General features: G+C 49.2%; 47 protein-coding genes and 5 pseudogenes (1 of these 52 only partly in view). 25 read left to right on the top strand and 27 right to left on the bottom strand.

Annotated features, from left to right (window positions below; all coding sequences use genetic code 11):
• The 4 genes from A3SI_RS00485 to A3SI_RS00475 form a co-directional block, all read right to left on the bottom strand.
• On the bottom strand, positions 1-541 hold the 5' portion of the coding sequence (locus A3SI_RS00485; RefSeq protein ID WP_009053126.1) for an aldo/keto reductase. Its footprint begins 419 nt before the window's first position; 541 of the gene's 960 nt are visible here — the first part of the coding sequence; its start codon is at positions 539-541; its stop codon lies off the left edge, out of view.
• 182 nt (positions 542-723) lie between these two features.
• The gene (locus A3SI_RS00480; RefSeq protein WP_009053125.1) at positions 724-2112 is read right to left on the bottom strand and encodes an NmrA family NAD(P)-binding protein; all 1389 of its coding nucleotides are present in this window, start codon (positions 2110-2112) and stop codon (positions 724-726) included.
• On the bottom strand, positions 2113-2364 hold the full coding sequence (locus A3SI_RS21910; RefSeq protein ID WP_316929020.1) for a hypothetical protein: 252 nt from the start codon (positions 2362-2364) through the stop codon (positions 2113-2115).
• Positions 2365-2380: 16 nt separating this feature from the next.
• The gene (locus A3SI_RS00475) at positions 2381-3361 is read right to left on the bottom strand and encodes an NAD(P)/FAD-dependent oxidoreductase (RefSeq protein ID WP_316929019.1); all 981 of its coding nucleotides are present in this window, start codon (positions 3359-3361) and stop codon (positions 2381-2383) included.
• 326 nt (positions 3362-3687) lie between these two features.
• Here A3SI_RS00475 and A3SI_RS00470 point away from each other — a divergent pair, with 326 nt between their 5' ends.
• Complete coding sequence (locus tag A3SI_RS00470; protein WP_009053124.1) at positions 3688-4878, top strand: serine hydrolase domain-containing protein; 1191 nt, start codon at positions 3688-3690, stop codon at positions 4876-4878.
• 82 nt (positions 4879-4960) lie between these two features.
• Here the strand turns inward: A3SI_RS00470 and A3SI_RS00465 are convergent, their stop codons facing one another.
• A complete protein-coding gene (locus tag A3SI_RS00465) occupies positions 4961-6289 on the bottom strand; it encodes a DEAD/DEAH box helicase (RefSeq protein ID WP_009053123.1) in 1329 nt (442 codons plus the stop codon).
• 210 nt (positions 6290-6499) lie between these two features.
• Between A3SI_RS00465 and A3SI_RS00460 the strand changes: the two genes are divergently transcribed.
• A complete protein-coding gene (locus A3SI_RS00460; protein WP_238531541.1) occupies positions 6500-8320 on the top strand; it encodes a gamma-glutamyltransferase family protein in 1821 nt (606 codons plus the stop codon).
• A 92-nt stretch (positions 8321-8412) separates the two neighbouring features.
• Positions 8413-8703 (top strand): hypothetical protein, encoded by a 291-nt coding sequence (locus A3SI_RS00455; RefSeq protein ID WP_009053121.1) that lies wholly within the window; start codon positions 8413-8415, stop codon positions 8701-8703.
• Positions 8704-8965: 262 nt separating this feature from the next.
• On the opposite strand, the gene A3SI_RS00450 is transcribed toward A3SI_RS00455, so the two are convergent.
• Positions 8966-9829 (bottom strand): hypothetical protein, encoded by an 864-nt coding sequence (locus A3SI_RS00450; RefSeq protein ID WP_156810094.1) that lies wholly within the window; start codon positions 9827-9829, stop codon positions 8966-8968.
• A gap of 2 nt (positions 9830-9831) precedes the next feature.
• Positions 9832-10113, bottom strand: a complete 282-nt coding sequence (locus tag A3SI_RS00445) for a hypothetical protein (RefSeq protein ID WP_156810093.1) — start codon at positions 10111-10113, stop codon at positions 9832-9834.
• A 105-nt stretch (positions 10114-10218) separates the two neighbouring features.
• Between A3SI_RS00445 and A3SI_RS00440 the strand changes: the two genes are divergently transcribed.
• The 5 genes and pseudogenes from A3SI_RS00440 (at position 10219) to A3SI_RS21890 (ending at position 15441) form a co-directional block, all read left to right on the top strand.
• Positions 10219-11856 (top strand): acetolactate synthase large subunit, encoded by a 1638-nt coding sequence (locus tag A3SI_RS00440; protein WP_009053120.1) that lies wholly within the window; start codon positions 10219-10221, stop codon positions 11854-11856.
• Positions 11853-13246: pseudogene (locus tag A3SI_RS23055) on the top strand (aldehyde dehydrogenase family protein). Before A3SI_RS00440 ends, A3SI_RS23055 begins: the two are co-directional and overlap by 4 nt.
• Positions 13247-13288: 42 nt before the next feature.
• Complete coding sequence (tyrS, locus tag A3SI_RS00430; protein ID WP_009053117.1) at positions 13289-14596, top strand: tyrosine--tRNA ligase; 1308 nt, start codon at positions 13289-13291, stop codon at positions 14594-14596.
• A gap of 150 nt (positions 14597-14746) precedes the next feature.
• Positions 14747-15061 (top strand): TetR family transcriptional regulator, encoded by a 315-nt coding sequence (locus tag A3SI_RS23460; RefSeq protein ID WP_009053116.1) that lies wholly within the window; start codon positions 14747-14749, stop codon positions 15059-15061.
• A complete protein-coding gene (locus tag A3SI_RS21890) occupies positions 15040-15441 on the top strand; it encodes a hypothetical protein (protein WP_009053115.1) in 402 nt (133 codons plus the stop codon). Before A3SI_RS23460 ends, A3SI_RS21890 begins: the two co-directional genes overlap by 22 nt.
• 12 nt (positions 15442-15453) lie before the next feature.
• Here the strand turns inward: A3SI_RS21890 and A3SI_RS00420 are convergent, their stop codons facing one another.
• Together A3SI_RS00420 and A3SI_RS00415 are read right to left on the bottom strand one after the other, a co-directional pair.
• Positions 15454-16644, bottom strand: coding sequence for a GAF domain-containing sensor histidine kinase (locus A3SI_RS00420; protein WP_009053114.1), 1191 nt, complete (start codon positions 16642-16644; stop codon positions 15454-15456).
• A gap of 167 nt (positions 16645-16811) precedes the next feature.
• The gene (locus tag A3SI_RS00415; RefSeq protein WP_009053113.1) at positions 16812-17771 is read right to left on the bottom strand and encodes a zinc-dependent alcohol dehydrogenase family protein; all 960 of its coding nucleotides are present in this window, start codon (positions 17769-17771) and stop codon (positions 16812-16814) included.
• A 185-nt stretch (positions 17772-17956) separates the two neighbouring features.
• On the opposite strand from A3SI_RS00415, the gene A3SI_RS00410 reads away from it, so the two are divergent.
• Genes A3SI_RS00410 through A3SI_RS00395 form a run of 4 tightly spaced genes read left to right on the top strand, consistent with a single transcriptional unit; the run spans position 17957 to position 21801 of the window.
• Complete coding sequence (locus tag A3SI_RS00410; RefSeq protein WP_009053112.1) at positions 17957-18724, top strand: glucose 1-dehydrogenase; 768 nt, start codon at positions 17957-17959, stop codon at positions 18722-18724.
• Between the two features lie 13 nt (positions 18725-18737).
• Positions 18738-19922 (top strand): acyl-CoA dehydrogenase family protein, encoded by a 1185-nt coding sequence (locus tag A3SI_RS00405; RefSeq protein WP_009053111.1) that lies wholly within the window; start codon positions 18738-18740, stop codon positions 19920-19922.
• Positions 19919-20953 (top strand): phosphotransferase family protein, encoded by a 1035-nt coding sequence (locus tag A3SI_RS00400; protein WP_009053110.1) that lies wholly within the window; start codon positions 19919-19921, stop codon positions 20951-20953. The genes A3SI_RS00405 and A3SI_RS00400 overlap by 4 nt, the downstream gene beginning before the upstream one ends.
• Positions 20950-21801: a 3-hydroxyacyl-CoA dehydrogenase gene (locus A3SI_RS00395; RefSeq protein WP_009053109.1), complete on the top strand. Its 852-nt coding sequence runs from the start codon at positions 20950-20952 to the stop codon at positions 21799-21801. The genes A3SI_RS00400 and A3SI_RS00395 overlap by 4 nt, the downstream gene beginning before the upstream one ends.
• A 121-nt stretch (positions 21802-21922) precedes the next feature.
• On the opposite strand, the gene A3SI_RS00390 is transcribed toward A3SI_RS00395, so the two are convergent.
• Positions 21923-23119: a hypothetical protein gene (locus A3SI_RS00390; protein ID WP_009053108.1), complete on the bottom strand. Its 1197-nt coding sequence runs from the start codon at positions 23117-23119 to the stop codon at positions 21923-21925.
• A gap of 176 nt (positions 23120-23295) precedes the next feature.
• Between A3SI_RS00390 and A3SI_RS21885 the strand changes: the two genes are divergently transcribed.
• Positions 23296-23976, top strand: a complete 681-nt coding sequence (locus tag A3SI_RS21885) for a VOC family protein (protein WP_009053107.1) — start codon at positions 23296-23298, stop codon at positions 23974-23976.
• Positions 23977-24082: 106 nt separating this feature from the next.
• On the opposite strand, the gene A3SI_RS00380 is transcribed toward A3SI_RS21885, so the two are convergent.
• The 3 genes and pseudogenes from A3SI_RS00380 to A3SI_RS00370 form a co-directional block, all read right to left on the bottom strand.
• Positions 24083-24349: a hypothetical protein gene (locus tag A3SI_RS00380; protein ID WP_009053106.1), complete on the bottom strand. Its 267-nt coding sequence runs from the start codon at positions 24347-24349 to the stop codon at positions 24083-24085.
• A gap of 210 nt (positions 24350-24559) precedes the next feature.
• Positions 24560-25645, bottom strand: coding sequence for a glycerate kinase (locus tag A3SI_RS00375; RefSeq protein ID WP_009053105.1), 1086 nt, complete (start codon positions 25643-25645; stop codon positions 24560-24562).
• Positions 25646-25676: 31 nt separating this feature from the next.
• Positions 25677-27045 (bottom strand): annotated as a pseudogene (locus A3SI_RS00370) (alanine/glycine:cation symporter family protein).
• A gap of 230 nt (positions 27046-27275) precedes the next feature.
• Here A3SI_RS00370 and A3SI_RS00365 point away from each other — a divergent pair.
• Positions 27276-28724 (top strand): Gfo/Idh/MocA family protein, encoded by a 1449-nt coding sequence (locus A3SI_RS00365; RefSeq protein WP_009053104.1) that lies wholly within the window; start codon positions 27276-27278, stop codon positions 28722-28724.
• A 121-nt stretch (positions 28725-28845) separates the two neighbouring features.
• Here A3SI_RS00365 and A3SI_RS00360 read toward each other — a convergent pair whose 3' ends face one another.
• From A3SI_RS00360 to A3SI_RS00345, 4 genes are read right to left on the bottom strand one after another with little or no spacing between them, the layout of a single operon-like run.
• Positions 28846-30282, bottom strand: a complete 1437-nt coding sequence (locus A3SI_RS00360) for a TolC family protein (RefSeq protein WP_009053103.1) — start codon at positions 30280-30282, stop codon at positions 28846-28848.
• A 6-nt stretch (positions 30283-30288) separates the two neighbouring features.
• The gene (locus A3SI_RS00355; RefSeq protein ID WP_040669685.1) at positions 30289-31641 is read right to left on the bottom strand and encodes an HlyD family secretion protein; all 1353 of its coding nucleotides are present in this window, start codon (positions 31639-31641) and stop codon (positions 30289-30291) included.
• 19 nt (positions 31642-31660) lie between these two features.
• A complete protein-coding gene (locus A3SI_RS00350) occupies positions 31661-33349 on the bottom strand; it encodes a peptidase domain-containing ABC transporter (RefSeq protein ID WP_009053101.1) in 1689 nt (562 codons plus the stop codon).
• On the bottom strand, positions 33339-34013 hold the full coding sequence (locus tag A3SI_RS00345) for a TetR/AcrR family transcriptional regulator (protein ID WP_009053100.1): 675 nt from the start codon (positions 34011-34013) through the stop codon (positions 33339-33341). The genes A3SI_RS00350 and A3SI_RS00345 overlap by 11 nt, the downstream gene beginning before the upstream one ends.
• Positions 34014-34479: 466 nt before the next feature.
• On the opposite strand from A3SI_RS00345, the gene A3SI_RS00340 reads away from it, so the two are divergent.
• The 5 genes from A3SI_RS00340 to A3SI_RS19900 all read left to right on the top strand — a co-directional run bounded on the left by A3SI_RS00340 (position 34480) and on the right by A3SI_RS19900 (position 39499).
• Positions 34480-34911 carry a carboxypeptidase-like regulatory domain-containing protein gene (locus A3SI_RS00340; protein ID WP_083836409.1) on the top strand — a complete coding sequence of 144 codons (432 nt, stop codon included), beginning with the start codon at positions 34480-34482 and terminating at the stop codon, positions 34909-34911.
• Between the two features lie 14 nt (positions 34912-34925).
• Positions 34926-37727 (top strand): TonB-dependent receptor, encoded by a 2802-nt coding sequence (locus tag A3SI_RS00335; RefSeq protein WP_040669683.1) that lies wholly within the window; start codon positions 34926-34928, stop codon positions 37725-37727.
• Positions 37728-37806: 79 nt separating this feature from the next.
• The gene (locus A3SI_RS00330; protein WP_009053099.1) at positions 37807-38445 is read left to right on the top strand and encodes a Crp/Fnr family transcriptional regulator; all 639 of its coding nucleotides are present in this window, start codon (positions 37807-37809) and stop codon (positions 38443-38445) included.
• Positions 38446-38447: 2 nt separating this feature from the next.
• The gene (locus A3SI_RS19905; protein WP_009053098.1) at positions 38448-38939 is read left to right on the top strand and encodes an alpha/beta hydrolase; all 492 of its coding nucleotides are present in this window, start codon (positions 38448-38450) and stop codon (positions 38937-38939) included.
• A gap of 62 nt (positions 38940-39001) precedes the next feature.
• Positions 39002-39499, top strand: a complete 498-nt coding sequence (locus tag A3SI_RS19900) for a hypothetical protein (RefSeq protein ID WP_009053097.1) — start codon at positions 39002-39004, stop codon at positions 39497-39499.
• A 24-nt stretch (positions 39500-39523) separates the two neighbouring features.
• On the opposite strand, the gene A3SI_RS00320 is transcribed toward A3SI_RS19900, so the two are convergent.
• Both A3SI_RS00320 and A3SI_RS00315 read right to left on the bottom strand, forming a co-directional pair.
• Complete coding sequence (locus A3SI_RS00320) at positions 39524-42658, bottom strand: AsmA-like C-terminal region-containing protein (RefSeq protein ID WP_009053096.1); 3135 nt, start codon at positions 42656-42658, stop codon at positions 39524-39526.
• A 19-nt stretch (positions 42659-42677) separates the two neighbouring features.
• Positions 42678-43667, bottom strand: a complete 990-nt coding sequence (locus tag A3SI_RS00315) for a 6-phosphofructokinase (RefSeq protein ID WP_238531536.1) — start codon at positions 43665-43667, stop codon at positions 42678-42680.
• 238 nt (positions 43668-43905) lie between these two features.
• Between A3SI_RS00315 and mnmA the strand changes: the two genes are divergently transcribed.
• The 5 genes from mnmA to A3SI_RS00295 all read left to right on the top strand — a co-directional run bounded on the left by mnmA (position 43906) and on the right by A3SI_RS00295 (position 48315).
• Positions 43906-45120, top strand: a complete 1215-nt coding sequence (gene mnmA, locus A3SI_RS00310; protein ID WP_040669681.1) for a tRNA 2-thiouridine(34) synthase MnmA — start codon at positions 43906-43908, stop codon at positions 45118-45120.
• A gap of 5 nt (positions 45121-45125) precedes the next feature.
• Complete coding sequence (locus A3SI_RS00305; protein WP_083836408.1) at positions 45126-45773, top strand: RluA family pseudouridine synthase; 648 nt, start codon at positions 45126-45128, stop codon at positions 45771-45773.
• Positions 45774-45908: 135 nt separating this feature from the next.
• A complete protein-coding gene (locus tag A3SI_RS23045) occupies positions 45909-46604 on the top strand; it encodes a PA domain-containing protein (protein ID WP_394330336.1) in 696 nt (231 codons plus the stop codon).
• A complete protein-coding gene (locus A3SI_RS23040) occupies positions 46553-47398 on the top strand; it encodes a M28 family peptidase (protein ID WP_394330335.1) in 846 nt (281 codons plus the stop codon). The genes A3SI_RS23045 and A3SI_RS23040 overlap by 52 nt, the downstream gene beginning before the upstream one ends.
• Positions 47399-47889: 491 nt before the next feature.
• Positions 47890-48315, top strand: a complete 426-nt coding sequence (locus tag A3SI_RS00295; RefSeq protein WP_009053092.1) for a hypothetical protein — start codon at positions 47890-47892, stop codon at positions 48313-48315.
• 24 nt (positions 48316-48339) lie between these two features.
• On the opposite strand, the gene A3SI_RS00290 is transcribed toward A3SI_RS00295, so the two are convergent.
• Positions 48340-50010 carry a histidine kinase N-terminal 7TM domain-containing protein gene (locus tag A3SI_RS00290; protein WP_009053091.1) on the bottom strand — a complete coding sequence of 557 codons (1671 nt, stop codon included), beginning with the start codon at positions 50008-50010 and terminating at the stop codon, positions 48340-48342.
• Positions 50011-50150: 140 nt separating this feature from the next.
• Positions 50151-52013: pseudogene (locus A3SI_RS00285) on the bottom strand (ATP-binding protein).
• A gap of 573 nt (positions 52014-52586) precedes the next feature.
• On the opposite strand from A3SI_RS00285, the gene A3SI_RS00280 reads away from it, so the two are divergent.
• The gene (locus A3SI_RS00280; protein WP_009053089.1) at positions 52587-53330 is read left to right on the top strand and encodes a LytR/AlgR family response regulator transcription factor; all 744 of its coding nucleotides are present in this window, start codon (positions 52587-52589) and stop codon (positions 53328-53330) included.
• Between the two features lie 50 nt (positions 53331-53380).
• Here A3SI_RS00280 and A3SI_RS00275 read toward each other — a convergent pair.
• The 6 genes and pseudogenes from A3SI_RS00275 to A3SI_RS00255 form a co-directional block, all read right to left on the bottom strand.
• Positions 53381-53937, bottom strand: a pseudogene (locus A3SI_RS00275) (1-acyl-sn-glycerol-3-phosphate acyltransferase).
• Positions 53938-53945: 8 nt separating this feature from the next.
• Entirely contained in the window at positions 53946-54197 is a 252-nt protein-coding gene (locus A3SI_RS21880) for a hypothetical protein (protein WP_316929018.1), read from the bottom strand.
• Positions 54198-54214: 17 nt separating this feature from the next.
• Positions 54215-54742, bottom strand: coding sequence for a patatin-like phospholipase family protein (locus A3SI_RS00270; RefSeq protein WP_316929017.1), 528 nt, complete (start codon positions 54740-54742; stop codon positions 54215-54217).
• Positions 54732-55571 (bottom strand): MBL fold metallo-hydrolase, encoded by an 840-nt coding sequence (locus A3SI_RS00265; protein WP_040669678.1) that lies wholly within the window; start codon positions 55569-55571, stop codon positions 54732-54734. Before A3SI_RS00265 ends, A3SI_RS00270 begins: the two co-directional genes overlap by 11 nt.
• 2 nt (positions 55572-55573) lie before the next feature.
• A pseudogene (locus A3SI_RS00260) lies at positions 55574-56522 on the bottom strand (acetyl-CoA carboxylase carboxyltransferase subunit alpha).
• Positions 56523-56725: 203 nt separating this feature from the next.
• Complete coding sequence (locus A3SI_RS00255) at positions 56726-57658, bottom strand: UDP-glucuronic acid decarboxylase family protein (RefSeq protein WP_009053086.1); 933 nt, start codon at positions 57656-57658, stop codon at positions 56726-56728.
• Between the last annotated feature and the right edge of the window lie 13 nt (positions 57659-57671).

The raw sequence follows: 57671 nt of genomic DNA, 5'->3' as shown, positions 1-57671 counted from the left end.
CCTGGTTCATTTCAGGATAAAGCGTGGCCTGGTCCATGATCTCCTTTAACTTCGCAGAATTAAAATTAGAGACCCCGATGTGGCGGGTAAGCCCCTCTTCTTGCACCCGCTCCATTCCCAACCAGGTCTGGCGTAGTGGAACGTCATGGTAGGTGTAAAACTCTTCGCGCGTTCGCGCAAAGGCTACTCCGGGTTTGTAACTAACCGGCCAGTGAATTAAGTATAAATCGACATAGTCCAGGCGTAGGTCCGACAGAGTTTTCTTAAGTGCCGGTGCCACATCTTCTAATCGGTGATTCGAGTTCCATAGCTTCGAGGTAATAAATAACTCCTCCCGCGTGACCGTACCTGCCTCCATAAGCTCCTGCAAGGCGCGGCCTACCTCATGCTCATTTTCATAGATGGCCGCGCAGTCGATATGCCGGTACCCTGCTTCTACTGCCCATTTTACCGCTTGATAGACCTCACCAGGCTTACTTTTCCAAGTTCCCAGCCCTAACATCGGCATTGTATCACCATTTTTAAATGAAAATGTTTTCATGATTCTTTCTATTTAGTACGCTTTTTTAATTAACGAAATATGGAGTCAACCGTTCTCAACATCCGCAGAAAAGATGCCAGCTATTCCGTAACTGGCTAATTTTAAATTTTTCTTCTATCCATCAACAGACAGCTGCCCCTTAGCGAAGTACATTATGCAGGAGCAAAAAACAAACGCTGGAATCAGTCGTGATATTTTTTCAGGTAACTACTAAAGCGACGCATTACCCATACATGCGCGATGGCCTGCGTATTGACATAGATGATCCATGGCAGTCGGGGCACAAATTCATGAATCGCCGTCATAATATGTTTACCGCCCAGCACTTCTCGGAACTCCAGCCAGCCATAATCGATACGCTTTACCAGCCATCCTCCTGTAATGTAAAACAACTGGCGCTTATGATCACTACGGTCGGGCACCAGGGACAGCTTCAGCATCGGCTTTTTAAAAAATAGCGGATAAAAAGCCACTTCCCCCTTTCCATTATCTGCGGCATTAATAAAGACGCTAAAGAAAGTCGGGAGCCATACCTTATAGCGATTCGCTACCCACTGAGCACTGCGGTGACGCGTATTGGGTAGGCGCTGAATGCTGCGGACTGTATTTTTAGGCTTAGCCTCTTTCTTAAAGGTAGGGCTACAGGGCACTTCTTTGGCGCGAGCCAAGGCATCCGAAACGCTTTCTTCATAACTGAGGTAATCGATTTCAGCGAGATCAAAGCGCAGCGCGGGGTCCACCGTAAGGGTATGGCGAAGGCTTTCCACCAGAGGGGAGACCAGCGAGCTCGGGCTATCGCTAAAAAAGCCCACCCAAAGCTTGGAGAAGCCAACAGAAAACACGGGCACAGAGAAGATATAACGCTTTTTGCCCATGGCCTTCGCCGCCAGCTCCATCATCTGCTTGTAACTCAAAACTTCTGGGGAGCCGATCTCAAACACGCGACCGTAAGCTTCCGGATTTCCAAGGCATACATCCATTATCTGCAAGGTATCCCGTAGTGAAATCGCTTGCGTCTCCGAGAGCGTCCATTTCGGACAAGCCATCACGGGCAACTTGCGCACTAACTTTTCGATCATTTGGAAGGAGGATCCGCCTGGGCCCACGATGATTCCCGCTCGAAGTGCAGTAAACGGAATTCCTTTAGCCGATAAGGTCTCCTCTACCTCTAGACGACTAGATAAGTGCTTACTCATCGGGTAATCCCCCGTTTCCTTCGGTAAAATGCCGCCTAGATAAAGGATATGCTGGATACCGACCTTTTGCGCTGCCCGCGCAAAATTATCTGCCAGCAATAAATCCGTGTCTTCGAAGCTGCCCTGATTGAGGCGTGTCGAAGGACTCATGGAATGGATCAAGTAGATGGCGTAATCCGCCCCCTGCAGCGCCATGGTCGTGGAAGTAATGGAGTAAAGTTCTACTTGCCGCCATTCGATGTCCGGATGCTGTTCCCCCACCACTTCTCTTCTGCTCAGCGCGATAATGCGGTATTTACCGGCGAAGGTGGCGATGAACCACTTGCCGATGTAGCCGTTAGCGCCTGCGATTACGATGGTGGGTTTTTTTTGCATTTAAAGGGGAGCTTGTAAACTGTAACGTAGCGCCTCCGAGGCCAGACGGCCCGAAGTCATGGCCGCATTTATGGAGGCATTTAACTGATGATCGCCTGCCAGAAAAACATGTTCATTTAGCTTAAACTGAGTAAAATTAACTGCATAGCGCATGTCTTCTACCTCAGGCAAGGCCTCTTGGATGTGATAACTCTTTAGAAACGTGAAGTGTTCAGCAGAGATGCCCGTTAGCGCTTCTAACTCTACCCGCACCTCCTGAATTACTTTTTCAGGGTCTGAGACTCGCCAACACTACAGAAACAGAAAGCAGCGCCTTGCCTGCAGGAGCATAGGCAGCACTTACATCTGTCATAAACACGATATTATTCGTCCAAAAGCGCTCATCTGGCACCAGCCCGATCATCGGAGCACCGATAAAAGACTTCGGAACGGTAAAATAACAGTTGAAAACACGACGATATGTATTAATTTGACCCCGCAGCTGCGGGATAACCACATCCGGCTTGCAGGCCACGAGAATCCGATCTGCCTCCAGCACACTGCCATCCTGTAGGTAAATGCGATTCATTTCGATTCGGTCCACAGGAGTCTGTAAGCGTAGGGTGGTTTGCTTGAGTTTAGCGGCCAGCTGCTCGGGGATGCGTTGCATCCCTTTGGCCGGAACGGCCGCATGTCCCTCTCCGAAAAGTTTGAATACGAATTTAAACATCCGCGAAGAGGTTCTCAAGTCGTTTTCCAAGAAGATTCCTTTAAAGAATGGCTTGAAAAACTGGGTGATCATTTTATCGGAGAAACCATAATTTCGTAAAAATTCGATCGTGGGCTGCTGTGGCTCTTCGAAAATGCTCTCCACGGATTTGCTTTTCAGCTCACGTGTGAGGTAAAAGAGGGAGAGCTTGTCCTTTAGTGTCCCGACCTGCGAAAAGGCCATGGTCACCAGTTTTAGTGGGTTCCGAATGGGGTCATGAATCGCGAAGGAATTTCCTGGCTTCACGATCAGTGCACCAGGCGAAAACATGCGTAACTCGAGTGCCGCATAATCTAAATAACGTTTGGCTTCGGGATAGGCCGTTAGGAGCACCTGAAAACCACGATCAAACAGGAATCCATCCTGCTTGTCCGTACGGATTCTTCCCCCCACCGCATCGGAGGCTTCTAAAAGGGTGGGGTTAAACCCGGCTTGCTCTAACTCATAGGCAGCCACTAAACCGGCGACACCGGCTCCGATAATAACGATATTCTGACTCATATAGGCGTAAAGGATGCGTTGAATGTTTTACTCACTCAGGATAGAATTGTTCAAAATTACATGATTCATCAAAAGGTTTCAGCCGATAGGGCATATATGTAGATGAATGCAGTTAATTTAGGGATGAAAACACTTTTTTCTGAAAGATCGAAAGGGGTAATTTACTAGTTGAAGTTTGGCCGTGCCCGGCCAAAGCCAATATCCTTAGGCGAAAATCACGCTTTTTGATGAATGGTTTGGTGTGGCGATGAAAATTCACCTTTTTACGAAATTAAATGTATAGACAGCTTATGACAGTACGTAATGGCACATGGTTCTTACTGAGCATGTTACTTCTTTGGCACAGCTCGGTGACGGCACAGCGCTACTTCCCTCCTGCTGGCCACTGGGAGAAAAAAAGTCCGGAGTCCCTTGGCGTAAATGCTACGAAGTTATCGGAGGCGGTGCGCTTCGCGCAAGAAAAGGAAAGCTCGGCGGACCGCAACTTAAAAATCGCACACTACGAAAGTGCTTTTGGGCGTGAGCCCTTCGGTTACCCTGTAGGGCCCATGAAAAATCGCGGAGAAGCTACCGGACTTGTGATCTATAAGGGGTATGTCGTGGCGGAATGGGGAGACCCACAGCGTGTAGACCTCACCTTCAGCGTGGCGAAGAGTATCTTGTCCACCACAGTGGGATTAGCCTTCGACCGGGGCTTGATCGCAGATATTCACCAGCCAGTGTACACGCAGATGGCGCCGATTATTCCTTATCAGCCCGAGCGGATGTCCATAAATAAGGCCGACCACTTGCTGGAAGAGGATGTTTTCGAGCTCTTTCCGGGGGATCATAACCGCAAAATCACCTGGGATCACCTGCTACGGCAAACGTCCGACTGGGAAGGCAGTCTTTGGGGCAAGCCTGACTGGGCAGATCGTCCGAGGGGGAATGCATCGACTTGGCGCTCGCGTGAGCGTTTTGAGCCGGGAACGCACTATACGTATAATGACACGCGGGTGAATGTGCTGGCGCTGGCCGCATTGAATATTTGGCGCAAGCCACTTCCGCAAGTCCTTCGCGAGGAGCTCATGGATCCTATCGGTGCCAGTCCGACGTGGCGCTGGACGGGTTATGAAAATTCTTTTGTGGTTTTGGATGGGCAGATCGTACAGTCCGTCAGTGGAGGCTCCCACTGGGGTGGAGGCCTTTTTATTAATGCCTATGATCAAGCCCGTTTTGGTTACCTGACGCTGGCGGAGGGCGAATGGCAGGGTCGGCAGGTGATTTCAAAGGAATGGTTGGCCATGGCCAAGACACCTACCCCCGTGCAGCCCAACTATGGTTTTATGAATTTTTTCTTGAATACGGATAAGAAAGAAATTCCTTCAGCGCCTGAGGAGGCATTTTTCCACTTGGGTGCGGGCGTAAATATTATTTATGTGGACCCCGTGCATGACCTGATGATCGTGAGCCGCTGGATCGATAATGCCGCTAAGGCGGAGCTAATCGCTAAGGTGCTGGAAAGCTTACCGAAGTAGTCGTAAACGAAGGAAAAGCCTGCTTGCAAGGGATATCTATCGCTTGCAGGCAGGCTTTTACATATTCCAGCATTAAGAAGTTTTAAGAGCCGCTGCTGTTAGGTTGCTCGTTTCGGGGAGTACTAGGCTTCTTAGCGCCGCTGCGCTTCTTTTTCCAGCTCCCTTTGCGTTTTGCATCCCCGCCTGAACCTGCTGCAGAAGCGCTTTGGCCTCCACCAGCAGGACGCTTGTGACGACCACCGCCGCCACTGCCGCCTTTTCCTTTTCTTCCGTAGCTAGGTCCCTCTTGCATGCCCTCCGGCAATGCAGGCTTTTCTACCTCCATTCCGATTAGATCCTCGATGGCGTTAAACTTGCGAATATCCTTTTCATTAATAAACGTAATCGCCTCCCCCTTCGAGTCAGCCCGGGCGGTACGGCCCACACGATGCACATAATCTTCCGGATCCCCTGGCACGTCGAAATTCACCACCAGTTCGATTCCCACCACATCGATACCACGTGAAATGATATCTGTACCGATCAGCACTTTCAGCTGTCGATTTTTAAAGCGGCTCATGATTTTTTCCCGCTCCATCTGATCGAGGTCCGAATGGAAGGCCTCCACCTCATGGGTTTTGCGCAGGCGCTGGTACAAGCTTTTCACCTTATCCTTCGTAGAAGCGAAAATAATAACTGCTTCGTAGGGCTTTTGCGCCAGCAAATGCACCAATAGGGCCTCCTTATCGGGATCATGCACCATGTACGCCTGCTGCGTCACCCCCTCCGCAGTTTTACCTACCGACAGGGTCACTTCCTTAAAGGGGTAGCTCAAAATCTTACGCGCAAACTGCCGAATTTTCGGTGGCATGGTAGCTGAAAAAAGGATGGTCTGCCGCTTGGTAGGCAGTGCCTTTACGATCCGAAAAAGATCATCCGAGAAGCCCATGTCCAGCATGCGATCTGCTTCATCTAAGATCAGATGCTTAAGGGAGCTTAAGTCTACTTTGCCTCCGGCCAAAAGGGCAATCAGACGCCCTGGGGTAGCCACGACGATGTCCGCCCCCTGTGTGAGTGCCCGCTTCTGCACCTCCCAGGTGGCTCCATCACCGCCGCCGTAGACGGGAATGGAACTCACTCCCGTGAAGTAGCCGAAGCCCTGAATCTGCTGCTCAATCTGTATGGCCAGCTCCCGAGTCGGGGCTAAAATTAGGGTATTAATGCCGCCGGTAGATTCCTCGGCGATACGATGCAAAATCGGAAGTACGAAGGCAGCCGTCTTCCCCGTGCCGGTCTGCGCACAAGCGATCAGATCATGTCCGGCGAGAATTTCGGGAATGGCTTGCTCCTGTACGGGTGTGGGGGTATCGAAACCCATCGCCTCCAAGCCTTCTTGTAACGATGCGGTAAAATTAAATGCGGAAAATCCCAAAATCTTGTTTGTTAAGTCATTAAATCGTCACTAAGATAGGAGGAATCCCGCTGAAAACAAAAACCAAACGGCGAAGACGATTTAGAAGTGCTTAAATGCGAGAAAATGGGCGAAAAATGCGGCTTTCAAGCAGAAAGTGAGCATATTTAAGGGCAAATCCTTTCCGAAGTAATCATGAAAAGCTACCTGTTCCCTCTACTCTGGATCGGGATGTTCCTTTCCCTACATCCTACCCAAGCTCAAACGCAAACCCAGAAGCCTCCTCTGCACGGCAAGGACTGGATGGCCATCACCGGCAAGCCCCTGGCAGCCACTGCTGGTGCCATGACCTTTCAGCGTGGAGGAAACGCCGTAGATGCTGCCTGTGCCATGCTCGGTGCGGTCTGCACCATGTGGGACATGCTGGGATGGGGAGGCGAGACCCAAGCGCTCATTTACCATCCCGGACTGAAAAAAGTGATCGCCATTAACGCCATGGGGGTCGCTCCTTCGGGTGCCACTGTGGATTTTTTCCAAGAAAAAGGCATGGCCTACCCCCCTGAATTTGGCCCCCTGGCCGCCACCACACCCGGAACTCCTGGAGGTCTGATCGTAATGCTGGCGGAATACGGCACGCTGAGCCTAGAGGAGGTGCTCGCCCCCGCGATGGACATGGCGAAGGGCTACCCCATCGAAGCGCACACGGCTAACATGATCGAGGGCAGAAAAGAGGAGCTGAAAAAATGGCCCTACAGCCGTGCCGTCATGCTGCCCCACCTCGGCGAAGAGCGGGAGGCCCCTTATCCGGGTGAGATTTTCGTGCAAGAGACCCTCTCGTCCACCCTCCAAAAGCTTGTGGATACCGAAAAAGAGGCATTGGCCGCCGGAAAATCGCGTAAAGAGGCCCTCTACGCTGCATTCGACCGCTTCTATAAGGGAGACATCGCCGAAGAAATCGTCCGCAGTGTACAGGAACAAGGTGGGCTCTTCCAGCTGGCCGATCTGGCGACCTACGAGGTGAAAATCGAGGAACCGCTCTCCGTAACTTATAAGGGCATCGAGGTCTATAAAATGCAGGAGTGGACGCAGGGCCCGGTCCTTCTGCAGGCGCTAAATCTGCTCGAGGAGCAGGATCTCCAAGGGATGGGCTATAACTCTGCGCGCTACCTGCACACCCTCTATCAGGCGATGAACATGGCCTTCGCAGACCGCGACTTTTATTATGGTGACCCTGCCTTCGAGCCGAAAAGCCCGATGAAGGGCCTCCTCAGTAAGGCCTACGCGCGGGAGCGAATGGCGAAAATTTCCCCAGTGAACGATCCCCATATCGGGCCTGGTGACCCCTACCCTTTTCAGGGCGAGCAGAACCCTTTTCTGGACCTCTTGAGCGCTCAGGAAGGGAGCGGCCGAGCCGCAAAGTCCCTCGCCGCGGATGAAGGCCTAAGCGAAAAGTATTTGGCCGATTTCCATGCCGGAACCACTACCATCCAAGCGGCCGATAAGGAGGGATGGGTGGTTTCCATTACCCCATCGGGCGGATGGGTGCCTGCCACCATCGCCGGAACTACAGGAATAGGACTGAGCCAGCGCATGCAAAGCTTCGTGCTGGACCGCACGTTGAACCCCTTTAACGTCCTCGAGCCGGGTAAGCGGCCGCGCGTGACGCTCACACCGAGTATGGCACTAAAGGACGGGGAACCCTTCCTTTCTTTTGCCGTACAGGGGGGCGATAGCCAAGACCAAAACTTACTGCAGTTTTTCCTCAACATGGTGGAGTTCGACATGACCGTCCAAGAAGCAGCCGAAGCGGCAAATATGAACAGCTACCAGATGCGCTCTTCTTTCGGAGCGCATGAGCGCAAGCCTGGACGTATGACGCTCCAGCAGGAAACGCCACCCTGGGTGCGGAAGGAACTGCAAGGGATGGGCTACCGACTGGATTTTGTCGAGCGCTCTTCCGGACCGATAAATGCCATCTGGTTTGATCGCAAACATGGCACCCTATGGGGTGGAAGCAGCCACCACGGTGAAGATTATGGGATCGCTTGGTGAGACTCGGGACGAAAAAAAGAAGCCTTATCCTTTGGACTTACGAGACGCATTTGTTAATTTAATGAACTTAAAAATGTTAATTATATAAACACATGCAGCCTCATCATTTAGTCGATTGGTTACAAGAGAAAGAAAAACGCATCGAGGAGAAGATCGATCAGCTAATAGAGCAAAATTTAAATCCTTTTCCTTTCGAGCGTATCAACAAAGGCAAACGTCTGCTACAGTTGATCCACGAATGCCGACAGTATATTCAGCAAGATGAGTTTATCCTGGCGGGAAAAGTTTTACATGCGCTGGAACTGGAAGGGCTAAAAGTGAACGTACCGGAAAGCCCGAAAAACGCTGGCTTCAACCCAAAGCAACCGAGGCCTATCCCCTAAGCGGAGCGCAGGTTTAGGTGCACGAGACAAGCAGTGCAAAGAAATTGGAGGTTTTTGCACTATTTAAATTTAATCTAAATAACTTGTAGATTTCCTTTTTTCCTCGTATGTTTACACTTGGATAAATTTAAGTAGGAAAAGCGGTGGCTCTGTGTGTTTCAGTAGTTTAGCACAGGGTTCGCCGCCTTTTTTAGCTCTCAAAACTACCCGAAATTTCCTTGTACTTTGGGCCGGCTAGGCCCTTCTCCTATGCCTGCACCTTTTATTTTCTCGAGTCAAGTTCTTTTAAAGGCGTCAACTTCATCTTATAAAACGTGAGGTATTCCTGTTCCTCCCCTACATAGTCATCATCACGCAGCCCATAAAATGGCTGGTCTAAGGCTTCGATAGATAAGATGTTTTTTACTTTGGCAGGTACCAGGATTTCATTTGACCAGCCGAGCTCTTCCCGGTACAGGCGCAGCAGGCGCTTTTCCATATCTGGAATCTTATACCAGTTTTCTTTTTTGTTAAGGCCAGCATTTAAGAAGTCATCCTTCTCGATTCCCTCCGAATAGTACACGATAGCTCCCTCCGCTACGGTGAAGAGGTTCAGCACCCGACCGCGGCTCATAAAGTTTCCGCTCACATAGCCGACGCGTGCCTTAGCGCCTGCGAACTGTACATATTTCGCGGGCTCGAAATCCAAGGTCTGCACATGAGCACCCTCCGCTCGAAGGTCGTAAACCCCGATAAGGGATTCCGTGTCCAGACTGAGGTACAGCTGATCCCCCGCTATGCCCATAACCACGCGGGGCGTTTCGTAATACAGCTCTCCCTGATGCTGGCTTTCTGGAAAAAGTCGAAGGTAGGGCCGCATCTGCTGCTTACCCAGATCATAGTATTCCAGCAGCTGATTGCTTTTCCAAAACTCCTCCAGATAAGGGTTTTGTCCCTCGCGGCCGGGATAAAACAGCAGCAGGTCCTCTTTATAGAAATCAAAGCTGCGCGTATGATAAGGCCCATCGCGCATTTGACTCGCAAACTCCATAGGCAGCTTCTCCTGTACTTCCAAGGCCGCATTCAAGATATACATATCACCGAGCAGACCATAGGCGAAAATTTGTCCAGACGGATGAAAACGCATACTCAGCACATAGCGCAGTGCACCTGGCCCTTCTTCGGGTAGCTTACTTGTTTAAGAATCTCCCCCGCTTCATTAAAAAGCACCATTTCATTAGCGCCCATATCGAAAAATGCTCCCTTTCCATTTTTGAAATCAAAGGTACGAGGATTACCAAGGTAAGCCACCTGTATCGAATCGAGGATTTCAAGCTGAAAGTGAAGTGCGGTCTCTTTTGTTTTTTCTTTGGTTTGGCAGGCGCCAAAAAGGAGCAAAGCCAATAAAAACGTGCATGTAAGGTGCTGCATAGGGGCTGAGTGTTCGGCTGGGCGAAACTATCGTCCCAACGTTTGAGTTCGAATTACGTATCTCTAAATATAAACAAAGTTTTTAAACTTAGACCCTACAACCACATGAAAGCATCGCATGCCTTTGTACAGGCACTCGAAAATGAAGGTGTCACCCATATTTTTGCCGTTCCCGGCGAAGAAAATTTGGATCTTCTGGACGCCATCCGCAGTTCTTCCATTACTTTAGTACTCACACGGCATGAACAGGGGGCCGGATTTATGGCGGCTACCTATGGTCGGCTGACCGGTAAAGCGGGAGTCTGTATGGCCACCTTAGGTCCAGGCGCTACCAACTTGGTCACGCCGATCGCTTATGCACAGCTGGGCGCTATGCCCATGTTCGTCATCACAGGCCAAAAGCCCATTAAAAAATCCAAGCAGGCACGCTTCCAGATCATCGATGTCGTGGACATGATGCGCCCGATCACGAAGTTTACGAAGCAAATCGTCAACAGTGCCACTATTCCTTCCCTGGTTCGGGAGTCTTTTCGTCTGGCAGAACAGGAAAAGCCTGGCGTGAGTCATCTGGAGTTTCCTGAGGACATCGCCCAAGAAACGACCGAGCCCACGCTTTACTATAAGGCACCCTATCATAAAACACAACCTGCGCCGGCGGCCATCGAACAGGCCATCGCCCTAATTGAGCAGGCCGAAAAGCCTGTTGTACTCATCGGGGCGGCAGCTAACCGGGCCTGCTCTCCTGAGGTGCTGCGCGAATTTATCGATGCTACGGATATCTACTTCTTTACCACGCAGATGGGCAAAGGGCTTATCGATGAGCGGCACCCCCGCTACTTGGGTACCGCTGCCCTTTCGGATCATGATTTCCTCCATCGTGCCCTTGAGAGCGCAGACCTCGTATTAAGTGTGGGCTATGATGTAGTGGAAAAACCACCCTTTTTCATGAAGCCAGGCGGAAAAAAGGTCATCCACATCAATTATGCCCCCTCGGAGGTGGACCAGGTGTACTTTCCGCAGCTGGATGTCATCGGAGCCATGGATGCCTCACTTCAGGCGATTGCCAAAGGCCTCACCCCGCCATCGTCTTGGGATTTCAGTGTTTTCGAGGAGGCAAAAAAGAAAATTCAAGGCCACCTGTCCAAGTATTTTCAAGATACGCGTTTCCCCATGCTCCCGCAGCGCTTGGTGCACCTTTTGCGCGAAGCGCTAGATGAAAAAGACATCATCACCCTGGATAATGGTGTGTACAAGCTTTGGTTCGCGCGGAACTACACCTGCTACGGTCCGAACACCCTGCTGCTGGATAATGCACTCGCCAGCATGGGAGCGGGCCTGCCTTCCGCCATGGCGGTGAACATGCTGCATCCCGACCGAAAGGTGATCAGTGTCTGCGGGGATGGCGGCTTTATGATGAATTCGCAGGAGCTAGAAACAGCCGTACGCTTGAAGTTAAATCTGACCGTCATCATTCTAAACGACAGCGCTTATGGCATGATCAAGTGGAAGCAGGAGGACATGGGTTTCCCACACTATGGCCTGGATTACCAAAACCCCGATTTCGTCCGCTATGCAGAAAGTTATGGCGCCCGAGGTTACCGGCCGGACTCTGATGAGCAGTTTCAGTCCATCCTATCCCACTGCCTTTCCACAGATGGGGTCCATGTTATCGACCTGCCCGTAGATTACAGCCTTAATCATCCGATTTTAAACCAACTTTTAAAAGAACAGACCCAATCATGAGCACACTCCATGTTTTTAACCCCTATACCCAAGAAAAAATCGACAGCATTCCCCTTCAGGGCCCCGAAGCCTTAGAAGAAATGCTACGCCGTGCTTACGCGCTGAGTTTGGATACTACTCAAGCTCTCCCTCCCCATGCACGCATTCGTCTGCTCGAAAAACTTGCCGCCGCTATGGAGGATCGCGTGGAGGAACTGACCCGCATCGCTGCAGAGGAAGGGGGTAAACCGTATACCGACTCCCGCGTGGAGGTTCTCCGTGCCATTAATGGCGTAAAAACGGCAGCCGCTGAAATCCATCAGCTAAAAGGCGAACAAGTCCCCATGGGCCTCACTGAAGCCTCAGCTGGGCGGATGGCCTTTACTTTTCGGGAGCCTATCGGGGTGGTGGCGGCCATCTCTGCATTTAATCACCCCTTAAATCTGATTGTACATCAGGCCGTAACGGCTTTTGCGGCGGGCTGCCCCGTCATCGTCAAGCCTGCGAATACCACACCGCGCTCCTGCATCACACTGGTGGGCATGATGCACGAGGTCGGCATCCCGAAGGACTGGGTGCAAGTACTTATCAGTGATAATGACACTGCAGAGCGATTAGCTACCGACCGCGCGTGAACTTTTTGACCTTTATCGGCAGTGCGAAGGTGGGCTGGTACTTGAAATCAAAAGTGGCTCCCGGCACACGTGTGGCCTTAGAACATGGAGGTGCTGCCCCCGTACTGGTGGAGGAAGATGCCGCTATCGAAAGCATCATAGGGCCGCTGGCCAAAGGGGGCTTTTATCATGCAGGGCAAGTTTGCGTCTCTGTGCAGCGCGTCTTTGTGCACGCGAGTCAGGCAGAGGCTTTTGCCGAGAAATTGGCCGCCGCAGGAGAAGCCCTTGTGGTGGGAGACCCCTTGGAAAAGGCCACCGAAGTAGGTCCGCTGATTCTGCCCGATGAAGTGGAGCGCGTAGCGCAATGGGTGGAGGAGGCCATCTCTGAAGGAGCCCGCTGCCTTTCGGGAGGTAAAAAAATTGGGAATACCTGCTATGCGCCTACTGTTCTCTACAACCCTTCACCAGAGAGCAAAGTAAGTACAGAGGAGATCTTCGGGCCTGTGATATGTGTCTATCCCTACACCGATCGCGCAGAAGCCATACGGCAAGCCAATGCCCTTCCGTATCATTTTCAGGCCTCCGTTTTTACGCAGCATGTGGACAAGGCATTTTCTGCCGTACGCCAGCTCAACGCGCTGGCTGTCATGGTAAATGACCATACGGCCTTTCGAGTGGACTGGATGCCTTTCGGCGGTCGTGATGCATCGGGAGAGGGAATCGGTGGCATCGCCTACAGCATGCACGAAATGACGCGCCCGAAATTAATGGTCATCAAAAGCCCTGCATTTGAATAATGTAGGCTAAAAACGTACCTTTGTGCGGAAATTTTCGATACCATGAGCAATTTTATTTCGGAACTGAGCTGGAGGGGCATGCTCCAAGATCAGACACCCGACCTCGATAAACATTTGGCCTCCGGCCTTCGCGCTGCTTACCTGGGCTTCGACCCGACGGCGGACTCGTTACACATCGGCCACCTAGTAGGCGTGATGACCCTGATGCACTTTCAGCGTGCTGGGCACAAGCCTTTCGCACTGGTGGGAGGCGCCACGGGCATGATCGGTGACCCGAGCTTCAAGTCCGACGAACGGAAGCTACTGGATGCCGAGACACTTGCACATAATGTAGCCTGCATTCAGGCACAGCTGGGCAAGTTCCTCGATTTTGACAGCGATGCTGCCAACAAGGCGGAGCTGGTGAACAATTACGACTGGATGGCGGATTTCTCCTTTTTGGAGTTCATTCGTGATGTGGGTAAGCACATTACCGTTAACTACATGATGGCCAAAGATTCCGTGAAGCGCCGATTAGAAGAAGGAAACGGTCTTTCCTTTACGGAATTTACCTATCAGCTAATTCAAGGCTACGACTTCCTTCACCTGTACCAGCAGCGTGAGGTAAGCATACAGCTGGGTGGCTCGGACCAGTGGGGAAATATCGTCACTGGGACAGAGTTGATACGCAGAAAAACAGGTGGCCATGCCTTTGCACTTACCGTGCCCCTGATCACGAAAGCAGATGGCAGTAAGTTTGGGAAAACGGAAAGTGGCTCTGTATGGCTGGATCCTGAAAAAACCAGCCCTTATGCTTTCTATCAGTTTTGGCTGAATGTTTCCGATGAAGACGCAGAAAAGTATGTGAAAATATTTACACTACTGGAGCGCGCAGTTATCGAAGCAGCCATCGCGCAGCACCGTGAAGCGCCACATTTGCGGCAGCTCCAGCGCCTACTAGCAGAGGAAATTACCCGTATGGTACATGGTCAGTCGGAGTTAGACATGGCGATCGCTGCCAGTGAAATCCTTTTTGGCAAAAGCTCCACCGAAGATCTGGCCCGACTCGATGAGCGCACCTTTTTACAGGTGTTCGAGGGTGTTCCACAGCTAAACGTACGACATGAAGATGTCAAAGCCTGTGCACATGCCGTAGATCTTTTAGGTGGTTTAGGCGAAGGCGTGATCGCCAAATCGAAAGGCGAGGCCCGTAAACTAATCCAAGGGGGCGGCATTAGCATCAACAAGCACAAAATCGTAGACCCCCAAGCTCCGCTGGACTGGTCAGAAACCTTACAGCTCCTTCAGAACAAGTATCTGCTGGTGCAAAAGGGCAAGAAGAACTACTTTATCTTCTGCATACAAGACTAAAATAGCCTTCCTAGGCGAGTACGAATCGCAAGACCGAGAGCTCTCGGTCTTGCTGTTTTTTGCACAAAAATAGGTCTGCACAAAATTTATTTTTGACCCTTGTTTAATTAAAAGGGTATTGCCTATCTTTAAGGAAATTTCCGAAGTGGCATGAAAAAACCAAGCAAAGAGAAACTCATTTTAGACGCAGCGCTAAAGCTATTCAACCAGAAAGGCTATGAAAAAAGCACCATGCCGATGTCGCTAAAGCCGCTGGTATCAGCAAGGGGCTCACCTATTTCTACTATAAAAATAAGGAAGACCTGTACATGGCCATCACCAAAAAAGCCTTTGAATGCTCTCGAGGCTGAATTCAAGGCCATCGATAAAATGACGGGAAAGAAAGGCTTGGAACTGATCACGGAACTCCTCAATCGTTACATCGATTTCGCAGAAAAAACCGCATGTTTTATGCGGCTATTTTGAATTTTATGGATTTAATGCGATTCTACCAGGATGAAGAGAAGCGTACCGAACACATCAACCCGCTAATTTTACAGAGTGAGCACTTTATCAAGCTGCTCAACTCCCACCATAACTGCGGGAAAATCGGAATCCGCTGGATTTCCTTAGGCATCAAAGACGGCAGTATCCGCCCCGAAGTGCAGCCGGATATTTCCTTCTACGTGATTTGGTCCATGCTTGTGGGCTTTGATAAGCTAACCGGCCCCGTAAGCTATGAGGGCAAAGGCATCAAATTACACATCGACAACTGGCGCCCTGGTTTCATTCGCTTGGTGCAGGATATGCTGAAGGGCACCTTACAGAGTCGTAAGGTGCAAGTGGTGCAGGGCACGCTCTTTTAGGGGAAGCGCACATTAACTGGCGGCGAACTGTGCCTTTAACTTTACAGCAAAGCGCAAGCCGCCTTCCGCCCTATTTTCTATGCTAACTTTCGCTCCAAGCTCCTCAAGCAGTTCATACGAAAGCTTCAGGCCAAGCCCAAAACTTCCCATGGAAATCCCCGCTTTGGACTGAATGGCAGCGATTTCCTCCTCTGAAAGACCAGGTCCTTCGTCTTTTACGGTAATTTGTACGCTTCCCTCTTGCTCATTTGGCTCCGCCAAAACATAAACAGCCTTCCCTTTCGGCGTGAATTTAATCGCATTCGAAATGATGTTTCCGATGATATGCAGCAACTTGGGTTTCGGATAGGCTAATAACAATTCCTTCTCGGGGAAAGTAATCGCTAGCTTGACCTCCCGTGCCTGTGCCTGCACTTGGTAAAGATCGCGTAAACTTTCTAAGACTGTACGCACAGAAGCTAGTGAGGGACGCTCGGTTAGGAGTAACTCTACTTCCTCCTGCTGCTCTTTTAAAAAATAATCTGCAAACTCAGAAAGTTTCTGCGCACTCGTCTGAATAGCACGCATCCCCTGCTGATAATCGCTGATCGGATACTCAGTATCTGTATCGGCATACATTTCAGCTAAGATGGAGAAAGAAGCTAAAGGAGCACGTACATCATGCATCAGTCGCGCTTGATTTTTCGCTAAACGCTGAAATTTCTCCTCCTTCGCCTTCAGGTTTTCTAAAAGCGCAAACTGATTACTAATGATCTTAGCAAAATTTTTTAATACCTGCTTTTGCTCATCCGTGAGATGGAGCCTGTTATCATGCATGACACAAAGTGCCCCTACATGCAAGCCATTTGAAGCTTTTATCGGCACCCCAAAATAGTACTCCAGGTGAGGGAATTCCTGCACATAGAATGCGTTTTTAAAGCGCTCATCATTACTCAGCGACACCACCTCGAAACTTTCATCCTCGAAAACAGTATATTGGCAAACGCTCTCCTCCTTGTCCATCTGAGAGACATCGATGCCATGCGCTGCCACCGTCCACTGGGTCGCAAAATCTAATATATTAATGAAGGAAATCTGTGCCTCGGTAACAAGACTACTCGTACGCGTGATCTCGCGTAAAGAACTAAATTCTTCATGCCAGTTTACTGCTGAGTCCACAACATATTTGGCACGCGCGTAATCCTGTTCGGGAGTTAGCTTCATGATGCAGGTATATTAGGTTACCTGTAAAGATAAAGAATAAGCCCCTCATTTCTTAGGGAAAGGGAACATAAGTTTTCAACTTCATCTCCTTACCTGACAAAAAACCACCTTTCACGTACATTTTAGTGAAAGGTGGTTTTTAATAGACTGCCGCTAAACCTCTTGCATTACACCAAAAGAATTTTACCTGTTCTTCCTCCCGCCTCATAGGCCTTCAGGGCTTCCTGAATTTCATCCAAGGTATAACGTGCCGCTACATCACTACGCAGCGTCCCCTGCATCAGCTGACCGATGACCGCAGTAAAGGCTTTTTCCCGCTCTGCCGTGGAAAGCGCCTGAATCCAAGAGCTTAGCCAGAAGCCTTTCACTGTCAAATTCTTGAAGATCAATAAACCAGAATTTAAAGGAATATTTTCCAAGCTTAGCAGCCCGAAAACCAGCATCGTACCTCCATAGCGCAGACAGCTCAGCGCACGTGCCCCTAAAGTCCCTCCCACTGCATCGAAAACTACGTCGATGCCTTTCGGGTAATCCGCTAAAAGCGCCTTGGGAAGCTTCTCTGTTTCGGTATTGTAGACTTTTTTGGCCCCGAGGGCCAAAAGCGCCTCCTTCTGCTCCTCCCGACGCACCGTACAGAGCACTTCGATACCCTTAGCAGCCGCCAGCTGAATCGCAAATTTCCCGAAGGCCGAAGCACCCGCTGTGATCAGCAAGGTCTGCCCTTCCCGCATCTGCAGGGATTCGATCATCCCGTAGGCCGTCATGGGGTTCACAAAAGCCTGGCAAGCCACCTCATCGGAAAGCTCCTCTGGAACCGGAATAATCGCCTGCTCCGAAAGAGCGATGTATTCCCGCCAAGTGCCCGTAGCTGCGAAAATAACCTTAGTGCCCACCGGAATTTTGCCACCGCTGACCTCTACACGACCCACCGCCTCGAAGCCGGCACTGGAAGGCAGCTCCGGCGTGATGCCATACATGCCACGGATAAACATGATATCGGAAGGATTAATATTTCGGGCAGTAATCCGAATAAGTGCCTCGCCCGCCGCTGGCTCCGGCTTGGGAACATCCTCTACGAAAAGTACCTCCTCTGGCAGCCCTAGCTGCTTAAAACTCACTTGTTTCATGGATAATTGGGTTTAGTTTTTCATGTAATAAACCGAAAGAGAGCACCTGCTACATACCCTGCATATCCCCCCTTTCGCCTGTCTAAAGTAAAGAAAAATACTCGGTATGCATAACATTTTCAGGAAAATCATGCTTTCCTCTTTCTTTTTAGTTATCTTAAACCCAAAATCATACGACTAAGCCAATGGATTTACAAGAATTATTTTCGTTAAGTGGAAAAGTGGCACTCATTACGGGAGCCAGTAAAGGAATCGGCCTGGGAATCGCAGAGGCTTTCGCTGCGGCTGGCGCCAAGGTAATCATCTCGAGCCGCAAGCAGGAAGCCCTCGATCATGAAGCTGCCGCTCTTCGCCAAAAAGGCTATGAGGTGCAGGGCATCGCCTGTAACGTAGGAGATATCGGCTCCCTGCCCAAGCTGATAGAAGGCACCATAGAAAAATATGGGCAGCTGGACATTTTAGTGAATAATGCCGCCTCCAACCCCGTTTTTGGACCTGTGCATGAAACTGACGTAAGCGCCTTCGATAAAATCATGGACGTGAATGTGAAAGCACCCTTTGAGCTGATGAAGCTTGCCTTCCCGTACCTGCGGGCCTCCTCTGGCGCTGCCGTCATCAATGTCTCCTCCGTGGGTGGCCTCTCCCCAGAACCTGGCCTCGGCATCTACTCCGTCTCCAAGGCAGCCCTTATTTCCCTCTCTAAAGTTTTCGCCAAAGAATGGGGCGACCAGAAAATTCGCGTGAATACCATTTGCCCCGGGCTCATTAAAACCAAATTTTCAGAAGCGCTCTGGTCGAATGAAAAAATCATGCAACACATGATGCGCACCTTAGCCATCAAGCGGGCAGGCAGCAGCGAAGAAATCGCCGCCATGGCCCTGTTTTTAGCTACTGACGCATCTGCCTACACCACAGGCGCTGTGTTCACCGCAGATGGCGGATTCACCATTTAACCCCCCTAACCACATGAACCCAAGTAACTTGCAAGCCCTCCTCACAGCCTATTCAGTCTTCTTAGAGGAAGTGGTCTATCCAGAAGAACTCTCGATTATCTATGGGCATTTTAAAGAGCATCTGCCCAAGCTGCAGCGTATGCGGGAGGAGGCACGGCGGCGCGGGCTCTTTAATCCGCACCTTCCCGAAAGTTCCGGAGGTCTCGGCCTACGCCTGAGTGAATTCGCCGAAGTGTCCGCCCTGCTGGGCAAAAGTCCGCTCGGGCACTACCTTTGCAACTGCCAAGCCCCAGATATCGGCAATATGGAACTGCTCCATCTTTTCGGCTCGGAAAGTCAAAAACGCCAATTTCTACACCCACTGGAAAGAGGAGAAATTCGCTCTTGCTTTTCCATGACAGAACCTGAGCATGCCGGCTCTAACCCCGTACACCTGTCCACACGAGCCGTGCGCGATGGTGACAGCTACCGTATTACCGGCCACAAGTGGTTCACGACAGCCGCCGATGGCGCTCACTTTACCATCGTCATGGCGCTGACGAACCCCGAGGCAGAAAATCCATACAGCCGTGCCAGCATGCTGCTAGTCCCACTGGACACCCCCGGATTCGAACTTGTCCGAAACATCCCCATTATGGGCGATACGGGTTCCGACTATTTTTCTCATGCCGAAGTGCGCTTCCATGACTGCCGGGTTCCCGCAGCTTACCTCATCGGCGAGGAAGGTCAGGGCTTTATGCTAGCCCAAGAGCGCCTAGGCCCCGGACGCATTCACCACTGCATGCGCTGGATCGGCATAGCTGAGCGCGCACTGGAAATGATGTGTCGCTATGCGCTAAAACGAGAATTGAACCCCGGTCAACCTCTCGCGCAGCAGCAAAGCATCCAAAACTGGATCGCGGAGTCTGCGGCTCACATTCGTGCTTCCCGCCTGATGGTGCTAGACACCGCACGTCAAATCGAGGAAAAAGGTGCCAAAGAAGCGAAAGAAGCCATCTCCACGATCAAGTTTTTTGTTTCTGACATGCTGATGAACACTTTAGATCGTGCCATTCAGACCCATGGCGCGCTAGGCATCACCGACGACACCTTACTGTCCTTTTGGTACCGGCATGAGCGCGGGGCACGGATATACGATGGACCCGACGAAGTGCATAAAAGTGTTTTAGCCCGAAAACTTCTAAAAAGCTACCGATGAGTGAGAGCCTTTCGAAAGCCCTTCGTCCTGAAATTTTATACCCGATTTTAGCGGAACACTTCGCCTGTAAAACCGATCAGCTCCGTGTAGAGCCCATCGTCGCCGGCTTTTCCAACCTAACCTTCCGTATCTTTCACCCCGATGGCACAGCCATTCTACGCCGTGCTCCACTAGGTTTGAAAGTAGCGAAAGGACACGACATGCTCCGTGAATACCGCTGGCTGGAAGCACTGGCCGCCGCAGGTTTTGGGCTCTCGCCCAAAGTTTACCGTGCCTATGCTGACGAGTCCTTTATCGGCAGTCCGTTCTATCTAATGGAGGACGTTAGTGGACCGATTTTACGGGGTCGCGTACCCCAAAAGTTGGGCTTAGAAGCTGCAGATTTCGCGCGTTTATCCGAGTCCGCCCTACAGACACAGCTGGACCTGCATCGCCTGCCGATTAGCAGTCCTGAGTTAGCAGCCTTTGATAAAGGGGAAGGCTACACGCAGCGCCAAGTGGAAGGCTGGATCGGGCGCTATCAGCAAGCCGCCACCGACGAACTACCCGCCATGGAAGAAGCTGCGGACTATTTGCGCGGAGCGCTACCCAAAAAGGAGCCTGCCTACACCGTGGTGCATAATGATTATAAGTATGACAACTTAGTCCTTCACGAAGACCCAGCCGCAGGCATCCGCTGCATTTTAGACTGGGAAATGGCCAGCATCGGAAATCCGCTAATGGATGTAGGTACTACCCTGGCGTACTGGGCGGAGCCAGATGATGCAGAGATTCTGAAGCAGTTCAACTGCAGCCACTTGCCGGGCAATTTGCGCCGCGCAGAATGGGTAGCGCGCTACGCAGATGCGCAGGGAATCCGAGAGCAGGACCTCAGCTATTATCAGGTCTTCGGGCTCTTTAAGGTGGCGGTAATCGCCCAACAAATTTACAAACGTTACACCCTCGGCTTTTCGGATGATCCCCGCTTCGGTATGCTGATCGAAGTGGTGAAGGCAGCCGCTAGCCGCACACAACCTTTACTACGTACATGAACATAGACATACAAAAAGTTTGCATCCTCGGGGCAGGAACCCTAGGGACCCGCGTGGCACTACAGGCGGCCCTTTCGGGCTTTCAGGTGCGCATCTACGATCTTTCGGAGGAGTTACTGGAACGAAGTAAGCAGACCATGCAGAAGCTACTGGGCGCGCTGCGCAAAGAAGGGCGCTTCACAGAGATAGAAGATGAGGTACTTTGGAGTAGGCTTCTTTTTACAACAGATCCCGCCACCGCGGTGAAGGATGCTGATCTCATTAATGAAAGTGTGACCGAAGATGTCGGCATTAAGCAGGAGGTTTGGAAACGATTTGGGGCACTCGCCCCTGAGAAAACCCTTTTCACTACGAATACCAGTTACCTGCTTCCTTCCATGTTCGCGGAGCATTCTGGGCGGCCGGAGCGCTTCTGTGCGCTGCATTTTCATGATGTTTTTACGGCACGGGTGGTAGATATTATGCCGCATCCGGGAACCGATCCTGGGCTAATAGCTCCTTTAGAGCGCTTCGGAGAGGCTTTAGAGCAGGTGCCTGTTTTGGTGAAAAAAGAAAATTCTGGCTACCTGTTTAATACCATGCTGCTCGCTTTAATCGGTGCCGCGGGTAAGTTGCTGACCAAGGAAGTGGCCAGTGTGGAGGACATAGACAAGTCTTGGATGGTGAATTTTCACATGCCGCAGGGGCCATTTGGTATCTTAGATGCTATCGGGCTGGATACAGCCTATCATGTCACTAAGGCACGGAAGGATACGGCTTCGCAGCAGTTTGCTGCTCTTCTAAAAACGTATGTAGATGCGGGCAAGCTCGGGAAAAAGTCAGGAGAAGGCTTTTACCGCTATAAGTAGCCCCTTCTACACGGTTTTGGCTCCCATACTTGAAGCAAACAGCGCTTTCACCCGATCACTGGGGAGAGCGCTGTTTTTTTTTATCAAATGCCCGCTCATTTCCATATGGTTGTTGCGGCACTTAATCGGCGACGATTCTTAATTTGTAAAAGACATTATAGTCACGCTCTACGGCTGGACTCAGGTTATCGTTAAAGTACAGGATGCCGGAAGCATCGCTGAAATTAAAAGACCCAGACACAGGCACCTCATTTAGGATGCCTACCTGTTCCCCTTCTCGTACGACGATGAAATAGGGTCGGACATACTTTTGCCTCGCTTCCCGAAATTCAGGGCTACGCAGGTAATCTGGCTCCCCGAACTGCGCCTTTAATTCACTCAACAGCCCTTTAGGAACTTGGGTAAAAAACTGAATTATAATGTAAGCACCCGCATATCGGATATCGGAAAACTGTGGATAGTCCGAATCTGCGCTGTCTTCTGGACGGAGGGTGGGTGCATCAGCAGGTCGCTCGGGATGGCTAAGGGCCACCGTCTGCCTCAGTATAGGCGTCTCACCGCTGAAATCGTATAGAAAGAGTTGATTTCCCACTCGAGGCAAGAGCGCGATTTCCTGCTGGGCTGCCCCCCATGCCAGCAGAGGAACGCTTTCTCCTACAAAACGCTTGTTGGCTCTTGGCTCCCAACTCTCCGGATAGGTTTCGAGCAGTTGATTTTCAGCCGTTTCAAGGTTATAGGCATAAATCGTCCTAGCCTGCTCATAGAAGGCTGCGCCCAATTTATTTTTGTCGATCGTGGCAGGGTTAAAAGAATTAGGTTCCTCGCCGACCAAAAAGGCTTGCCCATTTTTATAAAGTGGATGAAAAGTCGTTCTATTTTTGTACAGCGTTAACCCGAATAGCCCCTCTGCATTAAAGGGAATAGACCGTTGTTTTTGGCCGTCCAGGCCAAAAATATGGTAATCGGTGTAGAACCCCTGTGCCACGAAGGCATCCTCTCCTAAAAATCGGTAACCAAAGGCACCATTCGGCCCCACGCTATTCGGACCATCTCCGCCGATGGCATACTCCTGTAGGATGTCGCCATTTTGATCCACCAGCAGGGGCAGGCGGCTTTTATCACCTTTTAAGAGGTAGAGGCCTTTTTCGGGTAGAAAGTCATCCATAAGCAAGGGGGCCAATGTTTCCACACATAGGGAATCGGTCAATTCGAGCTGAAGGATACGGTGCGCGTCCTGCTCGATAGGCGGGCTACAGCTTTCCAGGCTGAGGACCATACCAAGGAGCGCAAGAATAGAAAAGTACGGTTTCTTTTGCATAAAAGAGGTTGGTGTGCGTGTAAGACTGAACTTTAGTGCAGAAGAATGGCTTTTATAGCACAAGCAGTGGAATAAAAAGTGCAGAAAATTCTTTACATGGTGTTTCTGGTAGCGGTTTTCGCTTTCAAAACGGCCAAGACAACCTATTAAACCTTTAAAAAATAACGCATTACAACATGCAGCAGCACATCGCACATATCGCTATCCTCGTCCGTGATTATGACGAGGCCATCGCCTTTTATACGGAAAAACTACATTTTAAACTGCTCGAAGATACGGTGCTTTCTTCTACGAAGCGCTGGGTACTGGTGCAGCCTGTCGGCAAAGGGGGTACGGCAATCCTACTGGCTAAAGCAGCATCTCCTGAGCAGGAAGCGTGCATAGGCAGGCAGACGGGAGGACGGGTTTTTCTCTTTTTATATACTGATAATTTTAAGCGCGACTACCAAAACCTGCTGGACCAAAACATCCGCATCGTGCGTCCACCTAGCTCGGAGGTATATGGAACTGTGGTGGTGTTTGAAGATTTATATGGTAACCTTTGGGACTTGATCGAGCCTATAGAAACGCGCGCTCCTTTTTACTCTACGGGTATTTTAGAAATCTCAAATGGCCAAGAAATCGACCGAGTGTTGCTGGCTTTACAGCAACTGAAAGCGGAAACGCTCCGAGAGCCCGGTTGTATTTCCTTCGATATACAGCAGAGTCTCGAAGATCCGACTAAAATTGTGCTTTGGGAATGCTTTCAGGAGGAGGCTGCCTTTAACACTCACCTACATTCCAAGCATGTTCAAGATTTCCTTCGACAGGGTTTGGTACGTTTCGAGAAAGGGTACACGAGTATGGGAACACTTTAAATGGTTAAAAAAAGGGAATTGACCTAGCCCCAACTAAAAGTAAAAAAACTAAAGAAAGCGCGCAGCTGAGATACGATTGGGATCCCTTGCTACGCGCTTTTTCTTCTTAATGGAATAGGCCCACTGCCAGTTCTGCCCAAAGCAAGAGGAAAGCCAAAATCAAGCCTCCACTGGCTACCAAAAGCGGCACTTTTCGCTTTATGTGTGCGCGAAACAGTTCTAACAGTGTGCCGGTTCCTAACAACATGCTTCCCATCATGAGAAAATCCATCACATCCCACTGGACTTCTCGGCTAAACTGCATGGCGATAAGCGGCAAACTCAATAGCAGCAATACGCTGCCGAGCAAAACATACAAGCGTTTTCGGTTCATAGTTGCTTTAGGGGGTGAAAGTACATGTCTCCCATTCCGAAATATAGCAAATAAACGGCCATTTTTTACTCCTTTTACACCAGATAAATTAGGAAATACCTACGTGAAGCATTATTTATCTATCAGGGATAGTAAAAGAGCTATCCCAAGCCGCACAGCGGTCGTAAGAGTAATTAACAATTTATAATTAACCATTAATCATTAAAAAAATCACGCTCCGTGAAACGCTTGATAACAAGCCCGAAAAAGATTCTCAGCCGCCTCTTTCTTAGCCATTTCCCCCTGCTGTTGTAATGGAGGAAGGGCAATAAATCGGTCTGCGGGGGCCTTCCGGCCCAAAGTGCCCGAACTGATCAAAATCCGCTTGGCATCTGGGTTTACCTTTTCAGCCAAACACAATAGCGCATGCGGACCTTTGCCGAAGGCAGACTGCGTATCGTAATGCCCCTCCCCCGTCAGCACGCAGTGACTTTGTCGGATTAGGTCGGCCAGCTGCACCTGTTGAAAAAAAAAGTCAGCACCCGCTCGTAGGTCGATAGAAAAAAAGGCCGCTAAACCCGCTGCCACACCACCAGCCGCCCCATATCCTGCTTGATCTACGAAGGTACGCTTTCCTTTGGCGTAGGCCAGCTCCAGCCAGGCGGCCAAGCCCCGCTCAGCGTGCTCAAAATCTGTTGTCGCCAAGCCTTTTTGGGGGCCAAATACCCGAATGCCGCCCTCCTCACCGAACAATCGGTGTCGTACATCAGCCAAAAGCGTAAACCGAAGCGCAGGCAGCCCGATCGGACGCTGAATAAAGGCAAGCTCCTGAAAACGAGCGGGATGAAATGCATGCAACTCACGGCCCGCACGATTTAAATAGGTGAAACCCAAGCCTTGTAAAATGCCCATGCCCCCATCGATACTGGCAGTGCCACCGAGTCCCAGGACGATCTCTCGACAACCTCCGGCCACTGCATCAGCGATCAGCAGGCCTGTCCCCACCGTGCTGGCTTGGAAGGGAGCTAACCTATCCTTTCCACGCGCCCCCAAGCCTGAGGCAGCTGCGAGATCGATAAAGGCTCTTTGCGCGGAGCGCTCTAAGTAATAGACGCCCCGGACGGAGCGACCGTAGGCATCGGGAACCATCAGGAAATGCGGCTCCAAACCCAGGCTTTCTGCCAATAAGGCGCAGGTTCCATCACCACCATCGGCGATGGGCTGACAGTGAAAAGGTCCCTGCAAGCCCGCCTGCTCGAGCGCCTGTCGGATGATCACAGCCGCCTCCTGTGCACTGAGGGCTGCCCTTAAAGGCATTCGGAGCGATAAGAAACTGGTGAACAGGCATCTACACCTCCTTTTCCTTCATGCGCCGGAAGTAATCCTTGCTGGCAGCACGCACCTTCGGGGCCAAATAAATCGTGGACACCATCGTCGGAATGGCCATAATCGCATACATGCCGTCGATAAAACTTATCACCACATCCAGTGAAGCCACCGCCCCCGCCACGATGGTCGCGAGGTAGAAATAATTATAATAATTCGCCTTTTCTGCCCCGAAGAGGTAATTAAAACACTTATGCCCATAGTAAGAATACGTGAACATCGTCGAAAGCGCGAAAACCAGTACCGCTACCATCAGCATATACTTCCCAAATCCAGGGAGGGCCATTTCGAAGGCCGACAAAGTCAAACGGACGCCGTCATTATCGGTGCTTTGCCAGACACCAGTCATCAAAATGACGAGAGCCGTCAGCGTACAGACCACGATCGTATCGATGAAGGGACCTAGCATGGCGATAAGCCCTTCGCGGATGGGTTCATTGTTCTTAGACGCTCCATGCACCATGGGGGCCGTTCCGATGCCCGCTTCATTCGAAAATGCTGCCCGGCGCGCTCCGATCACGATGACAGCGCCCACCGCACCACCCATGGCAGCCTCCCCGGTAAAGGCATCGCGAATGATTAGCCCCAGCATCGCGGGCACCTCTCCAGCGTACTGAAAGAGCACCAGCAGAACAGAAAAAAAGTACACGAGCACCATAAAAGGAACTAGTTTAGAGGCCACTGCGGCGATGCGCTGAATACCTCCTAAAATGACTATAGCCACGATTAACATCATGCCTATACCTAAAATCCACTTGGTAGGCTCGCCAGCATCTAGCCATTCGGTTCGAGTAGGACAGAGCGCAGTACAGCCGTCAACTGATTAGCCTGAAAAATGGCCAGCAGCCCTAGAAAGCCAGCTACCGAAAACAAAATCGCAAGTGGGCGCCATTTTTTACCATTCCTTCCTCGATGACGTACATGGGACCACCCTGCACCTCCCCAGCAGAGTCCTTGCCCCGATACATGATGGCCAGGCTACAGGAAAAATACTTGGTTGCCATGCCCACAAAGGCCGACATCCACATCCAAAAAATCGCTCCAGGACCACCCATATTGATGGCAATCGCTACTCCTGAGATATTACCTAGACCTACCGTGGCAGCGATCGCCGCAGATAGCGCCTGCCGAGAGGAAATCTGCCCCGGTAGGTTCTCGTCATACTTGCCCCGAACCACTTTTAGGGCATGGCCCAAACCGGTGAAAGGCACAAATCCTGAATAAATAAACAGCAACAAACCGCCGCCCATCAATAAAATCAGCATGGGCGTATCCCAAATCCAGTTGCTAAACTGAACGATAAAATCTCCAAATTGTGATAAAAAAGCCATTTAAGGGCATTTAATAAGGTGAAAGGAAAGCTTTTTACAAAACCAACACCCATATTACATGCTATTTTCGGTTTAACCAAGACCACTACCATAAATCTAAATATAATTTGCGTCCACGCCAGAAAGTATCTATTTTAGGTTTTCAGTTGAAGGCATTTTCCTAGGCCCTCTCGGGCAAATAGGCTCCTTCGGATGGACGCTATCACCAAACAATAACCTAAAAAACCTCTATGAAAAAATCTTCCGATCTGCGCAGCAGCAGACGTTCCTTTTTAAAGGCTGGCGCCACTGCCCTAGCTGGCTTTTACATCGTTCCGCGTCACGTTTTAGGCGGCAGCGGCTTTACGGCGCCGAGTGATCAGCTCCGTGTAGCAGGCATCGGCGTCGGCGGTATGGGCTATAACGATATCAGCGGCGTTTTTAAAACCGGTAAAGTCGTTTTCACCCATCTCTGCGATGTGGATGATGCCCGCGCAGAACGTGCACGAAAAGACCATCCAAAGGCGCGTTATGTAAAGGATTATCGTCGCCTCATGGAGGAAGCCAGCCAGTTCGATGCCGTCACGGTCTCCTCAACAGATCACATGCACGCCGTTCAGGCACTCCTAGCCATGAAAGCAGGCAAACATGTCTACGTTCAAAAGCCCCTCACCCACGATATTTATGAGGCCCGCATGCTTACGGAAGCCGCCGAAAAATATAAGGTTGTCACCCAAATGGGCAACCAAGGTTCCTCTGGTGATGGTGTCCGCCGCATGATGGAATGGTACCAAGCCGGACTCATCGGCGAGGCCACCCGTGTGTATAGCTGGACTGACCGCCCTGTATGGCCACAGGGGATTTCTTGGCCGAAACAGGCCGCTCCGATACCGAAAGGACTAGACTGGGAGCTTTGGCTGGGGACAGCCCCGAAAAGAGATTTCGTCGATAATTTAGTGCCCTTTAACTGGAGAGGCTGGTGGGATTATGGCACAGGCGCCCTCGGAGATATGGCCTGTCACTTGATGGAGGCTCCTTACCGTGTACTAAATTTAGGCTACCCCGTTTCCGCAGAGGCGAGCGTAGGCTCGGTCTATGTAGGCGAGTTTCAGCGTGGGTACTTTCCGGACAGTTGCCCTCCTTCTTCCCATATTACCTTGCGCTTTGAATTGCCTGGCGGCAAAACCCTGCCTTTCCACTGGATGGATGGCGGTATTCAGCCCACCCGTCCCGAAGAACTGGGGCCAAATGAGCGCATGGGCGATGGCGGAAATGGCGTAATCATCGAAGGCACGAAAGGCAAGATGATGTGCGATACCTATGGGAGAAATCCGCGCCTACTTCCTGCCACGAAAATGGAAGAAGCGCAGGCCACAGCTGAAAGCATCACGCGAATCCCTGGAGGGGAAGGAGGACATTATGCCAACTGGGTCGAGGCCTGTATCGCTGGACATGGCAGCAAGGCCTACGAGCTGCTTTCTTCTCCATTCCGCATCGCAGGCCCTCTGACAGAGGCTGTTTTGATGGGAAATCTAGCCATCCGCAGTTACGACTACCGCGAGCCGAAAGCGGACGGAGGTTTTACCTATCCAGGCAGAGGAATCAAGCTGCAGTGGGACGGTGCCGCCATGGAAGTGAAAAATTTCGAGCCTGCAAACCAGTTTGTGAAGCGGGAATATCCAGCAGGATTTACCTTGTAAACATCCGCAGAGAAGCATTTACCCCGAGGGCTTCGCCCAAAGGAATGGCATAAAAAACTCCAGTTCCTGTATGAGGGGCTGGAGTTTTTATGCACTGTCTGAAGCATGGGAAAAACCCCCTTTAATCGAACTGCTCCAGCGCATTTTCAAAATCGAAGCCAAAGCCTGCAGCGTGTAGCATGCGTACGTAGGCGATCTTGCGCTTCGCCGCCAAGTCATTTAGCGTCACTTTACTATCAAACAAAGCTACCTCACGGGCATTTATCAAGAAAAGGGAGCTTTCCCCCAGCTCAAAACGCACCTTTTCCCCATCCAGAAGCCTTTCCAAGCCTTGGATATTAGCAGAAAAGACCCTGAACTGGTCTTCTACCAGCCCAAATCGATAAATCGCCTGCTCTAAAGAGGCTTCTAACTGAACGAAGCGTAATTCCCGCCGCTGGTCTGCGAAATTAATTTTGGCCTTCGCCAAACCCAAGCCCCCTCGCTCACGGCGTAGAAAGAGGGGCGTACTAATATTGATTCCCCACTTATAGTCATTCTGGAAGAAGGCAGGAATTTCCATATTAGGCCCCATATTTTCAGTCAAGAAATTATAATTGACCTTTATGATCGGCCTTAACTGCTCGGCCTTCCAGCGCCTATCCACATTCAAGGTGGCGATATCGAAATCAATCAACTGGATGTCCGGGTGCCCCGCCAGCGCGTTACGCAGCTGTACGTTCGAGACACGATCTATTTCCAGGGTAAGCACCGACTCGGGTAGGATCGCATCTGTAAGGTTGATTTCATTCAGCTCATCGTCCCAGAGAAACGTGTTTACCAGCTGCATGGCGTTAAAGTACTCGATCATGGCATCCTGGTAGCGGTATAGGCGATCGAGAACCTGTGTATAGGCCTCCACCGTGTCGATGGCAGGCAGATCCCCCTGCACGAAACTCTCTTTAATCGCTTGGAATCGGATCTCTGCCAGCTGCAAGCCCTCCTCGAAGACGAGGCGATTTTCATGCGCCTCCGACCAGTTCCAGTAGGCCAAGTTGGCATCCAAATACAAGTCATTTAGAAACTTTCTGCGCTCCACTAGCGTGGATTCTTGGAAGATTTGTGCCTGTCTCAGGGCCGCTCTTCTGCGGTCGATGAGGAGTCCTTGTCCTAAGTTGACACTGATGCCTGCGGCAAAAAGCCCGTCCGTAGGCACTGTCCTTTCCGGATTCAGAAAGCGCCCGGAGTTTTGCTCGAAGAGCCCCTTTAGCTCGATCCCCGCCCAAGTAGGAATAATCATACCGATTTCTCGCGTATCGAAATAGGTCGTTCCGCGAAACTCTTTATTATTATAATCGCCATACAGCAAGGGGTCAAAGCCTCCACGCGCCATGCGGAGCTCTTGATCCCCGAACTCGAGCAAGAGGTCCCCCTGGCGGGCGATGGGATGGAAATTTTCTACCCATTCTAAAAACTGCTCTTGCGTCAGCACGAGTGAGGAATCACGTGATGGAATCTGGGCTTGGGCTGCTGATACATATAAAAACAGTAGCCCGATAAGTAGGTAAATTCGGCTCATCTGCGCTTAGCTCTTTTTCTTGTTGGCGCGCTTCTCATCCGCAGTATAATAGTCAGCGGGGAAGCCATTTAACTGACGCCAGATTTCATACCATACCGGAACATCGTTAAAGAGTGCGATGCCATCTGCTCCAGAGCCAATACGTAGGGCATCTGGCCAAGGGTCTTCCTCTGGATCTTCGATGACCAGCACACGATACTTATTATTATCTCCAGTAAAATTATCAATGGCCACGATGATCCCTCCAAACGTACCGTTCGAAAACTGCGGCCAGCCAGAAAATACGATAGCAGGCCAGCCATCGAAGATAAAGCGCACCTTGTTCCCTATCCGCATCAGCGGAAAATCTACCGGCTCCACGAACATTTCTACGGCCAGCTGAGCATTCGCCGGAAGGATAGAAATAATTTCAGCCCCCTCTTTAATCGTTTCCCCGATCCCCACCTGTATCGCTCGTGTGATATAGCCATCCTGAGGTGCTAATACATAGCGAAAGCCACTACGCATTTCAAAATTAGAGAACTGATTTTCCAATTTCGTAGCAGAGGCCTCGGCATCAAACTGCGAAGACATGGCGCTAAACATTTCGGATCGGGTCTTAGCGATCCGATCGCGGAAGTCATTTTCGATGGCGTTCAGCTCGATTTGTGCAGCCAGCAACTCATTTTGGCTGCTGAGCAAATTGTTTTCCGCTGCGATAAGTCCCGCCTGCACCTCTTGGAAGCGTAATTTACGGGTTTCTAGATCCGTAAGGGAGCGGAGTCCATCTTCAAAGAGGGATTCGGCACGCTTTAGCTGCTCCACGCCGACATCAAAGTTTACCTTTGCCTGTTCGAAGCGGATACTATCTGATTTCACTTTAAGCTCTGCCATCCGAAGTCGGTTCGTAGCCTGTTCTATTCGGAGGCCTTTATTGGCAGTCAGCGCCTCCATCTGAATTTCCTGCGCCTTCACTTTTTCCGCATACGAAAACGCAGACTGAAGCTTCGCATCCACCTGGAGTCGGGTACGCTCTAGGAGCAAAGGATCGAAGAAATCATCCTTAATCTCAGAAATCAGTAGCACCGTATCGCCCCTTTGGACGAAATCCCCTTCCGAAACGTACCACTGTTCGATTCTTCCCGCGATGATGCTATGCACCGTCTGAGGTCGCTGTTCTGGACGAAGCGCTGTCACGAAACCTTTAGAACGCACGTTTTGGGTCCAGGGCAGGAACATGAATAAAATCGTTCCTACTAAAAACCACACCATGATTTTCACTCGTTTTCTGCTCTCATTCGAGGGCATGGTCATCCCGTAGCTTTTGTAATGCTTTATCGAGACTTTGTCACCAATTTTATTTTCTGATATATCCAGCATAATGCAATCGATTTATCGGTTAACGTGAATATCCTTCTCCAGCTCCATCATAAACGATTTTCCCCGTATCCAGCGCAATGACGCGCGGCGCCTGACGGAGAATTTCCTCTTGATCCGTAATCATAATAACGGTCCAGTTGCCTTCCAGTATATGTTGGGTCGTGCGCTCCCTAGCCTCTTTCTCGAAATTCATTAAAATATCCTCTAGGAACAAGGCCTTGGGCTCACCTACCAGACAGCGTGCCATCAATATTTTGCTGATTACCCGCTTACTGAGGCCCACACCTTCAGGCTGCACCATGGTTTCCAGGTCATCTTTAAGAGAATAAATAAACTTGTTCAGACCAACTAAATCAAGTGTAGCACGAAGTTTCTCCTCTGAAATATCGCGGCAGAGCAAGATATTTTCTCGTAAGGTACCATGAAAAAGCGACTGCTGCGTAAGGCTATCCCCCACATAGCTGCGTAGCTTGTCTAGGTTCATGGAGTCTATCGGAAGGTTATTGACTAAGATTTTACCCGAATAATCTTGGTAAAGTCCCGACATCAGGTAGAGCAGCGTACTCTTCCCTGAACCACTACGCCCTGTTAGAAGTAGCTTCTCTCCCGCTTGCACAGAGAAGGAAATGCCCTTCAGCACATCGAAATTTTCCGTTTTACTCTTGAAGCCAAGGTTTTCTATATCAAATGCGAGTCCACTACGCTCTGGTGTTAAGGACTTCTCCGTTCCATCACCACGCTCCATAGGTAAGTCCATGATTTGGCCCAGTTTTTCTACCGCTGTCAGGGTATCGTAGATAGTTTCTAAGCTTAGAATAAGCTTTTCTACTGCACTCACCACGAGAACGATAACAATTTCTGCCGCCACGAACTGTCCGATACTTATTTCATCATTAATGAGAAGAATAGACCCTGCGATCAGAAGCGTGGAGACGATAAGCACCTTAAAACCAACGAGAATCTTATACTGGAAAATCAGAACAGAAAAGTGTTGGTTTCGGAAGTTAACATATTGTGTCAGCAGCTTGTCTGCCCGCAGGAAAGGAAGCTGGGAATTCCCCGCCAACTTGAAAGTGGACATCGTTCGGCCGATTTCTTCTAGCCAGTACGCCACTTGATACTTGGCCGTAGATTCTTTCAGCGCCGTGTACATCCCGCGTGGGCTGGTATAGTAGAATATCAGGAAGACAAGCGCGATAAGCGTGGCCGCAAAGATGATGAAGAATGGATGGTAAAAGGCCAAAAGTAAAAGACCGAAGACCACCTGAATAGAGGCCGTGGAAAAGTCTATTAGGATCTTAGAAAGCCCTTTCTGGAGGTTGACTGCGTCAAAGAAACGGTTCACTAACTCCGGGGGATACTTGCCTAAGAGCGCGTCCAGTTTAAGGCGTGGCAGCCGATAGGCAAAATTAAATCCCGCCTTTGTAAAGACGCGCTGCTGTAATTTCTCCGTTAGATACAGCTGACTAATCTGTAAAAACCCGCCAAATGCGATACCGATCGCCACTACAGCAACTAAGATATACCAAGAGGTGCTGATCCTGCCCCCGAGGATAAAGTTTAGAATCGCTTGTATCCCGAGCGGTAGTGATAGACCTACTAATCCATTTAAAACAGCGTAAAAATAAATGGCATAAACCTGCTTTTTTTCCTCCCGCAGAAAGGAGAAAAACCGATTTAAGGGCGTTTGTGCAACGTCAATTTTCATGTGATAGCGTAGTGAATATTAGGGCTTTAAAATATTCTTTAATGTCAGAGGCCTGCGCCTCTAATGGGAATTTAGCATTTAAATTAGCTTGTAAAAGAACTCCATCCACTAAGGTGATCGCCAGGCGCTGGGTATGGAGCTTGAATACGGGGGGTGACTGTGCTTCTAAGATGAGCTGAATGCGCTGCACTAAGCGGAAATAGGCATCGAAAGCCCCGCGCTGAGCATATTCTCCCGCCTGCTGCAGGAGTAAACTGCGCATAAATTCTTGGTGTACGAGGGTGTGCAGGGCACAAATATCTACAAAATCATTATCTGTGAAGTGGGGACCCTCCGCTAAATGGGCGATGATCAGCTCTATTTTCTGAGCAAAATCATCCACATTCGTCAGATGCAAAACTAAACAGTGCTCCTGAAAGCCCCAATACCAAGAATGCAAATAATGTAAAAAGTAGAACTTATTTTCAAAATACCGATAGACCGCTGCCTCTGTACACTGACAGCGGGCGGCTAATTTTTTAAATGTGAACTGCTCTAGCCCATGGGCATTTAATAGTTCGATACCTTCTTTTACTAGGGTGCGCCCTAAGCCCGAGCTCATCGGGTCTTTCCCATAGAGCTGTTCCGGCACTTCCAGACGCAACTGTTTTAAAATGTGTTGCATACGATACTCTTCAGCGGTGGCATACGTGCAGAAGAACGGCTTACTTGCAAAAAAGGTTCTTCTACTAAAATTAAGTTAGTCCTACTAACCAAATCGAGATTATAAATTAATAAGAATAATTCCTATGCACACCGCTAAATACTACTTTAATGAAAGTCAATGATACAAAAATTCAATAGTTATGCATAATTTTTTTTCCATTTACAGGATAATTTTTTTCTCAAATCTAAGCGAAAAATGAAAACTACACCCTGAGTTAAGGCGAGAAATGGAGATCAAATACAGGAGGCTTCTCCTCGCGGAAGCATCAAAATGAACAAAAAGTAAGGGAAATGTTACCTTAATTTTTCCAAAAATGAGACCCATGTAAATTAATCGTGAAGCTTTATGATTTGTCTTTTCAAGACAAAAGGGGGAAGCCCTAAGCAGGTAGTTTCGTGGCATAAACCAACCCATACACCTAAGTATGAAATACTATTTACCTCTCATTGGAGTACTTTGCTTACTCCTGTTGGCTTTGCCCGGCAGGGCCATCGGCCAAACCGCATCCGCCTCTCTATTCGGTACTGTCCGTGGTTCCGATGGAGAAACCCTACCCGGCGCGAACGTTCTCATAAAAAATGAGGCTACAGGTTTTACCACAGGAACGGTCACGAACATCGAAGGCCGTTATCAGCTAAATCAGGTTCCCCTCGGTGGCCCTTACAGCATTACGGCCAGTTTCGTAGGCGAAGGCCAGCTAGAGAAAAAAGGCTACAACTTAAACCTCGGAGATCAGATCCGTGTAGACTTTAGCTTGAGCGGTTCTGAAAATCAGATGGAGACAGTAGTGATATCGGCCAGCGACTACGCGCCGAACCGTGTATCCCCGATCGGTCGGCCACGCGTCTTGGCATAAACGAAATCAAAAACATGCCGACCAGCGGTAGAAGCTTCCAGGATCTGGCCAACCTAGCGCCTACTACCGCTCCTGGAGGTTCTTTAGCTATCGGAGGTACCCGAGAAAGCTCCACGGGAATTACCTTAGATGGCGGAAATCAGCGTTTTATGATGAATGGTGGATTGATCTCCCAGTACACGGTGTCTATGGAGGCAATCCGAGAATATGAGGTAACGACGAACGAATACTCTGTGCTCGAAGGGCGTCAGGGTGGAGGTTCGATCAACGTGGTGACGAAATCTGGAACCAATGAATTCGAGGGTTCGGCTTTCTTCTTCAACCGAAATCAAGCGCTTACCGCTAGCGAGGATTATATCGGACGCCCGATTAATGACTTTAACATCAACCAGTACGGTTTCTCATTGGGGGGACCGATCATTAAAGATAAATTGCACTTCTTTACCGCATTGGATTTCGAGGATAGAAGCGAGCCCTTCGCGATCATCGACGTGCGGGATGCCACCACAGAGCGTCTAGAGCAGATCACCCAGGCAAACCTAGATCGTTTTCTTTCTATTCTTCAGGACCGCTACGGACTGGATCCTACACGGCAGCAGACGGGGCTTTTCAACAGAAGACCGACGAACCGCACCGTCTTCGCTCGCTTAGACTGGCAAATTAACAATATCCACAAGTTGACTTTCCGTAACAACTTCTTTTGGGGCGAAAATGAGTTTGTCGTGGGTGGTGATAACACTGCCATCGCAGATGCCCGCGGAGATTTAGAAATTTTCGGAGTCAACAGCCAGCTGGCCCTTCGTTCTACATTCTCTCCACGCCTAACAAACGAATTAAAGGTGCAGTACCTGCGTGCACAGCGTAATTTCTTAGCGCGCTCCATCGCACCTCGTGGCTTTGTCGGCATCGAATCCTTCCAAGAAGATGGCACCCGCTTATTCCGTCAGTTTCAGTTTGGCGGTAACCGAATAGCTCCGGAGGAGCAAGGAGAACAGCAGCTTCAGCTAATCAATACCACCTTCCTACAAACGGGAAAAGTTTTCTGGACTTTCGGAACGGATAATTTGGTAACCTTTACCAATACACTCAACACAAACGAACAGGGTGGCTTATTCCAGTTCGCAAGCTTAGATGCCTTAGAGCGTGGCGAGGCATTTCAGTTTTCACGCTTGGTACCTAATAACCCTGTAGGACTCTTCACCCCGCACCTGCAGCAGACCGCTTTGGATTTATCGGCTTTTGCGCAAGCAGATTATAGCTTTAACAGTAAATTTAGTGGATCCTTCGGACTTCGCTGGGATGCTACGGTGTTCTTAACCGCTCCGGAGCGTAATCCACTTATCGAGCGAGAGCTGGGCAGAAGAACCGATGTGGTGGCTACGGACTGGAATAATTTCCAGCCACGCATAACACTTGTCTATGACTTTAATGAAGACCAGCGTAATGTACTACGTTTCGGACTAGGTGGTTTCTCCGCGAATATCATCCACTGGGCGCAGCTCAGCAATATTCTACAATCTGGGACGCAGCTGACGGACGTGTTCTTGACCGGTGCCAATGTGCCCGCCGTGGACTTCCCGGCTTTCTTAGCTGACCCTGCCAATGTCCCTGGTGTTCCGGCTGATGGCACGGGAAGAAGCCCTTACATTAACTTGATCGGAGATAACTTCCAAGCCCCTTACACCTGGAAGGGTAACCTCTCCTACAGAAGATTCTTGACAGATGAGTTTTACGTGGGAGCGAATGCCTATTTCGCCAGAACCTTCCATAACTACAGATACCAGGACCTAAACTTAGCCAAGGAGTTCTCCGCCTTCATCACCAATGAAAATAACCGTGGGATGTTCGCAGATCCTTTTGCAGGTCAGGTGACTTTAGCGAATCCAGCCAGCCCAGGGGTGGTGGTCTTCCCTATCGCACCCGATGTGGTGAACATCAATCCGAACTTGGGCCGCGTCCTAGAACTGAATGGTGACTCGGATATCTGGCAGCGTGGTATCATTTTCGAATCCGGTTTTGTGTTTAAAAATGGCGCTTCCCTTACCGGTACGTATACTTGGAACAGAACCGAGGATAATAATTCCTACAACTGCTGTATCGCACGTACCTCCGTGCTTACGGCCATCGTGGATGATCCTAGGGACTTAGTAGCGAACCGTGGTGGTGCTAATACGGACTTCCGACATAAAATCGTTCTATTCGGTACCTCTCCGACCTTTAAAAACATGCGTATTTCAGCCCGATACGTGGGACAGTCCGGTCTTCCTTGGTCCCCTCTCGTTTTCGGTGATATCGTCGGTGACGGAGCAGGCCTTCTTATAAATGCGAACAAGCGTGCCTTTGTATTCGATCCCAATGTGATCCGGGCGAACCCAAATGCCACCCCTTTTGAGCTGAATGTGGCACAGGGAATGGAGCGCGTGCTAGATAATCCAAATAACATCGCGCGCGGCTTATTACAGGATAACCTGCAGCAGGTAGCCCCTCGAAATGAAATCTACAATCCCTTCTGGCATAATGTGGACGTGCGCTTCAGCTACATCATCGACAGCAGCATCATTAAAGGTCTCGGAAAATCCAATTTAGAGTTTATCGCAGAGGTATTTAACTTCACGAACCTGCTAAACAGTGAGTGGGGCGGTGCGCCTACCGTACCGGGAGCGAACCAAATCTTACTTCAGTCTCTCGGTTTAGACCCGATCGCCCTACAGCGTGGCGATGTGCAGTTCGCCTATAATGTAAACCCTACATTCGGAGAAACCGCGCGTTTTAACCCTCCTTACCAAGTGCAGCTTGGCTTACGCTACACCTTTTAAACCAACCAACCGGAACAGGAGAGAATCGAAAGGTTCTCTCCTTTCTTTTAGTCCTCTCGAAAATGCGTATATTCGGTGCATGAAGGAGGACATGACTCGGGAAGAGACAGCTAAAATTCTGCATACACACCTACTGGAAACTGGCCAAGCCGTCGAGCGCATGCCACTAAATAGCCCACAGGTAGTAGAAGGCTTACTTTATGTACCCACGGGCATCGCGAAAATTTATGGCGTAAATGATCGCGGCCTGACCATTAATACCGACCTGCTTTTTACCTCCGAGTGGTTTCTACTGGAGGCCGACAGCTACCTAAGTAGCGACCAGTTTTTTCTCGAGCCCCTGCGGCATTCCTCCTTGCAGTTTCTCCCTTTAGAGGGGCTGTCGCTGAAAAGAGAAAGCCTCCAGGTCTTTTGCTACCCCTTCACGAAGGCCCGGTTACGGAGGATTCATCAACAAAAAGTCCGAAACCATGATTTTGCGCTGGAAGCGCGCCTGCAGTTCCTACTGGCAGACTTTATGAAGTATTATGGGGAGAAAAAAGGAGAATTTATGCACATGCCCGCTTACTTTCGGCATGAAGACCTGGCGAGTATGCTGAAAACCTCTCGCCAAAACCTGACCACTACGCTCAGCAAGTTAAAGGCGAGCGGAACGCTGCGCTACTGCCGAAAAGAATTTGTCATTCCATATAATAACTTTACTGCATTAACTCGATAATTATGGCGAAACGATTACTGCGTGTCTTTATAGGCGCTGCTATCCTGCTTACTCTGCTCTTGGTCTTTGGGCCTAGGGCCCGAACGATTTCTTTAGCTGCTATTCAAGCCCCCGCTGTACCTACGGAGCTGACAGAACTGGAGCGCTATGTTCAAGAAAAAGAGGCCCAAGAGCGTGATCTCAAGCCCGATAATGAGGCTAAAATCATCTGGGCGGACCCTGAAAACAAGCAAAAAACTCCTTACAGCGTGCTCTACATTCATGGTTTTACCGCCAGCGAACGGGAGGGCAGCCCAGTGAATAGAGAACTAGCCGCGGCTTTAGGGGCCAACTTATACTTGGCGCGCCTCCCGGAGCATGGGGTGGAGCGCAGAGATGCCATGGAGGGCTTACGCGCTGAAGACCTGATGGCTGGCGCCAAAGAGGCTTTGAAAATCGCTCGTCAGCTGGGGGATCAGGTCGTGGTTATCGGCACTTCTATGGGAGGAGCCTGAGCCTGGTCCTGGCGGCAGAAAACCCTGACTTAGCAGCCTTACTTCTGTATAGCCCCGCGGTGATGGAATATGGCGCGGCCCTGGATAGGCTTTTCAAGCCTTGGAATAAAATGATCGCCAAGTACATCGTCATGGATGAGGGTGGAAGCCGGCTGATGGAGCGCGAAGGCGATAAGGCCAAGTACTGGTCGAATCGGGTGCATGTCGATGCCTATGAAGCACTCGCCGTGCTTCTGCGCAGTGGAATGACAGATGCCACTTTTGAGGCAATTCAGTGTCCGACTTATTTGGCTTACTACTATAAGGACGAGGAAAATCAGGATTTCGTGGTCTCTGTGCCTGCGATGCTGGACATGTTTGAAAAATTAGGCACGCCAGAGGCGCAAAAGGTCAAGCAAGCATTTCCAGAGTCAGGCGACCATGTCATCGCCTCCTCGATTACTTCCGCAGATTGGGAAGGTGTCCTATTGGGAAGCTTAGACTTTTTAAAAAGAGCTTTGCCCGATTTTCCACAGGAAGTAGAAAAAGAAGAGGAGGAACTGGCCCTCCTCATGTACTAAAAATTTTCAGAGATAGGGGGAACTTCACCTCCCCCTATCTCTTCCTAAACGCACTTGAAAATCATCGGGTGTTCCCCTTAAATTTACATTGACAAAACGCACGCGGCGATCCCCACGAGTGACGATAGCATCCTCCTGATCGGGGTCCACCTCTCCCCTATTGCGACCGAATAGGGAGCGAAAGCCTACGCTCGTCACTAGACCGAGTGGCACCCGAATAAAGTAATCCATCTGCATATCAAGCTGCTGCCTACCTGACAGTTCGATAAAGCCCAAAGAGCTCGCGATGGTCATGCTGGGAATATCTAACGTTCCATTTTTTAGTTCGAACACATTCTGCAGCGTATCGAAGCGCACCCGCATCAGGTTGCGATCGGAGAAAAAACTGGACATAGCACGCAGGGGTGCAAAATCAATGAGCGACCCCTCATACACCGTCAAATCCATCTTGGCTTCACTCTTTTCGATAATCGGAGTCAGGTCAGGATGCACTAAGAAACGACTTTCGATCGTACCACTCAGGCGTCCCTGTAAGTTTTCATTAATCAGGGCATCTTGCCCAAAATTATCAAACTTAATCAGTAGCTTATCCAAGTCCAGCTTGTTCGCTTTCATGGTGCTGTGAAAATAGATTTCCTTCGGGTTTTGGCCATTAAAATAACCGACCAATCCCAAGCCACCATCCGCTGTACGGAGACTAAGCGTGTCTATAAACAGCATGTGGTCCTCCTGCATACGTACGCGGGCACGGAGATCATCAAGCCAGAAACCATGGTATTTTAGGCGCTCCACATCGAGGGCCACTACCAGATCCGGGAAGGGAAGCTCAAATATATTAAAGGCCTCTTCATGGTTGACCTCCTGCTCGATACTCTCGAAGCCAAGTAAGGAGTCCAGGTCTAAAGCCCTTCCTACGAGTCGGAAGCGATTCTGAATGGGGTTCGGTAGGCTATCCGGCCCCAAGAAGTAATCCAGATCCATATAGAATTCCGAAAGGCCCATACGGCCACCGAAACCATTTACCTTCAGTACATCATCTCGGTAGGCCAGCGCGCCCTTAAAGTTGGAAAACTTGATCGGGTGAAACTTTAGCTTTCCGGTAAAATCGCGTAAGTTGCCACTCACCCCTTGAAAGATACCCGCATATTCCAGTTCCAGGTCCATGGCCAGCTTGAAGTCGTCGATTGTTTCCTGCGCATAGGCTTCAGGCATGTAATTCACCCCCCTATAGGTGAGTAAGTCCTTAATGCTAAGATGCTTCGAGGCCACCGTGAGGTCGAAGCGACTTTTGCCCATCGGGCTGGCCTGAAACCATTTTTCATAGTTGTAGACCTCTCCAGAAATGGCAAAATCTGAGGTATCGATCTTTCCCACGAAGTTTTCCACTCGAAGGCGCTCAGGCGTGATGCCCAGCTGCACCTGAAAATCTGTAAAAGCATGGGGGTATTTCTTTAACTTTGCGGAGAAGGCGTCTATCATAAATTTACCCTGCGGCACGTACACGGGGCTCACCAGTTCCCTGCCGCTGCTCTGAAAGCGTAGCTTCAGGTTAAAGTCACTTACCTCCTCGGCATCGGTGGTGTCCATTTCCATGAAGTCGATTTTGCGCAGGAGCGCAGACTGAAAAGAAAGAGAGGCCTCCACGGGCTCCTCCAGACCATGCAGAAGCGCCGGGAAGTCTGTCAAATAACCACTAAACTGCAGATCCGAGTCACCCAATCGGAAGCTCCCGCGCTCTAGCGTGATGTAACCGTCCTCCATTTTCGCATAGACATTCGCCTGCTGCACAGGGTGGGGCAAGCCGGGAAGACTGAAGTTCAAATTGCGGACGCGAAGCTCACTTTGTAGCGCATTTTGGACAGTGGCCAAGCCCCCTGTGGCATCTTCCAGGTCGATCAGTTCATCAAAATCCATGCTTAGCAGCACTTGACCGGAGAGGCCACGCAGCCCCTCGACCTCGAAAAACTCGCCGAGGAAGGCCAGGTCAAGGTCCGCGTCCAGCTTCACCTTGATGTAAGGGTCTTTAAAATTACGGATCAAGACATCCCCTTGGAAAATCCCTTCTGCCGGTCGGGCATAGAAATTCTGCAGGGTCAACTGCGAGGTGGCCAGATTACGGTCTTTACCATTTGTGAAAAAGCCTGCAAAGCGCAGCTCATCCACTTTTTTATTCACTGTCGGATTCAAGAAATAGGCATTATCACAGCCGAACTCCACAGCGATTTGTGGCGTCTGCCCATTGGCCGTAGGGCCCTGTACTGTCCCCTGAAAATACACCTGACCCTCATTTCGGTAGCGCCGCAGCTGATCTCCCGTCTCTTTCGGCAGAAGCGCCGCCAAGGTATTAAAATCAGGCTTGTCCCCCCGGAATTCGATGTCGAGGTAGTTCTCATTTTTTAGGTCGATAAGCCCTTCCAAGCTAAACTCAGCACCATCGATGGCCAGCAGGGAGCGCATAATATCCAGCTGCTGCAGGCTTTCCTGATAACGCAGCGATAGCCCCAGCGTCAAGGCCTTTTCTGCGAAGAAGGTGGGCTCTCCCTTGGAAATAAGCGTGAGCAGCATGTCCCCGTCTAACTTCACCTGTAGGAGGTCCTCAGCCTGCTTGAGCGAAATGCTCTGCTTTTCTAAATTGGCGCGCAGCGCAAAGGCATCAGAAGGAATCAAATAATTGATCCGCACCTGCTTGAGTTTGAGTTGCTTCAACTCAAAATTTACCGCTTCCGAGGCTTCCGCTGCGGGCGGAGCATCAAAAGCCAAGGCCTCTAGGAGACCTATTTTGCCCTCGGCATCCTGCACCATGTTAATGAGTGCCTGCTCCACACTGAGCGCCTTCACATCGTAGCGTCCCTGCAGGATATCCACGATGCTAAAGCCCACATAAATGTCTTGCGCCCGCAGCGCCAAGTTTCCTGAAAAAGCATCTCCCTCGTATACTTTCACTTGGTGAAAATCGATGGAAATGTAGGGGAAATTTTTAAAAGGTGAAATGTAAATCTCTTCCACCTTTAAGGAGCCCGCCAGGCTTTCATTTAGGATGCCGAGCAGCTTCTGCGTGTAGGTGCTTTGATTTTTATAGAGGTACCAGGTGCCTCCGGCAAAGCCCAGCACAAGGAGCAGAAGCAGACCGCCGAGACCAATGAGAATTTTTTTTAGCATACGAGTTATTTATAGCGCATTATTCACCAAAAGATATGCCAAGGCCCCGCGCGGCATCTACCAGGAAGCTATCGGGCTGCACGGCATGATAGCTACTAACGGCATTTTCTAGAGGAGTAGCGATTATTTCATTCCCTTTCGCCGCCACCATTTGGCCGAAGGCCCCTTCCACCACCAGATCAAAGGCCTTAACCCCGAAAAGGGAGGCCAGCACGCGGTCATAGGCTACTGGTACGCCTCCGCGCTGCACATGTCCTAAGACCGTCTCCCGGATTTCCGCTTGCAGTCCCGCCGCTTTCAGTTGCGCCGAAAGTGTGTAGGCCAGCCCTCCGAGCCGCTTATGTTCCGAGCCAAAATCATTCTCGCGGTAGGTCAGTTTACCGGCTTTGGGCTTCGCCCCCTCCGCCACGACGATACAGGCAAAGCCGCGCCCCTGATCGTAGCGCTTTTCGATATGCTCCTTCAGCACATCCACATCGTAGGGGATTTCCGGGATGAGACAGGCCTCCGCTCCACCGGCTAAGGCGGCATGCAGGGCGATCCAGCCAGCTCCGCGTCCCATCACCTCCATAATCATCACGCGATGGTGGCTCTCAGAAGTGCTCACCAGGCGGTCAAAACTTTCCGTGGCAATCTGCACGGCCGTCTGAAACCCGAAGGTCACATCGGTACCGGATAGGTCATTATCGATGGTTTTCGGCACCCCGACCACTGGCACGCCATGTTTTGCCAGTGCCAAAGAGATTTTTTGGGAGCCATCCCCTCCGATATTGATCAGGGCATCGAAACCCATGTCGAGGATCCGCTGTGCGAGCGCTTGGCTTCGGTCTTCGTAGACGACGCTGCCATCGGGCTGGCGCACGGGATAGGCTAAGGGATTATTTTTATTTGAAGTTTGCAGAATGGTACCACCTTTTACGTGGATGCCGGCTACGCGCTGCTCGTCAAGCACCATCAGACGCGGTGGAGTCTCGAGCACCCCCGTGAGGGCCTCCATACTGCCGATCACCTCCCAGCACCATGGGCAGCTGCGCGCTTCGTGATACCGCGGATCACCGCATTCAGTCCAGGGCAGTCCCCCCTCCAGTCGATACTAAAAGCTTTTTCTTTTGCATGTTTTGGGCCTTTCGGCCAATTAGGTTTCAGGTTGAAGTGAAAAATATACGTAAATTTGTGAACGAAAAAGAATGGGGGCTTTGTTTCATCCCTATAAAAATTTAATCCGGACCTTGAATCCGTGTATTAGTATGGAAAAGAAAAAAGGAAGGGTGGTCGTAGGGCTATCCGGGGGAGTAGATTCCTCTGTAAGTGCCTATCTCCTCCAAGAGGCTGGTTATGAGGTAATCGGCATGTTTATGAAAAACTGGCACGATGAAAGTGTCACGATCTCGAATGAGTGCCCCTGGATGGAGGATAGCACGGATGCCATGCTGGTGGCTGAGAAGCTGGGCATCCCTTTTCAGGCCATCGACCTGAGTGAAGAATACCGCGAGCGCATCGTAAACTACATGTTTCGCGAATACGAAGCTGGTCGTACGCCGAATCCCGATGTACTGTGTAACCGAGAGATAAAATTTGATATATTTTTAAAGGCCGCTGAAAAGCTGCAGGCGGATTTTGTGGCCACGGGGCATTACTGTCAGAAAGACAGTATCAGCGTAGCGGGTCGAGAAGTGCATCGTCTTCTGGCGGGTGCGGATCCGAATAAGGATCAAAGCTATTTTTTGTGCCAGCTCAATCAAGAACAGCTGTCCAAAGCCCTTTTTCCGATCGGGCATCTACAGAAGTCGCAGGTTCGGGACATTGCACGTGCGCAGGGTTTGGCCACAGCGGAAAAAAAAGACAGTCAGGGGCTGTGTTTTATCGGGAAAGTGCGGCTGCCCGACTTTTTACAGCAGCAGCTTAAGCCAAAAGAAGGGCCTATTTACCGATTAGAGCCGGAGGATCCTGTTTTCGCGGGGAAGGCACATCGTCCGGAAGAACTGTGCGCCGACATAAGCACAGCTCGTTTGGATGAAATCTGTCTGCCTCGGGCTTTGGGCGCAGCCCACCGCACGCTAATGGGTCAGCACCGTGGGGCGCATTATTTCACGATCGGGCAGCGAAAAGGGCTTCACGTGGGCGGTACAGGTAAGCCTCTTTTTGTGATCGGAACCGACACACGTGAAAACCACATTTATACCGGTTTAGGTGAGGATCATCCTGGACTTTTGGGCTATGGCCTCTTCGTCCCCGAGGCGGATGTGCACTGGGTACGAGAAGATCTACGGCTCCCTGTGGGCGGCTATGCGCAGTATGCAGCACGTATTCGCTACCGCCAGGCGCTGAGTCCTGCGCACTTGTTTATGCGTGATAAGGGGCTGTATGTACTTTTCGAGCAGCCGCAGAAAGGAATCGCCAGCGGGCAGTTTGTGGCCTGGTATCAGGATGGAGAAACCATCGGTTCTGGCACCATCTTTTAAGGGACATGCTAGATTCCACTCTGATGCCGACCGTCATTTTCGAGGATGAGGCACTGCTGGTCCTCCACAAGCCGGCCGGGCTTTTGGTTCATCCGAATGGTTGGGCAGAGGAGCCCTTAGCCGAGACGCTGGTAGGCTGGGTGCAGGCTTACACGCAGGCACCCGCTTACTTGGCGCACCGCCTTGATAGGGCTACTTCCGGACTGATCTTGCTTGGAAAAAATGAGCAGGTCGCTCGGATCTTGATGGAGAGTTTTTTACGTCAGGAAGTGCAGAAAAAATACGTGGCTGTGGTGCGGGGCTGGCCTGCTGCTGATGTTTTCCGTGTGGAGCGGCCGCTAGCTAAAGACTTAGATGGGCCACTTCAGGACGCCTGCACAGACTTTCGTGTTTTCTCGCGCTCCACCTGTGCTTTTAATAGTACGGGGCGGTATCCGAGCTCCCGCTATAGTTTACTTTGGGCGGAGCCCCAGACGGGCCGAATGCACCAGATTCGCCGCCATTTAGCCATGCAGCGCCATTATCTCATCGGGGATAGTAAGCATGGAGACAATACGCAAAATAATTACCTCAGGCAGTATCAGGGCATTACGCGCATGCTGCTGCATGCCGTGGAGCTGCGGCTACCCCATCCCGAGCAGGCTGGTCAGTGATCCATCTGCAAGCTCCCCTGCCTGCAGATTTTCGTGCTGCCTGTGACCGATTATCGCTTCCGATGCCGGATTTCTCCTAAAACCTTTGTTTCTTCTGAGGCAATTGGCTTTCTTTAAAAGCTGAAAAATATGAAAATGAAAAAACTGATCTTATCTGGATTCCTGTGCCTGAGTGTGGGCTTTCTAAGTGCGCAGGGGAGTCGAGAGGCCGTGGAAGCCACTTTCGATGAGCGCGCCTCTATTTCTTACTTTCGTTATTTAGCTTCGGATGAGCTGATGGGGCGTGATCCGATACGTCCTGAGGTGGACGCTGCGGCGCGCTTTATAGCGGAGCAGTTTTGGAAATATGGTGCTATTTCTCCTGAAAATTTAGATGCTCCCTACTACCAGCATGTCCCTTTTCGACTGTCGATTCCCCCGGTAAAGGGGCAGCTTACCGCCGGTGAGCGTACTTTTTCTCAGGGTAAGGAGCTTATGGTCTTGGATGGAGGTGCCCTGGAGGGCAATTTCCCCCTGGTGGTCGTTGGCTATGGTCTGGAAGAGGATTATACGGGAAAAGAAGTTGCTGGCAAGGTGGTCGTTTGTAATGTGGGTGCTCCTGGTCGTTTGAGCCCCTCGGATTTATTTGCGATGGGAAGGGAAAAAATGCGCTTAGCGGCTCAGCATGGTGCGGCTGGCATTATCGAGGTGTATAATGTCCCGACGGCGCCATGGGAGTTTGTGACGCGCTTTTTAAATAGCCCCCGCCTGAGTGTAGATCAGGCGCTGGAGAAGCAGCTTTGCCGTATGTTTGGGTACAGGATCCGCGCAATACCTTTATCAATGCGGTAGGCTCAGGGACTATTTCGGAAGCTAATTTTGAAATTACGGGAAAAGAAAACCGACCGATTATCGGTAAAAATGTCATCGCAGTAATCGAAGGTACGGATGCCGCGCTTCGCGATGAGTATATCATGTTAAGTGCGCACTATGATCATGTAGGTGTGGGCGCGCCCAATGCGGAGGGGGACTCCATCTATAATGGTGCGCGGGATAATGCTGTAGGTACGGTAGCTTTGATAAATGCGGCAAGGTACTTTGCGCAGCATCCCCCTAAGCGTTCGGTGATTTTAGCTGCATGGACAGCGGAAGAAAAGGGCTTATTAGGTAGTGGGTACTATGTGGAACATCCCGTAGTGCCGCTGCAGCAAACGATTTATAATTTGAATATCGATAATGCCGGCTATAACGATACGTCTATTATTTCCGTCATCGGATTAGGGCGCACCAGCGCAGATCCTTTAATTAGTGAAGCAGTGGCGGCCTTTGGGTTGAAGGCAATCGCAGACCCTGCACCCGAGCAAAATTTATATGATCGTTCTGATAATGTGAATTTCGCGCGTAAGGGGGTTCCTTCACCGACATTTTCTTTAGGCTTTACGGCTTTCGATGAGGAGATAGCGCGTCATTATCATCAGCCATCTGATGAGGTAGATAATTTTGATTTGGATTATGCGCTGCTGTACTGGAAGTCTTACTTACTTGCTGCTGATAAAATCGCTAATGCTCCGGAGAGACCGAAGTGGACGCCGGGCGATAAATACGAAGAGGCAGCGAAGGCACTCTATGAATCCAATCGGAAGTAGTGCATTCGCGCAAGAGATTATATAAGGGCTTCGGCCCTTATTTTTTTTTGTTGAGAAAGTAACTACTTGGAGCGGCCTATCTTTAAGCAAAGGGACTAAGAGCATCACCGCCAGGGGTAGCGAAACCCTAGTATACACGATTCTTTTTTCGAACGAAATTTAAAAAGCTTCGAATATAGCAAATAAAAAATGACGAACGGTAGACTAACTACTTCTCCTCTAATTTTTATAAACGAAGTCTAAACCTCGCCATACCTTTTATCGTTCTTTTTCTACTTACTAAAAAGGGGGATAATAAAAGAATAACAAGCGATGAAGAGGAAATTATGCAATTTATTTGGTGTTTTTAGCTTACTTCTTGTTTTCAATGCCTGTATGCCTGAAGAGAATATCGCTTTCATGACTCCACAGGTGTTAATGGTTCTTTAGACGATAACTTCGGAGACATTCGGCCTTGGAGAAGTTTCCAGAGTGGGAGCTTCCGAGCAGCGGTGGTTCCCAGCACTTGGGACGATGGTTTCGCGCTAAGCTTGGAAAACGAAGATATTGATTCTCGCGGTGGTGCCACTTGGTCGCAGCGGATAGAGGGCCCTTTTCGAGCGAACTTAACCAACTGGCAGCTTCATGTTCGTGTTAAAGCCATCGATGTGGAACGATTTTCGACTAGTCGCGGCGCCTTTATCAGTGTTCGCGGCACCCCCCTGCGAAATGAGCGTGCCATGGGCATCAACTTTATCACGAGCTCTGGTCTTTTAGAGTTGTCCGGCACCTTTGATTGGATTTTTGTCCGTTTACAGTTGCCACAGTTCGCACAGGATCTGGAAAGCCTAACCATTTTCTTCGTGATGGAAGAAGGTGTGCGCGGTCAGCTTATTTTTGATGATGTCCGGATAGAGCCTGCGGGAACAGGTCTATAAAGTTATTAGCGGCCATGTAGCTAATTAGGCTACTTTTTCTCCGTGAGAGTCTGCGATGATTTGCCGTATAATTTGGTCTAATTCTTCAGCGGACTCTTGCAGCGCTTCTACGTAAAATTTCACTTGTTCTGGATCTTCTTCATAAGCGGTAGCTAATAAGTCGGATAAGGCCATCACTTTTGCCAGAGGCGCTCGGACGAGATGCGACTGGGTCCAGGCGATTTTTTTCAACTGTTCGCCACGCTTTTCTGCCAAAGCAGCTGGATTCCATGCTTCATCGATAATGGAAAGGGTTCCAAAGCACTTCTTGGGCTGATTATGCGTATCACGAATAACAAAAAAATGTTCCCGTACGCGAATTTTATCTCCATTATGATTTAAGAGTCCAAACTCCCAGGTATTGGCCCCTGAGGCCAAGCCTTCCCAAGCTCTCTGCGAATTCCTTTTCAGCATGAGTCGATCTTCAGGGCACACAATCCCATAGAAAGCCTCATCCAGCCGATTCGGCTTAAACTCACTTGGGAAAGAAAACAGGATATGGAAACTATTTCCCCAGATGACCTGCTGCTGCTGCAGGTCCAGCTCCCAAAAGAGTTGAAAAGCAGTCCCTTTATCCTCAGCCATTACCTGTGTGAGTCGCTCTACCTCTAATAATGCTTGCTCCTCTTCTACCCTATCTTTCAGGACCAAAAGCAGCTTTTCTTGCTTGTTATGTTTAAATAAAGGAACAGCCTCCACTGCATAACGCTTTTGATGTCGCATGTTAAAAAACTCCACATCCTTCAAATTTTCTTTCGACTGGGCTCCACTCCAGCCTAAAGAAAGAAAACGCTCGATGGGTATGGAAAGCGTAAACAAAGCATCAAGAGCAGGTTTTTGTTGGGGAAACTCACCAAAAAGCGCCATGGCCCGGTGATTGAGGTAAAGTATGTGGCCATTTAGGTCAACTATTAAAATAGCCGATAACATTTGATCTAAGACCTCCCCTGCTTGTACCTCCTGATTTGGATCGAAGAGCTGATATTTCGTAAGGGCATAAAAGGCAATTACTGTAAAGAAAAGCATGCCCATGGACGTGAGTGGGATATCCGGAAGTCCGATAAATGGGAAAATAATTTGAAACACAAAGCCCACACTTACAGGAAAGGCGAGTCCTAGGAGCAGTAACCCGATCTGCTTTTTCTTTATTTTATCTGTCTGTTTCAGCGCATAATGATAGATTAGCAAGCCGATTGCGATGAAGACGAGTGTAACTAACCAGAGTCTTTGGATTAAGTCTGTCGAATCCGGTCGTATAGCCAGTGTGTATCCCCAAATTTCATGTTGATTAAAAGCATTCGGCTGGGGATTGGCCTGGTACAGGCCAAAAAAAACAAAGTAGGGCAACCAGATAAGGGCAAGTATTACTCTATTTTTTGCTTGCGGAAGCTGTAAAAAGTCAATTACAAAATGGAGGAGCAAAGCCCCAAGGGCTAGCCAGCCCATGCTGAACATTTGATCCAGTGCCACTGCATACGCATAGGAAAGGCCTGTTTGGCGCAGGAAAAATTCTTCAACTTGCCAAAAAAGTAAGGCAGTTTGAAAAAGTAAAAAAAGATTAGCTCCTTTATAGCTTTTCGTGTGTGAAAGCATATAAAGTATCACCAAAAAATTCACTAATCCCGGGATAAATACAAGTAATTGTCCTAAATTCACGCTTAATCCTTTTATTCAACTAAAACTGCTTACAGACTATTATTTTGATGATTTAAAATAAATAAAATTAAATCAAAACACAACGCCTGTATTTACGAAAATACCTATTGAATAGATGGACTCAGCAGTATTCTTGACTTCTAAATCCCTATTAAAGGAAATCTCATTTCGAAGCGTGTCCCTTGGTTTAGTTTACTCTCTATCTGAAGATGGGCATCATGAAGTGCTAAAAACTTATCGATAGTAGCCAGTCCAAGTCCTGACCCTGGAATATCTCACACATTCCGCGCGGTAAAAGGCTCAAAAATATTTCGCAGTTCTTCTTCAGGTATACCGATGCCTTTATCTGTTACGCGAACAAGAAGAACCTCTCCATCCAACTCAAACTCTACAAGAGGACGCGCATCTTTTTCGGAATATTTTAAGGCATTATCGATTAAGTTGACGAGTACTTGTTCGATAAGCGTTATATCCCAGTGACAGTAGACTCCTTGTACATCAGGCTGCATGTGAAGAGACACATAATCTACGATACAGTGCTGCTGCTGAAAGTGCTTAATAAACTGCCCTACTTGGATCATTTCTTTGTTCACGGGAAACTGTCCCTGATTCAACTTTTCGCTGTTGAGGAGACGCTCAAGTAGGTTGTTCAAATTTGCTATTTCATTTGAAATTTTATCGAGCTGTTTTCGCATTTTCTCTGGCCGACAAGTGTCAGGATTTTCCAAGTAAAGATTACCGATTTCTGTACTACTTTTCATGATAGATAAGGGAGTCTTAAACTCATGAGAAACCAAGGATATAAACTGCGACTTCAGCTCACTTAATTCTTTTTCTTTTTTAAGAGTAGAACGGAGCACATCTTCAGATTCCATCTGCAGCGAAATATCACGGCATAAGCCGAAATACTTAAAGACACGCCCCTCTTTGTCTTTAATGATATTTATAGAGGTGTCTAGCCAGCGAAAAGACTTATCGAATGTTTTAATCTTTCTAACTAGGCGAAAGGTATTTTCAGCAGTACGGTATTTCTCTTTTAAAGCTTCTTTACACAGTCCAGCCATGGTTTTAAGCGTCTTCTTGTCTTCTGCCGAGAAACCTAATACCTTAAGTATAGAGTTGGACACAAAGCCAGACTGTAAGTCTTCGTTGAGAATAAAGACAATATCACTGGAACTCTCCGTAAACCGCTGAAAAATCAGCTCCTTTTCCTTTGCGTTTTCGGCAAAAAACTCCTTTTCACGTTGTATTTCCTTGGTCTTATAAATATTTCCAAGGACAGCTGCGATAGGCTCTAAAAAACCTTCATCGTATTTCGTATACATATCCGCTTTATTCGCCAGCCCCACACAGGCGATTAGTGTACCATCACAGCATACGGGCATTACTAGACATGACTTTATTTCACGGTTACTCTTGCTCGCATAAAATGCATACGTAGGCTTTTTCTCTAACACGCACTGCTGGATAATCTCCTCCAGTTCCTTCTCTTGGGCTTTAACATCGGCTGGAGAAGGTGTTACAGCATCTAACTGCACGAAGGCATCAAATCGTAGGGAGTAGTGACTATTTAGCTGCTCGCGTTTAACTTTAGCAATAAACCCAAGCGATGAATACGACAAATCAGCCATCCGGGTCATTAACGTGTCTAAGCTCTTTTCATCCTTGTGCGGTAGCAGAAAGGCATTTTGAACTTGGATCACTTGTTCAAGCGCACTATTTTTTCGAAGCAATTCATACTCCGTCCTTTTTAACAAATCGATGTCGCGTAAAAAAACCGAAACGCAGGGAACATTATCTACTTTAATTTTAACCAGCTGCAGTTCATACCAACGGGGTCCATCCTCCCCTAAGAATAGGGAAACATCTGCATTTGTGACATTTTCTGGAGAGTTAAAAATCCAATCAATTACAGCTTGGAATACCTCCTGATCTTTAAAAAACAAATGAAGAGGTAGCCCTTCTGAAAAGGCCGAAAGAGGAATTTGTAGCAGATCGATCATCAGACGATTCGTCAAATGCACAGTGGTGAGCTCCCTATTAAACACAGCATAAGGATAGGGTACATTTTCGATGATATCTGCTAAAGACTGGCCACTAAACTCTATTCTAGTCCGACCATCCTTAACAAAAAGAAAGCCCTTTAGGTATTGACCATCTTTAGACTTCCAAAAAACATCCTGCACCTCAAAGAGCTCCTCCTCTATCCGAAAAAAATATTCCATCTTGGAATCACTACTTTGATCAAGCAAACGAAGCTTTTCCTGCAAAGTGACAGGATTTTGGATGGGCACAGCCGACTTTTGCCAGGTGTCGTTACTCTGCAGAATCTTTTTGATCTCAGGACCGAAGCTACTCAGTAACTTTTCGCTATGATGGACGATAGCGCCAGTGGCGATTTCTATAACATAGTCTTCGTTGACAAGAGCGGTGACGATAGGGTGCATAATCGTGTTTGTGGTCTTTTTATTTCGAGCTAAGCAGCTCTCAAGTAAAATTAATGCATATTTTTGTATAACCAAATTATCATTTATAGCCTTTATACCGTATACAAGTAAAAAATCATTACCCAGCCCATGCGCCATATACCGAAAATATTACTAATCGAAGATAACTTTTCTCTAGCAGAGAATACAAAAGAGCTATTAGAGCTTAGTGGCTATGAGGTGACTGAAATCCTTTCCTCCTCGGAAGGGTTAAAGGAAAGTTTGGAGTTTAACAAGCCGGACCTAGTCCTCCTAGACATTCGGCTCCAGGGAAAGCATGATGGCATCGCTATAGGAAAAATGATCCGAGAACTGGCGGCCATCCCCATCGTTTTCCTTACCTCTTCCTCAGAAAAGAAGATTTTAGATGAGGTAAAAGAAATTGTTCCTGAAGGATACATCGTTAAACCCTACAGTAAGGAAACACTCATTACCACAGTAACTATAGCACTAAACAGCTACGAACACCATACCAGAGGAAAAGGAATTACCATAGAGCCCGATATAATAGGAAGCGCTAACGAGTTCTTTATTCGTGAAAAAGGCTGGTTAAAAAGGGTGAACATCGACCACATACAATACCTAAAAACAGAAGGCAGCTATGTGCATATCCATCTAAAGGATAAAACGATCACCATCCGAAATACCGTAAAAGACCTCATGTCCCGACTGCCTGAATCTTACTTTATTCGCGTACATAAATCTTTTATCGCAAATATTAAGTTGATCAATGCGTTTAACGCCAAAGAGATACGCTTTGAAAATGACACCATTCCCCTTGGAAGAATGTACTACAGCGATCTTATGGACTCCGTTAATAAAATCAATTTATAAAAAAGCCACTCCTACAAAAGGAGTGGCTTTTCCGTCTTGTAAACAGCCTTTTAGCGTATACCTTGCTCAGGGTGTCTTCCCACTACAGTCCTGCCAAAGGCCATCATCTCTTCGATCTGCTCGTTTATCTGACCGTTCGGCATGATTATAGGACTATCCCTGCCTCTTTCTTCTTGTAATCTAAATAACCTACTACCACGGGGACATTTGCGCCCAGCGCGACATGATAAAAACCAGTTTTCCACTTCGGCACATACTTACGCGTTCCTTCTGGCGTCACCATGATGACTAGCTCCTCACTTTCTCGTAACATATTCGTCATCGCCTCGGTGTAGGTCTGTTTTCTACCTCCTGGTACTCGCTTACGGTCTATCCCTATACCTCCAAGTCCTTTTATAATCCAACCTAAAGGCCCTACCATCGCTTCCTTTTTAATCGTGAAACGAACAGGAATGTCCATCAGATAAAAGGCGGCGCGTGCATAAACGATGTCCCAATTACTCGTATGCGGAATCGCAATTAACACTGCCTTTTTGAGCCCCTCCGGCCACTGGTTATTCAGTTTCCAGCCAGAGAGAAAAAATATAAGTTTTGCTAATAACTTCATAAGAAACACTACGCTTTTTTTACCCTTGTCATCCCGAACTGCTTTAATTCTGGCTGCTCGTCCATATAATTGATGACCGCTGTGTAGCCGGCATCGTAAATTTCCTGTGCCTTTTTTATATCAAATACGCCGTACTTCGCCAGTCCTTTAGGCTCTATAAAATAATCGCACTTGCTTTTTCGACTATACACATTATAATTCATGGACATGATCACAGTGCGCTCTACCAGTTTTTTAATGTTCGTGATTGAGGCGTCCATGGGTAAGTGGTTGCAGTTTACGCCAATGATCGTATCACAGACGCCTCTAAAGGCTCCACCGGCAGATTATTTAAAACGCCCCCATCCACCAGAATCTTATTTCCGATTTGGATAGGATCAAACATTCCTGGGATGCATGAAGAAGCCATCACAGGCTTTATTAGCTCTCCTTGGTTAAAATAGATTACCTTGCCCCGCTGAATATCTGTAGCCGCCACCGTCAACTTTACGTTTAGCGACTCGAAACTATCTTCCCCCAAGTATTTTCGATAGAGTTCCTCGGTGGTATCCATCTTTAAAATTCCCGTCCAAGATATAGCAGGACGAATAAACTTAAAGTAATTCGTCTGGACGATTATGTCGAAAATCTCCTTTGGGGCGAAGCCCTTCGCATACATAGCACCCACTATGGCGCCCGCTGAGCTGCCCGATAGATGCGTAGGGAAAATACCATAATCATTCAGCGCCTGTAGCACACCTAAGTGTGCAATGCCCCGAATTCCACCTCCGGAGAGGGCGATGCCTAATGTTGCTTTAGAGCTCATGCAAGTGGAATGTACGATCTAAACGCACCCCTTTTTCGGTCATTTTCACCGTACAGCAGGAATAGTTGGGATCATGTTCTAAGAAAATTACATATTCATTTTCTGCGGCTTCGCGCAAAAAGGCCTCTTTTTCCTTTAACGTAACTAGCGGCCGAGTGTCGTACCCCATCACGTAGGGTAAGGGAATGTGACCCACGGAAGGAAGTAAATCTGCCGCAAACACAATGGTGTGTCCTTTATACGTAATCCTGGGGATCATCTGCTTCTCCGTATGTCCGTCCGCTGTAAAGTAGTCCATCCCTGGCATAAAGGTACCTGCAGCCTCATTCAAGAAATGGAGCTGACCAGAGTCCTGCATCGGGAAGAGATTATCCTTTAAAAAGGAGGCTTTCTCTCGCCCATTTGGATGGATGGCCCATTCCCAGTGTGCCGCATGCGACCAGTAGCGCGCCTCAGAGAAATAAGGAACGATACGCCCTGAACTATCTAAAACGGTCCCACCACCGCAGTGATCGAAATGTAGATGAGTCAGGAAATTATCAGTAATATCTTTTGGTTGAAAGCCGGCCTGGGCCAAAGAACCCGCTAAACTGGCCTCTCCATGTAAATAATAATGGGAAAAAAATTTGGCATCTTGTTTATTTCCGATTCCATTATCTATCAAAACAGCACGTGCGCCATCCACTACCAAGAGGCAGCGCATCGCCCACGTGCACAAGTTATTTTCATCAGCAGGATTCGTTCGTGACCAAAGAGACTTAGGAACCACACCAAACATCGCTCCGCCATCTAACTTAAAGAACCCTGTTTCGATAACTTTTAATTCCATGTTTATTCTTGTACAACACCCATAGAGCAGAATTTTTTCGATGCGTGCATCGATTCTTTCTTCAGGGCTTAATGCGTCTAAAGTTTTTAACGTATCCAAGATAGTCGCTTTGACTGCTTGCGCCATCCCTTTCATATCTTTATGTGCACCGCCTAAAGGCTCCTGAATAATGCCGTCGATAAGCTTATTGGCGAGCATATCTGATGAGGTTAACTTTAGGGCCTCTGCAGCTTGCTCTTTGTAGTCCCAGCTTCTCCATAGGATAGAGCTACAGGACTCTGGTGAAATAACAGAGTACCAGGTATTTTCAAGCATGATGACACGGTCTCCAATCGCAATCCCGAGTGCTCCACCTGAGGCACCCTCTCCAATAATGATGCAGATGACAGGAACCTTTAGCTTAAACATCTCGCGTAAGTTTTTAGCGATTGCCTCACCTTGACCACGCTCTTCGGCCTCTAAACCAGGAAATGCTCCCGGCGTATCGATAAGCGTAACGATTGGCTTACCGAACTTCTCGGCCATTTTCATCAGACGAAGTGCCTTTCTGTAGCCCTCAGGATTCGCCATGCCGAAATTCCGCTCCTGACGCTGCTTCGTATTCCGGCCTTTTTGCTGCCCGATAAACATAATCGTACGCCCGTTAAGGTCACCGAAACCACCCACCATCGCTTTATCATCGCGTACGGTACGGTCACCGTGAATCTCGATAAAGTTATCGGTCATTTCGTATATGTAATCTAAGGCATAGGGTCTGTCAGGATGCCTGGAAAGCTGCACACGCTGCCAGCGTGTTAAATTCGCAAAAGTTTCCTTTCTTAGCTCCATTATTTTTTCTTCTAAGGAGGTGATGTCAGCACTGAGATCCATGTTTTTGCTCTTTGCTAACACTCTCATTTCCTCAAGCTTAGACTCTAAATCTGCAATAGGCTTCTCGAATTCTAGTACCATTTTAATGCTTTTTACCGGAAACAAATATAAGAATTAATTTATGAACGTAAAGTAAAATGAAACAAGAGGCTCCCCGACGGACGGAAAGCCTCCTGAAACGCTTACGGATGGCGAGCACTAATGTTACACGCTCTAAACCGCAGCTATAGCCTTATAGTGGCCTTAAAGACAAGAAAAAGCCCATTAAACGCTTCACTTCCTAATTAAAGTATCGATTCAAAGTAGGCGATCGTCTTTTTCAGCCCCTCCTCTAATACTACTTTGGGCTCCCAGCCCAGTTCCTCCTTCGCTAATGTAATCACTGGCTTACGCTGTAAAGGGTCATCCTGTGGCAATGGACGGAACACCAACTCACTTTTACTACCCGTAAGTGCGATAATCTGCTCAGCGAGCTGCACCATCGTAAACTCGCCTGGATTTCCGATATTCACAGGCCCCGTAAATCCATCGCGGCTATTCATCAGGCGGTACATACCCTCGATCAGGTCATCCACATAACAGAAGCTCCTGGTCTGCGAACCATCTCCATAGATAGTAATCGGGTCCCCCTTTAAAGCCTGGACGATAAAATTACTCACCACGCGGCCATCGTTCGGGTTCATGCGAGGCCCGTAGGTATTAAAAATTCGCATCACCTTAATATTCACCTTATGCTGGCGATGGTAGTCGAAAAACAGAGTCTCTGCAGCACGCTTGCCCTCATCGTAGCAGGCACGCGGGCCTATCGGGTTTACATTTCCTCGGTAGCTTTCAGGCTGTGGGTGGATTTCTGGATCACCATACACCTCAGAGGTAGAGGCTTGTAAAATCTTTATGCGCAGACGCTTAGCTAAACCTAGCATGTTAATAGCACCTAAAACAGAAGTCTTCGTGGTCTGAACCGGATCAAACTGATAGTGGACAGGGCTGGCTGGGCAAGCCAAGTTGTAGATTTCATCCACCTCCAAATAAGTAGGGAAAGTGACATCGTGACGGAACAGCTCAAAGTCCTTATGATCTAGGAGGTGATGGATGTTCTTTCTGCTCCCGGTAAAAAAATTATCCATGCAGATAACTTCATTCCCCTCATTTAAAAGACGTTCGCAGAGGTGGCTCCCTAAAAATCCGCCGCCGCCAGTTACTAAAATTCGTTTCATAAAAAGCTTTCTT

It is taken from the genome of Nitritalea halalkaliphila LW7 (assembly GCF_000265075.1).
In the GTDB taxonomy this organism is placed as follows: domain Bacteria; phylum Bacteroidota; class Bacteroidia; order Cytophagales; family Cyclobacteriaceae; genus Nitritalea; species Nitritalea halalkaliphila.
Note: the sequence above shows the minus strand (reverse complement) of the source record. Positions and strands in the feature narration are given on the sequence as shown.

Bases quoted from the DNA above. Each gene is read 5' to 3' on its own strand.
- A3SI_RS00480 (WP_009053125.1), bottom strand. From the start codon at position 2,112: ATGCAAAAAAAACCCACCATCGTAATCGCAGGCGCTAACGGCTACATC.
- A3SI_RS00475 (WP_316929019.1), bottom strand. From the start codon at position 3,361: ATGAGTCAGAATATCGTTATTATCGGAGCCGGTGTCGCCGGTTTAGTG.
- A3SI_RS00470 (WP_009053124.1), top strand. From the start codon at position 3,688: ATGTTACTTCTTTGGCACAGCTCGGTGACGGCACAGCGCTACTTCCCT.
- A3SI_RS00460 (WP_238531541.1), top strand. From the start codon at position 6,500: ATGTTCCTTTCCCTACATCCTACCCAAGCTCAAACGCAAACCCAGAAG.
- A3SI_RS00455 (WP_009053121.1), top strand. From the start codon at position 8,413: ATGCAGCCTCATCATTTAGTCGATTGGTTACAAGAGAAAGAAAAACGC.
- A3SI_RS00450 (WP_156810094.1), bottom strand. From the start codon at position 9,829: ATGCGTTTTCATCCGTCTGGACAAATTTTCGCCTATGGTCTGCTCGGT.
- A3SI_RS00445 (WP_156810093.1), bottom strand. From the start codon at position 10,113: ATGCAGCACCTTACATGCACGTTTTTATTGGCTTTGCTCCTTTTTGGC.
- A3SI_RS00440 (WP_009053120.1), top strand. From the start codon at position 10,219: ATGAAAGCATCGCATGCCTTTGTACAGGCACTCGAAAATGAAGGTGTC.
- tyrS (WP_009053117.1), top strand. From the start codon at position 13,289: ATGAGCAATTTTATTTCGGAACTGAGCTGGAGGGGCATGCTCCAAGAT.
- A3SI_RS23460 (WP_009053116.1), top strand. From the start codon at position 14,747: ATGAAAAAACCAAGCAAAGAGAAACTCATTTTAGACGCAGCGCTAAAG.
- A3SI_RS21890 (WP_009053115.1), top strand. From the start codon at position 15,040: ATGTTTTATGCGGCTATTTTGAATTTTATGGATTTAATGCGATTCTAC.
- A3SI_RS00420 (WP_009053114.1), bottom strand. From the start codon at position 16,644: ATGAAGCTAACTCCCGAACAGGATTACGCGCGTGCCAAATATGTTGTG.
- A3SI_RS00415 (WP_009053113.1), bottom strand. From the start codon at position 17,771: ATGAAACAAGTGAGTTTTAAGCAGCTAGGGCTGCCAGAGGAGGTACTT.
- A3SI_RS00410 (WP_009053112.1), top strand. From the start codon at position 17,957: ATGGATTTACAAGAATTATTTTCGTTAAGTGGAAAAGTGGCACTCATT.
- A3SI_RS00405 (WP_009053111.1), top strand. From the start codon at position 18,738: ATGAACCCAAGTAACTTGCAAGCCCTCCTCACAGCCTATTCAGTCTTC.
- A3SI_RS00400 (WP_009053110.1), top strand. From the start codon at position 19,919: ATGAGTGAGAGCCTTTCGAAAGCCCTTCGTCCTGAAATTTTATACCCG.
- A3SI_RS00395 (WP_009053109.1), top strand. From the start codon at position 20,950: ATGAACATAGACATACAAAAAGTTTGCATCCTCGGGGCAGGAACCCTA.
- A3SI_RS00390 (WP_009053108.1), bottom strand. From the start codon at position 23,119: ATGCAAAAGAAACCGTACTTTTCTATTCTTGCGCTCCTTGGTATGGTC.
- A3SI_RS21885 (WP_009053107.1), top strand. From the start codon at position 23,296: ATGCAGCAGCACATCGCACATATCGCTATCCTCGTCCGTGATTATGAC.
- A3SI_RS00380 (WP_009053106.1), bottom strand. From the start codon at position 24,349: ATGAACCGAAAACGCTTGTATGTTTTGCTCGGCAGCGTATTGCTGCTA.
- A3SI_RS00375 (WP_009053105.1), bottom strand. From the start codon at position 25,645: ATGCCTTTAAGGGCAGCCCTCAGTGCACAGGAGGCGGCTGTGATCATC.
- A3SI_RS00365 (WP_009053104.1), top strand. From the start codon at position 27,276: ATGAAAAAATCTTCCGATCTGCGCAGCAGCAGACGTTCCTTTTTAAAG.
- A3SI_RS00360 (WP_009053103.1), bottom strand. From the start codon at position 30,282: ATGAGCCGAATTTACCTACTTATCGGGCTACTGTTTTTATATGTATCA.
- A3SI_RS00355 (WP_040669685.1), bottom strand. From the start codon at position 31,641: ATGCTGGATATATCAGAAAATAAAATTGGTGACAAAGTCTCGATAAAG.
- A3SI_RS00350 (WP_009053101.1), bottom strand. From the start codon at position 33,349: ATGAAAATTGACGTTGCACAAACGCCCTTAAATCGGTTTTTCTCCTTT.
- A3SI_RS00345 (WP_009053100.1), bottom strand. From the start codon at position 34,013: ATGCAACACATTTTAAAACAGTTGCGTCTGGAAGTGCCGGAACAGCTC.
- A3SI_RS00340 (WP_083836409.1), top strand. From the start codon at position 34,480: ATGAAATACTATTTACCTCTCATTGGAGTACTTTGCTTACTCCTGTTG.
- A3SI_RS00335 (WP_040669683.1), top strand. From the start codon at position 34,926: ATGCCGACCAGCGGTAGAAGCTTCCAGGATCTGGCCAACCTAGCGCCT.
- A3SI_RS00330 (WP_009053099.1), top strand. From the start codon at position 37,807: ATGAAGGAGGACATGACTCGGGAAGAGACAGCTAAAATTCTGCATACA.
- A3SI_RS19905 (WP_009053098.1), top strand. From the start codon at position 38,448: ATGGCGAAACGATTACTGCGTGTCTTTATAGGCGCTGCTATCCTGCTT.
- A3SI_RS19900 (WP_009053097.1), top strand. From the start codon at position 39,002: ATGGAATATGGCGCGGCCCTGGATAGGCTTTTCAAGCCTTGGAATAAA.
- A3SI_RS00320 (WP_009053096.1), bottom strand. From the start codon at position 42,658: ATGCTAAAAAAAATTCTCATTGGTCTCGGCGGTCTGCTTCTGCTCCTT.
- mnmA (WP_040669681.1), top strand. From the start codon at position 43,906: ATGGAAAAGAAAAAAGGAAGGGTGGTCGTAGGGCTATCCGGGGGAGTA.
- A3SI_RS00305 (WP_083836408.1), top strand. From the start codon at position 45,126: ATGCTAGATTCCACTCTGATGCCGACCGTCATTTTCGAGGATGAGGCA.
- A3SI_RS23045 (WP_394330336.1), top strand. From the start codon at position 45,909: ATGAAAAAACTGATCTTATCTGGATTCCTGTGCCTGAGTGTGGGCTTT.
- A3SI_RS00280 (WP_009053089.1), top strand. From the start codon at position 52,587: ATGCGCCATATACCGAAAATATTACTAATCGAAGATAACTTTTCTCTA.
- A3SI_RS21880 (WP_316929018.1), bottom strand. From the start codon at position 54,197: ATGGACGCCTCAATCACGAACATTAAAAAACTGGTAGAGCGCACTGTG.
- A3SI_RS00270 (WP_316929017.1), bottom strand. From the start codon at position 54,742: ATGAGCTCTAAAGCAACATTAGGCATCGCCCTCTCCGGAGGTGGAATT.
- A3SI_RS00265 (WP_040669678.1), bottom strand. From the start codon at position 55,571: ATGGAATTAAAAGTTATCGAAACAGGGTTCTTTAAGTTAGATGGCGGA.
- A3SI_RS00255 (WP_009053086.1), bottom strand. From the start codon at position 57,658: ATGAAACGAATTTTAGTAACTGGCGGCGGCGGATTTTTAGGGAGCCAC.